This is a genomic window from Pseudomonas sp. Pse79 (assembly GCF_024519615.1).
GTDB lineage: Bacteria > Pseudomonadota > Gammaproteobacteria > Pseudomonadales > Pseudomonadaceae > Aquipseudomonas > Aquipseudomonas veronii.
This window is the reverse complement of the sequence record NZ_JALJRR010000002.1, coordinates 57,038-101,820: the sequence shown is the minus strand read 5'-3', so window position 1 is coordinate 101,820 and position 44,783 is coordinate 57,038. Positions and strand designations below refer to the sequence as shown.

General features: G+C 62.7%; 39 protein-coding genes. 15 read left to right on the top strand and 24 right to left on the bottom strand.

Translation table 11 applies throughout. The features are described 5' to 3' along the window. Positions 1-331: 331 nt before the first annotated feature. From NR164_RS03610 to NR164_RS03580, 7 genes are all read right to left on the bottom strand, one after another. Entirely contained in the window at positions 332-514 is a 183-nt protein-coding gene (locus tag NR164_RS03610) for a hypothetical protein (protein ID WP_046489074.1), read from the bottom strand. Next, positions 511-1,614: a PepSY domain-containing protein gene (locus NR164_RS03605; protein WP_256822310.1), complete on the bottom strand. Its 1,104-nt coding sequence runs from the start codon at positions 1,612-1,614 to the stop codon at positions 511-513. Before NR164_RS03605 ends, NR164_RS03610 begins: the two co-directional genes overlap by 4 nt. A 62-nt stretch (positions 1,615-1,676) precedes the next feature. After that, entirely contained in the window at positions 1,677-4,106 is a 2,430-nt protein-coding gene (locus NR164_RS03600; protein WP_256822309.1) for a TonB-dependent siderophore receptor, read from the bottom strand. A 228-nt stretch (positions 4,107-4,334) separates the two neighbouring features. Further along, a complete protein-coding gene (locus tag NR164_RS03595; RefSeq protein WP_046381829.1) occupies positions 4,335-5,303 on the bottom strand; it encodes a FecR domain-containing protein in 969 nt (322 codons plus the stop codon). Next, positions 5,300-5,818, bottom strand: coding sequence for an RNA polymerase sigma factor (locus NR164_RS03590; RefSeq protein WP_026140138.1), 519 nt, complete (start codon positions 5,816-5,818; stop codon positions 5,300-5,302). Before NR164_RS03590 ends, NR164_RS03595 begins: the two co-directional genes overlap by 4 nt. Before the next feature lie 97 nt (positions 5,819-5,915). After that, positions 5,916-6,623, bottom strand: a complete 708-nt coding sequence (locus tag NR164_RS03585; protein WP_256822308.1) for a 3'-5' exonuclease — start codon at positions 6,621-6,623, stop codon at positions 5,916-5,918. After that, positions 6,620-8,542, bottom strand: coding sequence for a DUF294 nucleotidyltransferase-like domain-containing protein (locus NR164_RS03580; RefSeq protein ID WP_169863684.1), 1,923 nt, complete (start codon positions 8,540-8,542; stop codon positions 6,620-6,622). Before NR164_RS03580 ends, NR164_RS03585 begins: the two co-directional genes overlap by 4 nt. 247 nt (positions 8,543-8,789) lie before the next feature. On the opposite strand from NR164_RS03580, the gene NR164_RS03575 reads away from it, so the two are divergent. After that, positions 8,790-9,236: a response regulator gene (locus NR164_RS03575; RefSeq protein ID WP_046381830.1), complete on the top strand. Its 447-nt coding sequence runs from the start codon at positions 8,790-8,792 to the stop codon at positions 9,234-9,236. 156 nt (positions 9,237-9,392) lie between these two features. Here the strand turns inward: NR164_RS03575 and NR164_RS03570 are convergent, their stop codons facing one another. Next, on the bottom strand, positions 9,393-11,570 hold the full coding sequence (locus NR164_RS03570) for a malate synthase G (RefSeq protein WP_046381831.1): 2,178 nt from the start codon (positions 11,568-11,570) through the stop codon (positions 9,393-9,395). 388 nt (positions 11,571-11,958) lie between these two features. On the opposite strand from NR164_RS03570, the gene NR164_RS03565 reads away from it, so the two are divergent. Continuing rightward, on the top strand, positions 11,959-12,477 hold the full coding sequence (locus NR164_RS03565; RefSeq protein ID WP_017847852.1) for a glycine cleavage system protein R: 519 nt from the start codon (positions 11,959-11,961) through the stop codon (positions 12,475-12,477). A gap of 222 nt (positions 12,478-12,699) precedes the next feature. On the opposite strand, the gene rarD is transcribed toward NR164_RS03565, so the two are convergent. From rarD to NR164_RS03540, 5 genes are all read right to left on the bottom strand, one after another. Next, complete coding sequence (rarD, locus tag NR164_RS03560) at positions 12,700-13,584, bottom strand: EamA family transporter RarD (protein WP_017847851.1); 885 nt, start codon at positions 13,582-13,584, stop codon at positions 12,700-12,702. A 117-nt stretch (positions 13,585-13,701) separates the two neighbouring features. After that, positions 13,702-14,676 carry a serine/threonine protein kinase gene (locus NR164_RS03555; protein ID WP_017847850.1) on the bottom strand — a complete coding sequence of 325 codons (975 nt, stop codon included), beginning with the start codon at positions 14,674-14,676 and terminating at the stop codon, positions 13,702-13,704. 325 nt (positions 14,677-15,001) lie between these two features. Further along, positions 15,002-16,900: a PhoX family phosphatase gene (locus NR164_RS03550; RefSeq protein ID WP_046381833.1), complete on the bottom strand. Its 1,899-nt coding sequence runs from the start codon at positions 16,898-16,900 to the stop codon at positions 15,002-15,004. A gap of 90 nt (positions 16,901-16,990) precedes the next feature. Next, a complete protein-coding gene (locus NR164_RS03545) occupies positions 16,991-17,755 on the bottom strand; it encodes a TOBE domain-containing protein (protein WP_256822307.1) in 765 nt (254 codons plus the stop codon). A gap of 58 nt (positions 17,756-17,813) precedes the next feature. Continuing rightward, positions 17,814-18,551, bottom strand: a complete 738-nt coding sequence (locus tag NR164_RS03540; RefSeq protein ID WP_079444828.1) for a ComF family protein — start codon at positions 18,549-18,551, stop codon at positions 17,814-17,816. A 92-nt stretch (positions 18,552-18,643) separates the two neighbouring features. On the opposite strand from NR164_RS03540, the gene bioB reads away from it, so the two are divergent. From bioB to NR164_RS03490, 10 genes are all read left to right on the top strand, one after another. Continuing rightward, on the top strand, positions 18,644-19,699 hold the full coding sequence (bioB, locus tag NR164_RS03535) for a biotin synthase BioB (RefSeq protein ID WP_017847846.1): 1,056 nt from the start codon (positions 18,644-18,646) through the stop codon (positions 19,697-19,699). Positions 19,700-19,853: 154 nt separating this feature from the next. After that, the gene (gene bioF, locus NR164_RS03530) at positions 19,854-21,035 is read left to right on the top strand and encodes an 8-amino-7-oxononanoate synthase (protein WP_256822306.1); all 1,182 of its coding nucleotides are present in this window, start codon (positions 19,854-19,856) and stop codon (positions 21,033-21,035) included. Beyond that, positions 21,028-21,759, top strand: coding sequence for an alpha/beta fold hydrolase (locus NR164_RS03525; protein ID WP_017847844.1), 732 nt, complete (start codon positions 21,028-21,030; stop codon positions 21,757-21,759). The genes bioF and NR164_RS03525 overlap by 8 nt, the downstream gene beginning before the upstream one ends. Further along, entirely contained in the window at positions 21,752-22,564 is an 813-nt protein-coding gene (gene bioC / locus NR164_RS03520; RefSeq protein WP_017847843.1) for a malonyl-ACP O-methyltransferase BioC, read from the top strand. The genes NR164_RS03525 and bioC overlap by 8 nt, the downstream gene beginning before the upstream one ends. Next, positions 22,561-23,241 (top strand): dethiobiotin synthase, encoded by a 681-nt coding sequence (gene bioD / locus NR164_RS03515; RefSeq protein ID WP_046381837.1) that lies wholly within the window; start codon positions 22,561-22,563, stop codon positions 23,239-23,241. The genes bioC and bioD overlap by 4 nt, the downstream gene beginning before the upstream one ends. Positions 23,242-23,345: 104 nt before the next feature. Next, positions 23,346-23,627: a hypothetical protein gene (locus NR164_RS03510; protein WP_046381838.1), complete on the top strand. Its 282-nt coding sequence runs from the start codon at positions 23,346-23,348 to the stop codon at positions 23,625-23,627. 249 nt (positions 23,628-23,876) lie between these two features. Continuing rightward, on the top strand, positions 23,877-25,682 hold the full coding sequence (locus NR164_RS03505) for a phenylacyl-CoA dehydrogenase (protein ID WP_046381839.1): 1,806 nt from the start codon (positions 23,877-23,879) through the stop codon (positions 25,680-25,682). A 204-nt stretch (positions 25,683-25,886) separates the two neighbouring features. Further along, the gene (locus tag NR164_RS03500) at positions 25,887-27,176 is read left to right on the top strand and encodes a diguanylate cyclase (protein WP_079444824.1); all 1,290 of its coding nucleotides are present in this window, start codon (positions 25,887-25,889) and stop codon (positions 27,174-27,176) included. Positions 27,177-27,266: 90 nt separating this feature from the next. After that, the gene (locus NR164_RS03495) at positions 27,267-29,036 is read left to right on the top strand and encodes an acyl-CoA dehydrogenase C-terminal domain-containing protein (protein ID WP_256822305.1); all 1,770 of its coding nucleotides are present in this window, start codon (positions 27,267-27,269) and stop codon (positions 29,034-29,036) included. Between the two features lie 122 nt (positions 29,037-29,158). Then, a complete protein-coding gene (locus NR164_RS03490; protein WP_046381842.1) occupies positions 29,159-30,937 on the top strand; it encodes an acyl-CoA dehydrogenase C-terminal domain-containing protein in 1,779 nt (592 codons plus the stop codon). Between the two features lie 226 nt (positions 30,938-31,163). Here NR164_RS03490 and NR164_RS03485 read toward each other — a convergent pair whose 3' ends face one another. Further along, a complete protein-coding gene (locus tag NR164_RS03485; RefSeq protein ID WP_046381843.1) occupies positions 31,164-32,063 on the bottom strand; it encodes a LysR family transcriptional regulator in 900 nt (299 codons plus the stop codon). Between the two features lie 209 nt (positions 32,064-32,272). On the opposite strand from NR164_RS03485, the gene NR164_RS03480 reads away from it, so the two are divergent. Together NR164_RS03480 and NR164_RS03475 are read left to right on the top strand one after the other, a co-directional pair. Next, on the top strand, positions 32,273-33,541 hold the full coding sequence (locus tag NR164_RS03480; RefSeq protein ID WP_046381844.1) for an aspartate aminotransferase family protein: 1,269 nt from the start codon (positions 32,273-32,275) through the stop codon (positions 33,539-33,541). 182 nt (positions 33,542-33,723) lie between these two features. Further along, entirely contained in the window at positions 33,724-33,882 is a 159-nt protein-coding gene (locus NR164_RS03475; RefSeq protein ID WP_010207008.1) for a YqaE/Pmp3 family membrane protein, read from the top strand. A gap of 5 nt (positions 33,883-33,887) precedes the next feature. Here NR164_RS03475 and pqqE read toward each other — a convergent pair whose 3' ends face one another. The 10 genes from pqqE to NR164_RS03425 form a co-directional block, all read right to left on the bottom strand. Beyond that, complete coding sequence (gene pqqE, locus NR164_RS03470; protein WP_017847834.1) at positions 33,888-35,018, bottom strand: pyrroloquinoline quinone biosynthesis protein PqqE; 1,131 nt, start codon at positions 35,016-35,018, stop codon at positions 33,888-33,890. After that, entirely contained in the window at positions 35,011-35,286 is a 276-nt protein-coding gene (pqqD, locus tag NR164_RS03465) for a pyrroloquinoline quinone biosynthesis peptide chaperone PqqD (protein ID WP_046381845.1), read from the bottom strand. Before pqqD ends, pqqE begins: the two co-directional genes overlap by 8 nt. Next, the gene (gene pqqC / locus NR164_RS03460) at positions 35,283-36,035 is read right to left on the bottom strand and encodes a pyrroloquinoline-quinone synthase PqqC (RefSeq protein WP_017847832.1); all 753 of its coding nucleotides are present in this window, start codon (positions 36,033-36,035) and stop codon (positions 35,283-35,285) included. Before pqqC ends, pqqD begins: the two co-directional genes overlap by 4 nt. A 105-nt stretch (positions 36,036-36,140) precedes the next feature. Continuing rightward, positions 36,141-37,052 (bottom strand): pyrroloquinoline quinone biosynthesis protein PqqB, encoded by a 912-nt coding sequence (gene pqqB, locus NR164_RS03455; RefSeq protein ID WP_017847831.1) that lies wholly within the window; start codon positions 37,050-37,052, stop codon positions 36,141-36,143. Positions 37,053-37,123: 71 nt separating this feature from the next. Continuing rightward, positions 37,124-37,198 (bottom strand): pyrroloquinoline quinone precursor peptide PqqA, encoded by a 75-nt coding sequence (gene pqqA / locus NR164_RS03450; protein ID WP_003194766.1) that lies wholly within the window; start codon positions 37,196-37,198, stop codon positions 37,124-37,126. A gap of 159 nt (positions 37,199-37,357) precedes the next feature. Next, positions 37,358-39,748, bottom strand: coding sequence for a pyrroloquinoline quinone biosynthesis protein PqqF (pqqF, locus tag NR164_RS03445; protein ID WP_256822301.1), 2,391 nt, complete (start codon positions 39,746-39,748; stop codon positions 37,358-37,360). Between the two features lie 48 nt (positions 39,749-39,796). Further along, positions 39,797-40,591, bottom strand: coding sequence for a carbon-nitrogen hydrolase family protein (locus NR164_RS03440; RefSeq protein WP_256822300.1), 795 nt, complete (start codon positions 40,589-40,591; stop codon positions 39,797-39,799). Positions 40,592-40,602: 11 nt separating this feature from the next. Next, positions 40,603-42,285, bottom strand: coding sequence for an NAD(P)/FAD-dependent oxidoreductase (locus tag NR164_RS03435; protein ID WP_046385157.1), 1,683 nt, complete (start codon positions 42,283-42,285; stop codon positions 40,603-40,605). A gap of 165 nt (positions 42,286-42,450) precedes the next feature. Further along, entirely contained in the window at positions 42,451-42,897 is a 447-nt protein-coding gene (locus tag NR164_RS03430) for an Lrp/AsnC family transcriptional regulator (protein ID WP_017847827.1), read from the bottom strand. Between the two features lie 35 nt (positions 42,898-42,932). Continuing rightward, the gene (locus NR164_RS03425) at positions 42,933-43,802 is read right to left on the bottom strand and encodes a LysR family transcriptional regulator (RefSeq protein WP_169881912.1); all 870 of its coding nucleotides are present in this window, start codon (positions 43,800-43,802) and stop codon (positions 42,933-42,935) included. A gap of 113 nt (positions 43,803-43,915) precedes the next feature. Here NR164_RS03425 and NR164_RS03420 point away from each other — a divergent pair, with 113 nt between their 5' ends. Further along, on the top strand, positions 43,916-44,341 hold the full coding sequence (locus NR164_RS03420; protein ID WP_256822299.1) for a VOC family protein: 426 nt from the start codon (positions 43,916-43,918) through the stop codon (positions 44,339-44,341). Positions 44,342-44,783 lie beyond the last annotated feature (442 nt).

Genomic DNA, 44,783 nt, shown 5'->3' with positions numbered 1-44,783 from the left:
CTGTGGTTCTTGAGGGCCTCATCGGGGGCAAGCCCCCTCCCACAGGGGAATGCATTCCAAATGTGCGAGGGGGCTTGCCCCCGATGGCGTCCTCAGCCACGCCGCCTGAACAGCGCCCAAGTCCCAATGACCGCAGGAATACCCAACCCGACCCAACTCAGCGCATCCCACAGCCAATCCCTCTGGATGGGATGGGCAGTCGCTAGCCTAGTGGGTTGCGCGGTGGCTGGCGAGGGGGCCTGTGGTTCTTGAGGGCCTCATCGGGGGCAAGCCCCCTCCCACAGGGGAATGCATTCCAAATGTGGGAGGGGGCTTGCCCCCGATGGCGTCCTCAGCCACGCCGCCTGAACAAGGCCCAAGTCCCAATGACCGCAGGAATACCCAACCCGACCCAACTCAGCGCATCCCACAGCCCATCCCCCAGCAACGCGGCAAACAAACCGACGGCGCTGAGCAGGCCGATCCCCAGCGGAATGCCGAACACTTTCCAGAAACTCGATTGACGCGGCCTCATGCCTTGCCCGCCTTGCGCCGCACCCACCACAGGTACACACCGCTGCCGAGCACGACGATGGTCAGCCCATCCAGTAGCGCCCAGAGGATTTTCATCGGCATGCCGCCGTAGTCGCCGAAGTGCAGCGGCTGCGACATGCCCATGGCGTCCATGTACCACGGCCGCTCGGCGATCGCGGTGACGGCCAGGCTGCTGGCGTCGATCAGCACCGGCGTGAGCAGGTGCGAGGTCAGGTGGTTGCTGCCCTTCATGAACACCGCGTAATGGTGCTCACTGGAAAAGCGCGTGCCGGGGAAGGCGATGAAGTCCGGCTGCATGCCGGGCGCGGCTGCGGCGGCGATCGTGAGCAGATCGTTGGCCGGTGCGCGCAGGGTCAGCGGCGGGGCGTGCTGGTACGGTTCGATCATTGCGCTGAGGCTGTCGTTGCGCCAGGCAGCGATGATCAGGTCGGCGCAAGCGCTGATCACGCCGGTCACGCCGACCACCAGCGCCCAGGTCAGGGTGACCACGCCGATCAGGTTGTGCAGGTCGAGCCAACGCAGGCGGGTGGATTTGTCCTGGCGCACGGTGGCGAACGTCAAGCGGCGCATGAACGGCAGGTAAAGCAGCGTGCCCGAGACAATCGCCAGCACAAACAACAGGCCCATGAACGCCAGCAGCCACTTGCCCGGCAGGCCGGCGAACATATCCACATGCAGGCGCAGCAGGAACAGCGTCAAGCCGCCGTTGGCCGACGGCATCTCCACGGTTGCGCCGGTGCGCGCGTCGAGCATGAACGTGTGCGACGCATTGGGTTCGGTGCCAGCGGTGGCGGCCATGATCGCGATCACGCCGTGCGGGTCGTCTTCGTCCCACGCCAGGTATTGCATGACTTCGCCAGGGCGATGCGCCTGGGCTTTGGCCACCAGTTGATCGAGGTTCAGCTGTGGTGTGTCGGCGGGCATCTGCTGCAACTCGGGTTCGTTGCCCAGCAGGTGATCGAGCTCGTGGTGGAAAATCAACGGCAGGCCGGTAAGGGCGAGCAACAGCAGGAACAAGGTGCAGATCAGGCTGGTCCAGGTGTGGATAAAGGACCAGCGGCGGATGGTTCGGCTTTTCATTTGTTGGCCTTCAGACACACCCAAGCCGCCCCTGGAGGCGGCCGGGAGGTCAACTCAGTCGTTTACCACTGGTAGGTGGCGCTGGCGACCACACTGCGCTGGTCGCCGAAGTAGCAGTAGGAACCGTCACAGGTGGAGAGGTAGTCCTTGTCGAACAGGTTGGTCGCGTTCAGTTTCAGCGAGGCGCCTTTGAGGCTGTTGTCCAGGCGGCCGAGGTCGTAATGCACGGCGGCGTCGAACACCGTGTAGGCGTTGGCCTTGCCCGTCCAGGTATTGCCCTGGTCGCCATAGGTATTGCCGGTGTAGCGGGCCCCGGCGCCAATGCCGAAACCGTCGAGCATGCCGCTGTGCCAGGTGTAGTCCGTCCACAGGGAGGCTTGCTGGTTCGGCATCAGCTGCAGGCGGTTGCCCTTGTATTGGCCTTTTTGCACTTCGGACTTGGCCAGGGTGTAGGCGGCTATCAGCTTGAGGTTTTCACTCACGTCAGACACGGCTTCGAGTTCCAGGCCCTTGACCTTCACTTCGCCGGTCTGGTCGGTCACCGATTCGCCCCCGGCGCCGAAGCTGGTGACCAGCACGTTTTTCTGGGTCAGGTCGTAAACCGCTGCGCTGAGCAATGTGTTGGAGCCGGGAGGCTGATACTTGACCCCCAGTTCCCATTGCTTGCCCTGCGTGGGCTTGTACGATTTGACCGGGTCGACGCTGGCATTGCTCGCCGGCTGGAAGGACTCGGCGTAGGACAGGTACGGCACGAAGCCCGAATCGAAGACATAGCTCAGCGCCGCGTTGCCACTGAAGTTCCGGCTGCGGTCGGTGTTGGTCGCGTCGTCCTTGTTGAAGTACGTGGTGCCCTGATGCACCCAGTCTTCACGCCCGCCGAGGGTCAGGCGCCATTTGTCGAAGGCCATCTGGTCTTGCACGTAGAGGCCGGTCTGTATGGTTTTCTGGTTGTAGTCGTAGTACGCGTCGGAGCGCGGCGGGCGGACGATCGTCTGGCCGTAGGTCGGGTTGAAGATATTGGTCGTCCCGGCGCTGCCGAAAATCGACAGATACGAAGTGTCGGTGCGTTGATGATCGAGCCCCAGCAACAGCGTGTGCGTGATGTCAGCCGTGTTGAAGTCAGCCTGGAAATGGTTGTCGACCGCGAATTGGCCGATGTTTTCGTCAACGTTGGTCGACGAACGACCGATGTTGCCCGCAGCGTCGGCAGGGCCGTAGATCAGTGAGCCCACGGTCAGTTGCTGGAACGCCAGCTCCGACTTGGTGTAGCGCAGGTTCTGGCGGAACTGCCATGTATCGTTGAAGCGATGCTCGAACGCATAGCCCAGCGCGTAGTAGGTGCGGTCGTAAAATTCATAGTCCGGATCGCCCAGATTCTTGTGGTGGGAGACCTCGCCCAGCGGCGATTTGATCTTGGTGCCCTGGATCGGCAGGAACTGGCTGGTGGTGCCGGTATCGTCGCGGGTGAACTGCGAGAGCAGGGTCAGCTTGGTGTCGGTGTCGATGTTCCAGACCAGGCTGGGGGCGATGTTGTAGCGCTTGTTGTCGATATGGTCGACCTGGGTGCCAGCATCCCGGACCACGCCGCTGACGCCATAGAGGAACTGGCCTTCATCATCGATTTTGCCGGTGCTGGCGAAATTGATCTGGCGATAGTTGTCACTGCCGTATTGCACTTGAATGGCATGGCTCGACTCCGCGCTGGGGCGCCGGCTGACCATGTCCAGCAGGCCGCCCGGCGGGGTCTGGCCATAGACCGAGGAGGCAGGGCCACGCAGCAGGGCGAGGCGATCCAGGTTCCAGGTTTCGGCCTTGGGGTTGGCGTACACGCCGCGTGGCAACGGCAGGCCGTCGAGGAATTGGGTCGGTTCGAAGCCGCGAACGCGCATCCAGTCGTAGCGGGTGTCGCTGCCGTAGCTGGCGGACACAATGCCGGGCATGTATTTGACGGCGTCATCCAGGTTCTGCACGTTGCGGTCCTGCATCTGCTCGCGGGTGGCGACGGAGATCGAGCGCGGTGCTTCGACCAGCGCGGTATCGGTCTTGGTGCCGGCGGCGGTGCGCGTCGCCAGGTAGCCCTGCACCGGGCCCCAGGCGCTTTCAGTGTTGCCCTGGGCAACGATGCTGGTTTGCGGCAACGCCACGACCCCGTCCGCAATCGCCACCAGCGTGTAAGTCCCCGCGCTGCTCTGCTCCACCTGCAAGCCGCTGCCGCGCAGTGCCTCGCGCAGTGCGCCCGGGGCGTCGAACTGGCCCTGGACCGGCGCCGAGGTTTTGCCCGCGGCCAGTGCCGGGCTGAGGGTCAGCGCGAGGCCGGCCTGGCTGGCGATCTGGTTCAGGGTGGCGGCCAATGGCGCGGCGGGCAGGTTGTAGGCGCGCACGCTGGACGCTTGCTCGGCGGCGATCAGCACGCTGCTGGCCAGCGGGGTGCTGAGGGCAATGGCCACGGCTAACAGGCTGGGGCGCAACAAGGTGTCTAGCGTGCGGGACATAGGGCGGCTCCTGAATGGAAGTAATTCGCAATTACCCATGTGCCGAGCGAGATTCGAAAAGTGATAGGGCTTGGGGAAAATAATTGTTGCCTGGGGCTATTCGGTGTTCTTGAGGGCCTCATCGCGGGCAAGCCCGCTCCCACATTCGACCGCGTTCAGCCAGATGTAACGCGATCAAAGGTGGGAGCGGGATTGCTCGCGCGAGCAATATCCCCGACACCGCCGGACCTAGGGCCTACCCTTCACCGTCACCCACCACGGCGTGCGCTGTTCGATCCGCACCGGCAGCGTCGGCAGCAGCGCGTTGAGCGCCAGGGTGGTGTCGTGCAGCGGGAAGCTGCCGGTGATGCGCAGGTCGGCCACGGCGTTATCCACACCCAGGTAGCCGCGGCGATAACGGCTCAGTTCCTCGACCACATCGCCCAGGCGGGCGTTGTCCACCACCAGCATGCCGCGGGTCCAGGCGTCGGTGGCGGGGGTGACGGCGAGCAGCGGGCCGAGGCTGTCGCTGCGCATCAGCACTTGCTGGCCGGCCTTGAAGATCTGTTCCTGATGCAGCGCCTCGGGTTGCGCGGCCACCGCCGATTGCAGCACGCTCAGGCGCGTGGCGGCGTCCTCGCGCTTGACGATAAACCGCGTGCCCAGCGCGCGCAGGCTGCCGTCGCGGGTCTGCACGTAGAACGGGCGGGCATCGTTGTGGCCGGTTTCGACGAGGATTTCGCCTTCCTGCAACACGATCAGCCGGCGTTTTTCATCGAAGCGCACATCGATGGCGCTGTGGGTGTTGAGGTTGATCTGCGTGCCGTCCGCGAGTGTCAGCGTGCGTTGTTCGCCGGTGGCGGTGCGTTGATCGGCCAGCCAATAGTGGAGCGGTACATAACGTTCCCCGGCAAACAAGGCCAGGCCGCAGACCAGTGCGATACTCGCCAGGCCGCTGCCGAGTTTGCGCACGCGCTGGCGAATGCCCTCGCGTGACTGCAACAACGCCGCCCGCGCCGGGCCCGAGGCCACGCTGAAGCGCTGGTCGAGCAGGCCCAGTTGGCGCCAGGCGCGGGCATGTTCTGCATCGCTGGCCAGCCATTTGGCGAACTCCTCCTGTTCCACGGCGCTGCCGTCCCCTGAGTCGAGGGACAGTTGCCAGGCAATCGCCGCATCCAGCACCCGGGCCGACACCGGTTTGCAACTGATCGCACTCACAGCGGCTCGCCATACAACGCGATGTAGCACTGACGGATGCCCTGGGCCAGGTACTGGCGCACGCGCGGCACCGACACGCCGAGGCGCCGGGCGATGTCGGCGTGGCCCAGGCCGTCGATGCGGTTGTAGAGGAACGCGGCGCGGGCCTTGCTCGACAGCGTGCCGAGCAGGCGGTCGATGGCCTTGAGGTCTTCGAGGATCAGTTGCTGGTCTTCCGGCGACGGCTGTTCGCTTTGCGGGATCAGCATCAATTCGCTGAGGTAGGCCTGTTCCAGGGCGGCGCGGCGGAAGTAGTCGAACAGCAAGCCTTTGGCGATCGCCACCAGGAAGGCGCGGGGCTCGCGGGGTTCGCGCAACCCGTCGCGGCCGAGCAGGCGCATGAAGGTGTCCTGGCTCAGGTCTTCGGCGCGGCTCGGGCAGGCCACATTGCGCCGCAGCCAGGCCAGCAGCCAGCCGCGATGGTCGCGATACAACGCACCGACAAGCTCACTGTGTGGGGTCTGGACCGACGACAAGGCATCACCGAATAAACAAGTTTAAACTAACGAGAATTATTCGCGATTGTGTCAGAGGCGTGCAGCGGGCGCAATTGGCGTCTGTCCGGCGGTGCTATTAAAACGATGGCGCTTGCTTGCGCCGTTTCCATTGGCTCAAACGTGCTTGCAGGGCGCGCGGTGTGTCGATGTGCTGCTGGCGCGCGCGGCTGAGCAGGATCAGCATCAGCTCCGCAGTGGCCAGGGCGTCGGCGCTGGCGTGATGGCGTTCGCCCACCTGCAGGTGGAAGTGGTCGATCCAGTCGTCCAGCCCGGCTTCGCGCAGCAGCGCCTCGGGGTACAGCAGCGGGGCGATGTCGGCCACGTCGAGGAACGTATGGGCCAGGCGATAACCCAGGCTGTCCTTGAGCGCCCGGGCCAGCATGTGTTGATCGAACCGCGCATGGAAGGCCAGCAACGGGCTGTCGCCGACGAACTCCATGAAATCCAGCAACGCGTCCACCGGGTCACTGCCGGCGGCGATCGCGCTGGGGCCGAGACCGTGGATCAGCACGCTGGGGCTGAGTTTTGTTTCGGCGCGTTGCAGGGTGCGCTCGAACATCTGGGAAAAATCCACCGCGCCGTCCTCGATCACCACTGCACCGATGGACAACACCTGATCGCGGTTGAGGTTCAGGCCGCTGGTTTCCAGGTCCAGCACCACCCAGCGCTGGCTGCGCAATGCCGCGTCGCCCACCGCGACCGGCTGGGGTAACTGCGCCAGGCGCTGCTGTTGTGTTGCGTCGAGATGGGGTTTGGCCGTGCGCAACCAACCAAATAAGTTCACAGCTGATACCGCACGGTCAGGCTGCTTTGCAGGCGCTGGGCCTGGCGCAGGGATTCGCGCAGGATGCGCCGGTCCAGGTGGTTGAGGCTGTCGGGGTCGACGCGGTTGGAATACGGCTGGTTTTCCCGCATCTGCAATTGGTGCTGCTGCATGCGGGTTTGCTGGATAAAGTGATACGCCTCTTCATAGGCGGCGCCATCCAGCGGCTCGATCACTTCCTTGACCACCAACTGGCGCAGGCGCTCCAGGGTGTTGATGGCGTGGACGTCGTTGGCCAGGGCCAGCAGGCGCGCGCCGTCGACAAAGGGCGTCAGGCCTTGCACCTTGAGGTCGAGGGTGGCTTTTTCGCCGCCTTTGCGCGTCAGCACGAAATCGCGGAAGCGCCCCACCGGCGGGCGCTGGCGCAAGGCGTTCTCCGCCAGCATGCGCTGGAACAGGCGGTTATCCGCGACCTGGTCGAGAATGCCCTGGCGCAGTTGTTCACAGCCCTGTTCATCGCCCCACACCACTCGCAGGTCGAAATAGATGGTCGACCCCAGCAGGTTCTCCGGTGTGGCTTCGCGGATGAACGCCGCAAACCGTCGCGCCCATTCGGCCCGCGACAGGCACAGCTCGGGGTTGCCGGCCATGATGTTGCCTTTGCACAAGGTGAAGCCGCACTGCGCCAGGCTCTGGTTGATCTGCTGCGCGAGGGGCAGCAGGCGCGCGCGGATCTCAGCCGCTTCGGCGGCGTCCTTGGCGTCGAACAGGATGCCGTTGTCCTGGTCGGTGTAGAGCGTCTGCTCGCGCCGGCCTTCGCTGCCGAAACACAGCCAGGTGAACGGCACGCCGGGGTCGCCTTTGTCGGCGAGGGTCAGCTCGATGACCCGGCACACGGTGTGATCGTTGAGCAGGGTAATAATGTGGGTGATCTGGGTCGACGACGCGCCATGGGCCAGCATGCGCTCCACCAACTGGCCGATCTCGCCGCGTATCGCCACCAGGTTTTCCACCTTGGGTGCGTTGCGGATGGTACGGGCCAGGTGGACCAGGTCCACGCGTTGCAGGGAAAACAGGTCGCGCTCGGACACCACGCCGCACAGACGCTGGTCTTTGACCAGGCACACGTGGGCGATATGCCGTTCGGTCATTGCGATGGCGGCGTCGAAGGCGCTGTGGTCCGGGGTGAGGAAGAACGGCGCATGGGTCATGTGCGCGTCGATCGGCAGGGTGAAATCGCTGGTGCCGTCGGCCACTACCTGGCGCAGATCGCGCAGGGTGAAGATCCCCAGGGGCGCCTTGTGCTCATCCACGATCACAATGCTGCCGACCTGTTGCTCGTGCATCAGCGTCACCGCTTCGCGTAACGGCGTAGTCGGGCTGCACGTCACCGGGTGGCGCATGGCCAGCTCGCCGAGGCGGGTGTTCAAGGAGTATTGGGTGCCGAGGGTTTCCACGGCTTTTTGCTGCACTTGCTGGTTGACCTGATCAAGCAGGCTGCTGACGCCGCGCAAGGCGAAATCACGGAACTCGCTGGACAGCGCGAACAGCTTGATAAACGCCGGCTTGTTCAGTTGCAGGCAGAAGGTGTCTTCGGCGGCCTTGTGCTCGGTGCGCGTCGCACGTTCGCCCAGCAGTGCCGCAAGGGGGAAGCACTCGCCGGTGGCAATCTCAAAGGTGGGTTCGGCCGAATCCGGCCGTTCGCCGATGACCCGGCCCTGCTTGACGATGTAAAAGTGCTCCACCGGCCCGGCCGACGGCTTGAGGATGCTTTCGCCGGGGCCATAAAAGCGCAATTGGCACTGCTCTACCAGGAACGCGAGGTGCGCGTTTTCCATTTGGTTGAACGGCGGGAAGCGTTGCAGGAACTGCAAGGTGCCGTGGATGTTCTGCAACACCGCAGTTTTTCCCGCCTGGGCGAATGCATCAGCTTTACTCATAACTATGACCGCGATGTTTTTGTCGTTATCGTCCTGCATGGTCGACTCCTGCACGGCGGGTGCCCATTGGACGTAAGTCTAGGTCGATGAAAACGGCGCATAACTAGGGAAAAACCTTACATGACGATCGTCCAAACCCCGTAGAACGCCCACTAGGCAAACTTTCCGACGAAGTGCACATTGTTCGCCCTTCCGCAGATGTCTGACGAGTGTGCTGGGAGATTGATGAGAGCTAGCTGAGAACCGTATGTCCGACCACGATATTTTGAGTGATGCCGAGCGCGAAGCGCTGAGCGCTGTGATGCTGAAGCCTGATTTACCGCCACAACGCGTGTTGATCGTCGACGACGACAAGGATGCGCGCGAACTGCTGGCGGAAATCCTGGGCCTGGACGGGATTCGCTGCATGACCGCCGAGAGTGGTGAGGCAGCCTTGAAACTCTTGAAGTCGAGCCGCTCCATTGGGTTGCTGATCACCGACCTGCGCATGGCGCCGAGCAACGGCCTCCAGTTGATTCGCGAAGTGCGCGAATCCGAGCGCGCGGCGCTGCCGATCATCGTCGTGTCCGGGAACGCCGGAGCGCTGGATGTGATCGATGCGATGCATTTGAGCGTGGTGGACTTTTTGCTCAAGCCGATTGATAGCGTGAAGTTGGCGAAGATGGTCAAGCGCGAGTTGGGGATGAGGTCCTGATTTTTGCGGTGTATGTAAAGGCCTCATCGGGGGCAAGCCCCCTCCCACAGTTGACCGCGTACATCCTGTGGGAGGGGGCTTGCCCCCGATGAGGCCATTCCGGACACCACAAGCCTCAAAGAAAAAGCCCTGATCGCAAGACCAGGGCTTTTTCATTTACAGGCCGTTTTTAGCCTTGAACTCCCGACGCCTGCGATGCAACACCGGCTCGGTATAACCATTAGGCTGTTTGGTGCCTTCAATCACCAACTCCACCGCCGCCTGGAACGCGATATTGCTATCGAAGTCCGGCGCCAGCGGGCGGTACAACGCATCCCCGGCATTCTGACGGTCTACCACCGGCGCCATGCGCTTGAGGCTTTCCATCACCTGATCCTGAGTGACCACGCCGTGGCGCAGCCAGTTGGCGATGTGCTGGCTGGAAATGCGCAGGGTGGCGCGGTCTTCCATCAGGCCGATGTCGTTGATGTCCGGCACTTTCGAGCAGCCGACGCCCTGGTCGATCCAGCGCACCACATAACCGAGGATGCCCTGGGCGTTGTTGTCCAGCTCGTTGCGGATTTCTTCGTCCGACCAGTTAGGGTTGTTCGCCAGCGGGATGGTCAGGATATCGTCCAGCGACGCGCGCTCGCGCTTGGCCAGTTCGGCCTGGCGCGCGAACACGTCGACCTTGTGGTAGTGCAACGCGTGCAACGCAGCCGCCGTCGGCGACGGCACCCAGGCGGTGTTGGCGCCGGCCAGCGGGTGGGCGATTTTCTGTTCGAGCATCGCCGCCATCAGGTCGGGCATGGCCCACATGCCTTTACCGATCTGCGCACGGCCTTGCAGGCCGGTAGCCAGGCCGATATCGACGTTCCAGTTTTCGTAGGCACCGATCCATTTTTCCGCCTTCATCGCGGCCTTGCGCACCATCGCGCCGGCTTCCATGGAGGTGTGGATTTCATCGCCGGTGCGGTCGAGGAAGCCGGTGTTGATAAACACCACGCGCTCGCTGGCGGCCTTGATGCAGGCCTTGAGGTTGACCGTGGTACGGCGCTCCTCGTCCATGATCCCGACCTTGAGGGTGTTGCGCGGCAGGTTCAGCACGTCTTCGATGCGGCCGAACAGCTCGTTGGTGAACGCCGCTTCTTCCGGGCCGTGCATTTTCGGTTTCACGATGTACACGGAACCGGTGCGGCTGTTCTTGCGGCTGCTGTTGCCGTTGAGGCTGTGGATCGCCGCCAGGCTGGTGAGCAGACCGTCGAGAATGCCTTCCGGTACTTCGTTGCCGTTTTTGTCGAGGATCGCGTCGATGGTCATCAAGTGGCCAACGTTGCGCACGAACAGCAGCGAGCGACCGTGCAGTGTCACGTCCTGGCCATTCACGCCGGTGTAGACGCGGTCGGCGTTCATGGTGCGGGTGAAGGTCTTGCCGCCTTTGGCCACTTCTTCGGCCAGGTCGCCTTTCATCAGGCCGAGCCAGTTGCGGTAGATCACCACTTTGTCGTCGGCATCGACGGCGGCGACGGAGTCTTCGCAGTCCATGATGGTGGTCAGCGCGGCTTCCATCAGCACGTCTTTGACGCCGGCCGCGTCGGTCTGGCCGACCGGGGTGCTGGCATCGATCTGGATTTCGAAATGCAGGCCGTTGTGTTTGAGCAGGATCGCAATCGGCTGGGCGCTGTCGCCCTGGAAGCCGATCAACTGGGCATCGTCGCGCAGGCCGCTGTTGCTGCCGCCTTTGAGGCTGACCACGAGTTTGCCGTCAACGATCTTGTAGCCAGTGGAATCGACGTGGCTGCCGGCGCTGAGCGGCGCGGCTTCGTCGAGGAAGGCGCGGGCGAAGGCGATGACCTTGTCGCCGCGCACCTTGTTGTAGCCCTGGCCCTTTTCGGCGCCGTCGGCTTCGCTGATGGCGTCGGTGCCATACAGCGCGTCATACAGCGAGCCCCAGCGCGCATTGGAGGCGTTGAGGGCGAAACGGGCGTTCATCACCGGCACAACCAGCTGGGGGCCGGCCATGCGGGCGATTTCGTCATCGACGTTTTGGGTCGAGGCCTGGAAGTCTGCGGCTTCTGGCAGCAGGTATCCGATATCTTGCAGGAAGGCTTTGTAGGCCACCGGGTCATGCGCCTGGCCGGCGTGAGTCTGGTGCCAGGTGTCGATCCGCGCTTGGAAATCGTCGCGTTTGGCGAGTAGGGCTTTGTTCTTCGGTGCCAGGTCGTGGATGACCTTGTCGGCACCGGCCCAGAACTGGTCGGCAGTGATGCCGGTACCGGGAATGGCTTCGTTGTTCACGAAGTCGAACAGGACTTTGGCGACCTGCAGGCCACCGACTTGAACGTGTTCAGTCATTGCTTGCCTCACTCTGCGGAGCTTATGCGCTTTTCAGCTTTTCAATTTACCAATGAAGCCTCTGGCCATTTAAACCGCGGGCACGCTGCGCCGGTACATGCCTGTGAAGGCGGCTGGGCAGGCTGTGTCGCGGAGCATGGTTGCCGTGGCAGACATCGACCCAACGTTATGTAGTGCGCGATTGCGCATACTACATGATGACTTGCGCTTGTGAAAATTAGACTAAATACGTCGTTTAGCGACCCACTTTGGTCGTATGGTCACAGTGGGGTCTTGGATGTTCTCAAGAAACAGATGGATTGTTCCAGATAAATATAAAAATGGTACACGATTTGTTTTCGGGGGCATCTGCGTCCACCTTGTAGATTGAATTCCAGAGGGCTTCGCCATGGACCATCTTGTACTCACTATCATTGCCGCCGACAAACCCGGCCTGGTTGAACGCATTGCGCAGAACATCGCGGCCCACGGCGGCAACTGGCTGGAGAGCCGCATGGCGCACATGGCCGGGCAGTTTGCCGGGATTCTGAGGGTCAGCGTTCCCGCCGAGAACCGTCAGGCCCTGGTGAATGCGCTGGAGGACTTATCCACACACGGCATTCGCGTGCTGGTGGGCGAGAGCGGCGCCGGGCAGGCGGCGGCGTCCAAACCGATCACCATGACGCTGGTGGGCAACGACCGGCCGGGGATCGTGCGTGAGATCACCGCGCTGTTGAGCAAGCAGGGGGTGAACCTCGAACGCTTGAGCACCGACGTGCGCCCGGCGCCGATGAGCGGCGATCCGCTGTTCCACGCCGATGCATCACTGGCGGTGCCGTCTGGCTTGGCGCTGGACACCCTGCAAGCGGCCCTGGAAACCCTGGCCGACGACTTGATGGTGGAGTTGGAACTGCGCCGCGAGGAATAACCACCCACAAGGTTATGCATGGAAATCTTGCATGTGCCTGTGGATAACCTGTAGAGACCCGGCGCCAGGCCACGCCGGCCGTGCTTCTCCGTCAGCTGAGCAAAAAACGAGCAGTTTCAAGGGCTTGTACACAAATGGCGGGGATCAGGTTGTGGATAACCTTGGGGTGGATCTCTGCAAGCCATGCGGGCCGTGGCTTGCAGAAGTTTGTACGTTATTTGATCAGCGTTTGCGCACGGTCAGCCAGGCGTCCAGGCTGTAGACCACCAGGCCGGCCCAGATAAACGCGAAGGCGATCAGCGTGCTGGTTGCCAGTTGTTCACCAAACAGCAGCACCGCTTCGAGCAGCACCAGGGTCGGCGCCACGTACTGCAAAAAGCCCAGGGCGGTGTAGGGCAAATGCCGTGCGGCGGCGTTGAAGCACACCAGTGGGATCAGCGTCACCGGGCCGGCGGCCACCAGCCACCAGGCTTCGGACGTACTCCAGAATGCCAACTGCGCGCTGTGCGCCGACGGGTTGAACAGCAACCAGGCGACGGCGATCGGCACCAACATCCAGGTTTCCACCACCAGCCCCGGCAGTGCCTTGACCGGCGCCTGCTTGCGGATCAGGCCATAGAAACCGAAGGTCAGCGCCAGCGCCAGCGACACCCACGGCAAACTGCCCACCTGCCACACCTGTTGCGCCACCCCCGCGGCGGCGAGACCGACGGCGAGCCATTGCAGGCGGCGCAGGCGTTCGCCGAGGAGCAGCATGCCGAGCAACACGTTCACCAGCGGGTTGATGTAGTAACCCAGGCTGGCTTCGAGCATGCGTCCGCTGTTCACCGACCACACATAGGTCAGCCAGTTAGCCGCAATCAACGCCCCGCTGAGCGCCAGGATCGCCAGGCGCCGCGGGTTATCGCGCAGTTCGCGGAACCAGCCGGGGTGTTTCCAGACCATCAGCAGCAGCGTGCCGAACAGCGCCGACCAGAGCACGCGGTGTACGATGATTTCGGCGGCGGGGACACTGGCGATGGCTTTGAAGTAGAGCGGGAACAGACCCCAGATGACATAGGCGCTCAGGCCCAGGATGTAGCCCTTGCGGGGGTTGGCGGCGTGCATTGCAGAATCCTTGCTTAGGCAGCTAACAAAGCGCGATTGTAAGGATATTTGTCCGCTCGTGGGGCCTGCAGTGCTTTATGTGGGGGGGCTTGCTCCCTCCCACAGAAAGCAACGCCGTCAGAACAGTTTCAGCGGTTCTTCGTTGAGCGCCGACAACTGTTCGCGCAACGCCAACACCTGATCACCCCAATACCGCTCACTGCCGAACCACGGAAAGCTGTGGGGGAACGCCGGATCATCCCAACGCCGCGCCAGCCAGGCGCTGTAGTGCATCAGGCGCAAGGCCCGCAGCGGTTCGATCAGCGCCAGTTCGCGTGGGTCGAAATCGTGGAACTCCTGGTAGCCGTCCATCAACTCCGACAGCTGGCCCAGACATTCCTGACGGTCGCCGGCGAGCATCATCCACAGGTCCTGCACCGCCGGGCCCATGCGGCAGTCATCGAGGTCGACGATGTGGAACATCTCGTCGCGGCACATCATGTTGCCGGGGTGGCAATCGCCGTGCATGCGGATGTTCTTGTGCGGCGTGGCCTTGTACACCTCTTCCACACGCTTGAGCAGGTCGCGGGCCACGGACTCGTAGGCCGGCAGCAGGCTTTTGGGAATGAAGTTGCCTTCGAGCAGGGTGGTGAGGGAGTCGTGGCCGAAGTTCTTCACGCCCAGGGCTTCGCGGTGTTCGAACGGGCGGGTCGCGCCGACCGCGTGCAAGCGCCCGAGCAACTGGCCAAGGCGATAGAGCTGGTCCAGATTGCCCGGCTCCGGCGCCCGGCCGCCACGGCGCGGGAACAGAGCGAAGCGGAACCCGGCGTGTTCGAACAGGCTTGAGCCGTTATGGATCATCGGCGCGACCACCGGCACATCGCACTCGGCCAGTTCGAAGGTGAAGCTGTGTTCTTCGAGGATCGCTTCGTTGCTCCAGCGCTGCGGTCGGTAGAACTTGGCGATCAGCGGCTCGGCGTCTTCGATGCCCACTTGATACACACGGTTTTCGTAGCTGTTGAGCGCCAATACGCGCGCATCGCTGAGGAAGCCGATACTTTCGACAGCATCGAGCACCAGGTCGGGGGTGAGTGTTTCAAACGGATGGGCCATGCGAACTCCTGCGCGCAGCAGGGCGCCGCGTCCGGCCGGGTATGGTAACGCACCGGGCTTGAGATAGGGGGCGGCTGTGCCATTGCTATCGGGGGCAAGCCCCCTCCCACAGTTGAAGGTATTCACAAATCAAAATGTGGCAGGGGGCTTGCCCCCTCCCACAGTTGAAGGTATCCACAAATCAAAATGTGGCAGGGGGCTTGCCCCCTCTCACAGTTGAAGGTATTCACAAATCAACATGTGGCAGGGGGCTTGCCCCCCTCTCACAGTTGAAGGTATTCACAAATCAACATGTGGGAGGGGGCTTGCCCCCGATAGCGGTCTGTCAGGCGCCCACGATCCCACCATCATCCCGCCGAATCGCCATCACCGACGAACGCGGCTTGCCATTGGGCAGATGCTCCGGCCACGTCGAACCACCGGTTTCGCCGGGATGCTGAATCCCCACGAACAAGGTCTTCTGATCCGGCGAGAAGCTGATCCCCGTCACCTCGCACGCCACCGGCCCGACCATGAAACGGCGGATTTCCCCGGTGTTGGGGTCGGCGCAGAGCATCTGGTTATTGCCCATGCCGGCGAAGTCGCCGCCGTTGCTGTAGTCACCGTCGGTCAGAATCCACAGGCGCCCGGCTTTGTCGAAACCCAGGCCATCGGGGCTGTTGAACATGTTCTGTGGGTTGATGTTCGACGAGCCGCCCTTCGGCGTACCGGCATGCACGCCGGGGTTGCCCGCGACCACAAACAGATCCCAGGTGAAATCGGCGGCGCCGTGGTTATCGGCGTTGGGCTTCCAGCGCAGGATCTGGCCGTAGACGTTTTTCTCGCGTGGGTTGGGCCCACCGACCGGCTGGCCGTCTTCGCCGCGCTTGGCGTTGTTGGTCAGGGTGCAATAGACCTGGCCGTCGGTGGGGCTGACCACGATCCATTCCGGGCGGTCCATGCGCGTGGCTTTCACCACACTGGCAGCCAGGCGTGCATGGATCAGCACTTCGGCCTGGCTGGCGAAACCGGTGCTGGCGTCGATGCCGTTCTTGCCATGGGTCAACTCGACCCACTGGCCGTTGCCCTTGGGGTGGTCGGCGTTGCCGTCGCCAGCGTCGAAGATCGCCACAAACAACGTGCCATGGTCGAGCAGGTCTTTGTTGGCCTTGGGGTTCTGGTGGTCGATCGGGTCGCGGCTGACGAACTTGTAGATGAATTCGCCGCGCTCGTCGTCGCCCATGTACACCACGGCGCGGCCGTCGCGGGTTTCCGCGAGGGCTGCGTTTTCATGCTTGAAGCGGCCAAGGGCGGTGCGTTTGACGGGGGTGGAGTGCGGGTCGAACGGGTCGATTTCCACCACCCAGCCATGGCGATTGAGTTCGTTGGGATTCTTGGCCATATCGAAACGCGGGTCGTGCAGGTGCCAGTTGATCTCTTTGCTCGCCGCCACCACGCCGTAGCGCTTTTGCCCGGTGTCGAAGGTTTGTTGTGGGTTGCTGCTGCCGAAGCAGTCGGTGAAGTTCTCTTCGCACGTCAGATAAGTGCCCCACGGCGTCTTGCCGTTGGCGCAGTTCTGGAAGGTGCCGAGGGCTTTTTTGCCGGATTTGTCGGCGCTGGTTTTCAGCCAGTCATGGCCGGCCGCCGGGCCGCTCAGGCGGATCGGCGAGTTGCCGTGGATGCGCCGGTTGTAGCGCGAGTCCTGGACGAACTGCCAGGTGTCGCCCTGGCGGCGCACTTCGATCACCGACACACCTTCGCTGGCCTGGGCCTTGCGCACGTCTTCGGCCGATTGCGGCGCGCCGCCGTGGGCGAAGAGGTAGCGGTAGTTGGTGTATTCGTTATTGATCGCCATCAGCGCGCGGTTGTCGTCGCCGGGGAAGGCGAACAGGCTCATGCCATCGTTGTTGTCACCGAACTGCTGCTCCTGGGCCTTGGCCGTGCCGTTGCCGGACGGGTCGAACGCCGGGGCATTCTTGTGCAGCGGCTGGCCCCAACTGATCAGCACCGAGGCGCTGTAGCCGGGCGGCAGGGTGATGCTGTCGCTGGTGGCGGCGGCGATGCTGGCGAACCCCAGCAGCGGGCTGGCGTTGGCGGCATTCACGGCCAGCGCGCTGCGGGTCAGCAGGTTGCCGCCGAGGAACATCGCGGCTCCGCACAGGGCACCGGCGCCGATGAAGCGGCGGCGGGTGAGGCCGACCATCTGTTCGAGGTCGGTGGCTTGGTTTTCTTCTAATAGGCTCATGTCAGGCTCCCTGCGGTTTTTGCAGACACCATAAGGAGCGGGCATGACGAAATTGTTGCAGTTTGACGGCGGGCGCAGCAGGCCCGGCGCTTAGACGGGCGTGCCGAGCAATACATTGCTCGGCGCGAATTGCACCTGGATCGGCTGGCCTTCGGCGGCGCCCAGGGCCTTGAGCGCGTGGGGCTGGGCCAGGGCGCAAAGTACCTGGCCATTGGGCAGGGCGATTCGCACTTCGCTGGGGCCGTCCGCGGCGTCGAGAATGGCGTCGACGCTGCCGATCAGGCAATTGTGTCCAGGTGTTTCTGGGTGCTGGCTGGCGCACACCTCCAGCCAGCCGGCCTTGATCAGGGCGACCACTTCAACACCGGCTTCCAGCTCCAGCCGTTGCGTGCTGTCGTGGGTGATCTGCGCGCTCAGGCTCAGGCCGCCGGCCAGTTGCAGGCGGATCAGATCATTGCGGCCGTGACGCTCGATGGCGACGACCTGGCCATGCAGTTGGTTGCGCGCACTGGTGCGCAGCATCAGGCGGCCCAGCAGGTTGAAGTCGCTGGCGGCTTCGTCCGAGCCGAGCACTTCGGCCTGTAACACTTGCAGGCGCTGATAGAGACGCAGCACGCGCTCGCCTTCGGCCGTCAGCCTGGCGCCGCCGCCGCCCTTGCCGCCGACGCTGCGTTCCACCAACGGGTTTTGCGCGAGGTTGTTCAGTTCGTCGATGGCGTCCCAGGCCGCTTTGTAGCTCAAGCCGGCGCTTTTCGCCGCGCGGGTGATCGAGCCCTGCTCGGCGATATGCGCGAGCAAAGCGATGCGCTGCGGGCGACGGATGATGTGTTGGCTGAGGGAGGTCGGCAGAGACATGGGGTTACGCTTCGATGAGATGAGCGGAACGTTGCGGGCAAGGCCGGCCGGAGTCAAGTCAGGCACCCGGTTTGGGCGTGCGCGCCAGGCAGTACACGTCGACCTGCCGCGCTCCGGCCTCCATCAACAGACGTGCCAGGCTATGGGCGGTCGCACCGGTGGTGAGCACGTCGTCGACCAGCGCAAAGTGGCGGTCCTGTACCGGTATGTCGCGCGCCAGGGCGAAGGCGCCGCGCAGGTTGCGTTGGCGGCTCTTGGCGTCGAGCGCCTGTTGCGCGACGGTTTCACTGGGGCGTAACAACAGGTGTTCATTGTAGGCAATGTGCAGTTCGGCGCTGAGCCAGCGTGCCAGCATCAACGCCTGGTTATAACCGCGCTCGCGCAGGCGTTTGCGCGCCATGGGCACCGGCAGCAGGCAGTCGGGGCGCGGCAGTTCGGCGTTGTCGAAGCGGTGTTGCAGATGGCGTCCCAGCAAGCGCCCCAGCAGATGCCCGAGGGGCCAGCGCGCCTGATGCTTGAAGCGGCTGATCAGGCTATCGACGGGGAAGCTGTAGCGCCAGGCGGCAATGACCTGTTTAAAGGCCGGCGGGTGTTTCTGGCATTGGCCGCAGATCAGACCGTCCAGCGGCAGGGGCAGGGCGCAGACCTCGCACTGCTCCATCAGCCAGGGCAGCTCGGTTTCGCAGGCGTTGCACACACAATCGGCCGACTCAGTGGCTTCATCGCAGATTAAACAGTTCTGTACGTTTTTTGACCATATGTAAACTTGGTGTTTGTATCCAGGTTGACAGTGCATGAATCTTCCTTAAATATGCCGAGCATCCGTGTCGTGCCTGTGGGTATTGCCCTTCCCACAGCGTTTGCCAAAGCATAATCAAGGAATCGCCCATGAGCGCCAGCACCACTGCCACCCTGCGTCACGATTGGTCCTTGGCCGAAGTCAAAGCACTGTTCGTGCAACCGTTCAATGACCTGTTGTTCCAGGCGCAGACCGTACACCGCGCGCATTTCGATGCGAACCGTGTGCAGGTGTCGACCCTGCTGTCGATCAAGACCGGCGCCTGCCCGGAAGATTGCAAATATTGTCCGCAGTCGGGCCACTACAACACCGGCCTGGAAAAAGAAAAGCTGATGGAAGTGCAGAAGGTCCTCGAAGAGGCGGCCCGCGCCAAGGCCATCGGTTCGACTCGCTTCTGCATGGGCGCGGCGTGGAAACATCCGTCGGCCAAAGACATGCCCTACGTGCTGCAGATGGTCAAAGGCGTGAAGGCCATGGGCCTGGAAACCTGCATGACCCTCGGCCGTCTCGACCAGGACCAGACCGAAGCCCTGGCTCAGGCCGGCCTCGACTACTACAACCACAACCTCGACACGTCGCCAGAGTTCTACGGCTCGATCATCACCACCCGCACCTACGCCGAGCGCCTGCAAACCCTGGCCTATGTGCGCGATTCGGGGATGAAGATCTGCTCCGGCGGCATTCTCGGCATGGGCGAGTCCCTCGATGACCGCGCCAACCTGCTGATCCAGCTGGCCAACCTGCCGGAGCATCCGGAATCGGTGCCGATCAATATGCTGGTGAAGGTGGCCGGCACGCCGCTGGAAAACGCCGAGGAGATCGACCCGTTCGATTTTATCCGCATGCTGGCGGTGGCGCGCATCCTGATGCCGCAGTCCCATGTGCGCCTGTCGGCCGGCCGTGAGGCGATGAACGAGCAGATGCAGGCCCTGGCGTTCTTTGCCGGCGCCAACTCGATTTTCTACGGCGACAAACTGCTGACCACCGCCAACCCGCAGGCCGACAAGGACATGCAACTGTTCTCGCGCCTGGGCATCTTGCCGGAAGCGCGGGAAGAGCACGCCGACGAAGTCCACCAGGCGGCGATCGAGCAAGCGCTGGTGGAACAGAAAAGCAGCGAGCAGTTCTACAACGCCGCGGTTTAAAGCACCACGGCGATCCAAATGTGGGAGCTGGCTTGCCTGCGATAGCGGTCTTTCTGACACTTCGGTGGTGACAGTCCTGCCGCTATCGCAGGTAAGCCAGCTCCCACAGGGGATCGCGCCCTGTCTTACATTTCTCTGATCTGCCGAGGCCTGCATGTCTTTCGATCTCGCCGCGCGTCTCGCTGCCCGTCGTGCCGAACACCTTTACCGCCAACGCCCTCTGCTGGACAGCCCGCAAGGCCCGGAAGTGGTGGTGGACGGTCAACCGTTACTGGCGTTCTGCAGTAACGATTACCTGGGCCTGGCCAATCACCCGCAGGTGATCGAGGCCTGGCGTGCCGGTGCGTCCCGTTGGGGCGTGGGCGGTGGCGCTTCGCACCTGGTGGTCGGGCATGCCACGCCGCACCATGCGCTGGAAGAAGCCCTGGCTGACTTCACCGGACGCCCGCGTGCGTTGTTGTTTACCACCGGTTACATGGCCAACCTCGGCGCGGTCACGGCGCTGGTGGGGCAGGGCGATACGGTGCTGGAAGACCGCCTCAACCATGCTTCATTGCTGGATGCCGGCCTGCTGTCCGGGGCGCGCTTCAATCGCTACCTGCACAACGACGCCGCCAGCCTGGCCAAGCGCCTGGAGAAAGCCACCGGCAATACCCTGGTGGTCACCGATGGCGTGTTCAGCATGGACGGCAACCTCGCCGACTTGCCGGCGCTGGCCCGTGAAGCGCGGGCCAAAGGCGCCTGGTTGATGGTGGACGACGCCCACGGTTTCGGCCCGTTGGGCGCGAACGGCGCCGGTATCGTCGAACATTTCGGCCTGAGCCAGGCGGATGTGCCGGTGCTGGTCGGCACCCTGGGCAAAGCGTTCGGCACTGCGGGCGCCTTTGTCGCGGGCAGTGACGATTTGATCGAAAGCCTGATCCAGTTCGCCCGGCCCTACATCTACACCACCAGCCAACCCCCGGCCCTGGCCTGCGCCACCCTGAAAAGCCTGGAGCTGCTGCGCACCGAGCATTGGCGGCGCGAGCACCTCAACGGCCTGATCCGCCAGTTCCGCCACGGTGCCGAGCAGATCGGCCTGACGCTGATGGACAGCTTCACGCCGATTCAGCCGATCCTGATCGGCGACAGTGCCAAGGCCATGGCGTTGTCGCGGATGTTGCGCGAGCGCGGCCTGATGGTCACCGCGATCCGCCCACCCACCGTGCCCGCCGGCAGCGCCCGTTTGCGCGTGACGCTGACCGCGGCCCACAGCGCGGCGCAGGTGCAGCTATTGTTAAACGCATTGGAAGCGTGTTTCCGCTTGTCCGGTACGACGGAGCCCGACCATGCGTGATCGCTTGATCCTGCTGCCCGGCTGGGGCCTCGGCGTGTCGCCGCTGGAGCCGTTGGCCGCCGCCCTGCACGGCCTGAACGAACACCTGCGCGTACAGGTCGAGCCGTTGCCGGCGTTGGCCTCCAGCGACCTGGATGAATGGCTCGACGAACTCGACGCGAGCCTGCCGGACAACGCTTGGCTCGGTGGTTGGTCGTTGGGCGGCATGCTCGCTTCCGAGCTGGCCGCGCGGCGCGGCGAGCGTTGTTGTGGGTTGCTGACCCTGGCGAGCAACCCGTGTTTCGTCGCCCGCGATGGCTGGCCGAACGCGATGCCCGGCGCAACCTTTGAGGCGTTCCTCGCCGGTTGCCACGCCGACGCCCCGGTCACCCTCAAGCGCTTCGGCCTGTTGTGCGCCAAAGGCGCCGCGGACCCTCGCGGCTTGGCGCGTCTGCTGGCCAGCGCGGCACCACAGACGCCGTCGGACGTGTTGATGAACGGCCTCGAGCTGCTTGCCCAACTGGATACCCGCGACGCCTTGGTGGCCTTCCGCGGCCCGCAATTGCACCTGTTCGCGGGCCTGGATGAATTGGTGCCCGCCGAAGCCGCCAGCGACCTGCTGAGCCTGCTGCCCGATGTCGAAATCGGCCTGATTGAACAGGCCGGCCACGCTTTTCTCCTGGAGGACCCCCACGGTGTAGCGGGGGCCATCCAGGCTTTTTTGCACGAGTGCGTTGATGACTGATTTAGCCCATGCCTGCCTGCCAGGCGCGTTGCCGGACAAGCGCCAGGTGGCGGCCTCCTTTTCCCGTGCCGCCGCCAGTTACGACAGCGTGGCCGAGTTGCAGCGCGCGGTGGGGCATGAATTGCTGACCCGTCTGCCGCCGGCCTGCAGTGCGCAGCGCTGGTTGGACATGGGCTGCGGCACCGGCTATTTCAGCCGCGTGCTGGGCGAACGGCTGCCGGCCGGCCAAGGCGTGGCGCTGGATATTGCCCAAGGCATGCTCGACCATGCGCGGCCGTTGGGCGGCGCGCAGCATTTCATCGCCGGTGACGCCGAGCGCCTGCCGTTGCAGGCGGCCAGCTGCGGGTTGATCTTCTCCAGCCTGGCAGTGCAATGGTGCGCGGATTTCGCGGCGGTGCTCAGCGAAGCCTATCGCGTGCTGCAGCCGGGCGGCGTGCTGGCGTTCGCCAGCTTGTGCGTGGGCACATTGGACGAGTTGCGCGAAAGCTGGCGGGCGGTGGACGGGCGGGTCCACGTCAACCGCTTCCGCAGCTTCGAAGCCTATCAACAGCTGTGCGCGGCCAGTGACTTCAAGGTGCGGAGCCTGGAGCGGCGTGCTCATGTGTTGCATTACCCGGATGTGCGCAGCCTGACCCACGAATTGAAAGCGCTTGGCGCGCACAATCTCAACCCGGGGCGGCCGGGAGGGTTGACGGGCCGCGCGCGGATTGTTGCACTGATCGACGCCTACGAGCAGTTCCGCCAGGCCCAGGGCCTGCCGGCCACCTACCAAGTGGTGTACGCCGTACTGGAGAAACCGCTATGAACGCCGCTTATTTCATCACCGGCACCGATACCGATGTCGGCAAGACCACCATCGCCGCCGGCCTGCTGCATGCCGCGCGCCTGGCCGGCAAAAGCACCGCCGCCGGCAAGCCGGTGGCTTCCGGTTGCCAGGTCACCGCCAAAGGTTTGCGCAACGCCGATGCGCTGGCACTGCTGGCCGAGTGTTCGTTGCCGTTGAGTTATGCCGAGGTCAACCCGGTGGCGTTCGAGCCGGCCATCGCGCCGCACCTGGCCGCGCGCGAGGCGGGCGTTGCGCTGACGGTGCAATCGCTGCTCAAACCCATGCAACAGATCCTGGCGCGAAAAGCTGATTTCACCCTGATCGAAGGCGCGGGCGGCTGGCGCGTGCCGTTGGCCGACCAGGACAACCTGTCCGACCTGGCCATGGCGCTGCAATTGCCGGTGATCCTGGTGGTGGGCGTGCGCCTGGGGTGCATCAGCCATGCCCTGCTCACCGCCGAAGCGATCGCGCGCGATGGCCTGCCGCTGGCCGGTTGGGTGGCGAATATCATCGAGCCGAAGACCTCTCGTCTGGAAGAAAACCTCGCCACCCTGGCCGAACGCTTGCCCGCGCCGTGCCTGGGCCGGGTGCCCAAACTCAAGCACGCCAGCAGCGCCGCGGTGGCTGAGTACCTGCACTTGGACTTGCTTGACTGATTTTGGCTATCGATAAGGCATTATGCCATTAGTGTTTTTGACGGGCCTTTTGCCCGGATGTCTGTTTCAATTCAACTTCACGATTCTCTCAGCAGGTCCACGCCATGGAAATCTCTGGCAGCAGCGCGTTTTATTCAGGCCTGAGCACCATTCAGGCCGGGCAGAGCCGCGTCGACCAGGCCGCCGGCAGGATTGCCAGCGCCGCCACTACCCAGCCGTCGGACGCCCAGAGCGACCTGCTGCAGGCCAATGACCGCGCCCAGCCGACCAACTCGGCGAGCAATATGGTCGAAATGGCCCAAGGCAAGTTTCAGGTGGAGCTGGGCGCGAAAGTCGCCAAGGCTTCCGATGAAATGCTCGGCACGTTGATCGACACCTTCGCCTGACCCCCTGAAGCAACGCGGTGTGCCAGGCACACCGCTCGCGCCTGCACCTTCGCCTTTTTCCCGATAACCCTTGTGGCGCCTCGCCGCAGGCATCGTCGTGCGCGCTCTTGAGCGGTGTCATGACAAACGGCAGCGGGACGACGCTTGACATCCCCAGGTCGTAAACGTATGTTTCAAACACCTGTTTGACCGCCATAACAAATCCCACGCGGTTGTTCATCCCAGACACATCAGCAGAGGTTTATCGCTATGCCTGACTACAAGGCCCCCTTGCGTGATATTCGCTTCGTTCGTGACGAACTGCTCGGCTATGAAGCGCATTATCAAAGCCTGCCGGCTTGCCAGGACGCTACTCCGGACATGGTTGACGCCATTCTTGAAGAAGGCGCCAAGTTTTGTGAGCAAGTACTGGCACCGTTGAACCGCGTGGGTGACATCGAAGGGTGTACCTGGAGCGAGTCAGGCGTTAAGACCCCTACTGGTTTCAAAGAAGCCTACAAACAGTTTGTCGAAGGCGGCTGGCCGAGCCTGGCCCACGACGTGGAGCACGGTGGCCAAGGCCTGCCGGAATCCCTGGGCCTGGCGGTCAGCGAAATGGTCGGCGAAGCCAACTGGTCGTGGGGCATGTACCCAGGCCTGTCCCATGGCGCGATGAACACCATCTCCGAGCACGGCACCCCCGAGCAACAAGACGCCTACCTGACCAAGCTGGTGTCGGGCGAATGGACCGGCACCATGTGCCTGACCGAGCCTCACTGCGGCACCGATCTGGGCATGCTGCGCACCAAGGCCGAGCCTCAGGCCGACGGCACCTACAAAGTCTCCGGCACCAAGATCTTCATCTCGGCCGGCGAACACGACATGGCCGACAACATCGTCCATATCGTCCTGGCCCGCCTGCCGGACGCACCGGCCGGTACCAAAGGCATCTCGCTGTTCATCGTGCCCAAATTCCTGCCGAACGCCGATGGCTCGATCGGTGCGCGCAACGCGGTGACCTGCGGTTCCCTGGAACACAAGATGGGCATCCACGGTAACGCCACCTGCGTGATGAACTTCGACGCAGCCACCGGTTTCCTGATCGGCCCGGCGAACAAAGGCCTGAACTGCATGTTCACCTTTATGAACACCGCTCGCCTGGGCACCGCGCTGCAAGGCCTGGCCCACGCCGAGATCGGCTTCCAGGGCGGCCTGAAATACGCTCGCGATCGCCTGCAAATGCGTTCCCTGACCGGCCCGAAAGCGCCGGACAAAGCGGCCGACCCGATCATCGTCCACCCCGACGTGCGCCGCATGCTGCTGACCATGAAAGCCTTCGCCGAAGGTAACCGTGCGATGGTGTACTTCACCGCCAAGCAAGTGGACATCGTCAAGTACGGCACCGACGACGAAGCCAAGAAACAGGCCGATGGCCTGCTGGCCTTCATGACCCCGATCGCCAAGGCGTTCATGACCGAAGTCGGCTTCGAGTCCGCCAACCACGGCGTGCAGATCTACGGCGGTCACGGCTTCATCGCCGAGTGGGGCATGGAGCAGAACGTGCGCGACAGCCGTATTTCGATGCTGTACGAAGGCACCACCGGCATCCAGGCGCTGGACCTGCTCGGCCGTAAAGTGCTGATGACCCAAGGCGAAGCGCTGAAGGGCTTCACCAAGATCGTCCACAAGTTCTGCCAGGCCAACGAAGGCAACGAAGCGGTCAAAGAGTTCGTGACACCGCTGGCCGCGCTGAACAAAGAGTGGGGCGAGTTGACCATGAAGGTCGGCATGGCGGCGATGAAAGACCGTGAAGAAGTCGGTGCCGCGTCGGTGGACTACCTGATGTACTCCGGTTACGCCTGCCTGGCTTACTTCTGGGCCGACATGGCACGCCTGGCGGCCGAAAAACTGGCCGCCGGCACCAGCGAAGCGGCGTTCTACACCGCCAAGCTGCAGACCGCGCGCTTCTACTTCCAGCGCATCCTGCCGCGTACCCGTACTCACGTGGCCACCATGCTGTCGGGCGCCAACAACCTGATGGACATGAAAGAAGAGGACTTCGGCCTGGCTTACTAAGCCTCACCGAGCCCACTTGAAAAACCGTCGCTCCTGTTGGGGGCGACGGTTTTTTTTTGCCGATAAAAAACGCAGCGGGGCGCTCAGGGATTGCGATTGGCTGCCGTTACAGTGATGGCAATGTGATACAGGCCGGGCAGGGTATGTTTAACTGTCTGGAGTAAGGCACAGTGCCATCATTCCTGGCGGGTCGGAGTTTTACCCTTGTCACGCGCGTCCGCTTTACGTTTCAGTCATTTCCTCCCTTCATTGCTGCTGTTACTGGCCGGGCTCTCGGCTGCGTATGTCAAGGACCTCAACGTCTTCTTCACCTCGCTGTTCAACGTGTTGCCGACCCTGGTGCTGTTGCTCGGCGGTTCGTATTGCGCGGTCTATCGTCGCCAGCGTGAACTGTTCCTGATGATCACGGTGTACATCGCCTACTTCCTGCTCGACACCCAGACCGACTACTACCGCGACAACGGCCGCGTGCGCGAAGACGCCGCGGTGGTGTTCCACTTGTGCTGCCTGTTGCTGCCGCTGCTGTTCGGCCTCTATGGGCTGTGGCAGGAAAAAACCCACTTGTTCCGTGATTTTGTCGCGCGCTGTGCGGTGCTGCTGGCGGTCGGCAGTGTCGCGTTGGCGCTGGAGCAAAGTTATCCCCAGGCGCTGCTGAACTGGCTGGCGGAAATTCGCTGGCCGGCGCTGCATGGCGCCTGGATGAGCCTGATCCAGCTGTCGTACCCGATGTTCCTGATCGGTTTCCTGACCCTGGTGGCGCAATACTGGTACCAGCCGCGCCCGCTGCACGCGGCGCAGATGGTGGGGCTGGTGGGATTGTTCTGGATGTTGCCGCAGACGTTTATCCTGCCGTTCACTCTGAACATCATGTGCAGCCAGGTAATGCTGATGATTGCGGCCGCGGTGGCCCACGAGGCCTATCAGATGGCGTTTCGTGACGAGTTGACCGGCCTGCCGGGGCGCCGCGCACTCAATGAGCGCATGCAGCGACTGGGGCGCAACTATGTGCTGGCGATGAGCGACGTCGATCACTTCAAGCGCTTCAACGACACCCATGGCCACGATGTCGGCGACCAGGTGCTGCGCCTGGTCGCCAGCAAGCTGTCGAAGGTCAATGGCGGCGGACGCGCCTACCGTTATGGCGGTGAAGAGTTCGCCGTGGTGTTTGCCGGCAAGACCCTGGATGAATGCATGCCGCACCTGGAAGAAATCCGCGAGATCATCGCCAACTACGACATCAAGCTGCGCAACCCGGACCGCCCGCAGGATGACCTGCAAGGTCGCCAGCGGCGCGCGGGCAGCGGTGCGTCGAGTGTCTCGGTGACCGTCAGCATCGGCGTGGCCGAGCGCCAGGCCGAGCACCGCACCTCCGAAGAGGTGCTCAAATCCGCCGACCAGGCGCTGTATGCCGCCAAGGGCGCGGGGCGTAACTGCGTGATTGCGGCCGGGCAAAACCGCCGTGGCGCGGTACGCACGCAGAGTGCTGCCGGTTGAGTGATGGTGCTGTATTCAGCGGCGCTACAGTGATTGTCCGGGGCGGTGGCCGGCAGTAGGTTGAAACCATCTGCTGCCGGAGACATTGCCATGCCTGAGTACAAAGCTCCCCTGCGCGACATGCGCTTTCTGATCGACAACGTGTTTGATTTCCACGCTCACTACGCCGCCCTTGGCGCGACGGACGCCAGCCCGGACATGGTCAGCGCGATCCTCGAAGAAGGTGCGAAATTCTGCGAGAACGTGCTCGCGCCGCTCAACCGCAGCGGCGATGAAGAAGGCTGCCATTTCGACAAAGGCGTGGTGACCACGCCCAAGGGCTTCAAGGAAGCCTTTGCTCAGTATGTGCAAGGCGGCTGGCACGGCGTGGCAGCCGACCCGGCCTACGGCGGTCAAGGCCTGCCGCAATCCCTGGGGCTGGTGCTCAGCGAAATGATCGGCTCCAGCAACACCTCCTGGGGCATGTACCCGGGGCTGACCCACGGCGCGATGTCGGCGATCCACGCCCACGGCAGCGCCGAACAGAAAGCCACCTACCTGAGCAAACTCACCGCTGGCGAATGGACCGGCACCATGTGCCTGACCGAAGCCCACTGCGGCACCGACCTGGGCCTGATCAAGACCCGCGCCGTGCCCCAGGCGGATGGCAGCTATGCGGTCAGCGGCAGCAAGATCTTCATCTCTGCCGGTGAGCACGACTTGAGCGCCAACATCATCCACCTGGTGCTGGCCAAGCTGCCGGACGCCCCGGCCGGCACCAAAGGCATCTCGCTGTTTATCGTGCCCAAGTTCCATGCCGATTCGGGCGAGCGCAACGCGGTGCATTGCGGCTCCATCGAGCACAAGATGGGGATCAAGGCCTCGGCCACCTGCGTGCTGAACTTCGACGGGGCCAAGGGCTTTTTGATCGGCGAGGCGAACAAAGGCCTCAACTGCATGTTCACCATGATGAACCACGCGCGGCTCGGCACCGGGATGCAAGGGCTGTGCAACGGCGAAGCGAGCTTCCAGGGCGCGATCAGGTACGCCAACGACCGCCTGCAAATGCGCGCGCTGACCGGCGCCAAGGCCCCTGAAAAAGCCGCCGACCCGATCATCGTCCATCCCGACGTGCGGCGCATGCTGCTGACCATGAAGGCGTTCAACGAAGGCAACCGGGCGCTCACCTATTTCACCGCGCAACTGCTCGACACCGCGCACTTGAGCAGCGACGCCGGCCAGCGCCAGGAGGCCGAAGACCTGTTGGCATTCCTCACGCCGATCTGCAAAGCCTTCATGACCGACGCCGGGCTGGAAGTGACCAACCACGGCATGCAGGTGTTCGGCGGCCATGGTTTTATTCGCGAGTGGGGCATGGAGCAGTTGGTGCGCGATTGCCGCATTGCGTCGATCTACGAAGGCACCAACGGCATCCAGGCGCTCGACTTGCTGGGGCGCAAGGTGTTGGGCAGCCAGGGCAAGCTGCTGCGCGGTTTTACCCGGATTGTGCATAAGTTCTGTGAAGCGCATGCCGAGCATGCGCAGCTCAAGGCGTATGTGGCGCAGCTCGATCAACTGAACCGGCAATGGGGCGAGCTGACGACCGAGGTCGGCATGGCCGCGATGAAAAACCCTGACGAAGTGGGCGCCGCCGCGGTGGACTACTTGATGTACAGCGGTTACATCGTCCTCGCCTATTTGTGGCTGCGCATGGCGATCGCGGCGCAGACCCACGACGATGCCGACTTCGCCAAGGCCAAGCTGGCCACCTGCGACTTTTACTTCAAGCGCCTGCTGCCGCGCACCGCCACCCATCGGGCTGCCGTGCAAGCGGGCAGCGAGTGCCTGATGAGTCTGCCTGCGGAGGCATTCGGCGGCTGATGACTTAAAAATACCAATCAGTCAAAAGTGGACCCTATGTGTCTGAAAAGTTGTTCGGGTACACTCGGCGCCTGTAAAACCGACCCTATCGAATTACTTTTCACGTTCTCACGAGGTTTGCCATGGCTGATTACAAAGCGCCGTTGCGTGATATGCGCTTCGTCCTCAACGAAGTTTTTGAGGTCGCCACACTTTGGGCCCAATTGCCGGCATTGGCAGACACGGTCGACGCCGAAACCGTTGAGGCAATCCTCGAAGAAGCCGGTAAAGTCACCGCCAAATCCATCGCCCCGCTCAGCCGTAGCGGCGATGAACAGGGCTGCCGCTGGGCCGACACCGTTGTCAGCACCCCGGACGGCTTTCCACAGGCCTACACCACCTACGCCGAAGGCGGCTGGGTGGGCGTAGGCGGCGATCCGGCGTTTGGTGGCATGGGCATGCCCAAGGCGGTGTCGGCGCAAGTCGAAGAGATGATCAACTCGTCGAGCCTGGCGTTTGGCCTGTACCCGATGCTGACTTCCGGCGCCTGCGTGTCGATCAACACCCACGCCAATGAAGCACTCAAGGCCACTTACCTGCCGAATATGTACTCCGGCAAGTGGGCCGGTTCCATGTGCCTGACCGAGGCCCATGCCGGCACCGATCTGGGCATTATCCGCACCAAGGCCGAGCCTCAGGCGGACGGTTCCTACACCATCAGCGGCACCAAGATCTTCATCACCGGCGGCGAACACGACCTCACCGAGAACATCATCCACCTGGTCCTGGCAAAACTGCCGGATGCGCCTGCGGGGCCGAAGGGCATTTCGCTGTTCCTGGTGCCGAAGTTCATGGTCAATGCCGACGGCAGCCTGGGCGCGCGTAACCCGGTGAGCTGCGGCTCCATCGAACACAAGATGGGGATTCAAGCGTCGGCGACCTGTGTGATGAACTTCGACCAAGCCGTGGGTTACCTGGTGGGCGAGCCTAACCGGGGCCTGGCGGCAATGTTCACCATGATGAACTACGAGCGTCTGGGCGTAGGCATCCAGGGCCTGGCGTCCGGTGAGCGGTCCTACCAGAACGCGATTGAATATGCGCGCGACCGCCTGCAGAGCCGTGCGCCGACCGGTGCCCAGGCCAAGGACAAAGTCGCCGACCCGATCATCGTCCACCCCGACGTGCGTCGCATGCTGTTGACCATGAAGGCGTCGAACGAAGGCGGCCGTGCATTCTCCACATATGTGGCGATGCAGCTGGATATCGCCAAGTTCAGCGAAGACGCCGCCGCCCGCGAGCGCGCGGATAACCTGGTGGCCTTGCTGACCCCGGTGGCCAAGGCATTCCTCAGCGATCTGGGCCTGGAAACCACGGTGCTCGGCCAACAAATCTTTGGCGGCCACGGTTACATCCGCGAGTGGGGCCAGGAGCAATTGGTGCGTGATGTACGCATTACCCAGATCTACGAAGGCACCAACGGCATTCAGGCCCTGGACCTGATGGGACGCAAGATTGTCGGCAGTGGCGGCGCGTTCTACACCCTGTTCGCTGACGAGATCCGCCAGTTCACCGCCACCGCGGGCGCGGAGCTGGCTGAGTTCACCGCGCCGCTCAATGCCGCGGTGGATAGCCTGGATGAGTTGACGGCCTGGGTGCTGGACCGTGCCAAGAGCAACCCGAATGAAATCGGTGCGGCCTCGGTGGAGTATTTGCATGCATTCGGTTACATGGCCTACGCCTACATGTGGGCAAGGATGGCCAAGGCGGCGCTGGGCAAAGAAGCCGAGGAAGGTTTCTACGCGAGCAAGCTGGGCACCGCACGTTTCTACTTTGCCCGTCTGCTGCCGCGTATTCAGTCGTTGAGCGCGTCGGTAAAAGCCGGTAGCGAATCGCTGTTCTTGCTGGATGAGGCCCTGTTCTAAGGGTGTAGAGGCTTTGTAAGCATTCTCTTACATGACGTGCTGCTAATCGTCCTCTATCGCCAAATTGGATCCACGGATAATCTACTTCACATGGACGTCGCGCAGGAAGCGCAAAGCAACAACACGGACACGTAGGATTCTGCCAGGATGGCGGAGTGAAATGGATGTCAGGGAAACAGTCTGCAAAGCCCCGCTTCGGCGGGGTTTTCTTTTGCCCGCGAAAAAGTCAGCCCGGCACCTGCGGAGCGTTCATCACGTCCTCCAGCAAGGTGCGCAGCAGCGCCAACGTCGCTTGCTGGCGCTGCACATCGCGGCACACCAACCCGACTTTCAGCGGCACCCTCGGTTCACTCAAGGGTTTCCACAGCAGCGCCTGGCTGTTGTGTTGGTCCTGGGAACGTCCCGGCAGTACCGTGGCCAGTTTGGTATGCGGCAGGCTGTCGAGAATCCCCACCATGGTATTCAACTCCGCCTGCACCTGCGGGCGCCGCCCGAGGTTGGATAGCTGGCCCTGCCAGATCTGCCGGATCTGAAACTCCTCCCCGAGCAGCAACATCGGCAACTCGGCCGCTTGTGTCAGGGAGACTTTCTTGAATTCACGCAGGGGGTGATCCTCCGGGATGACCACCTTCAGCTCATCTTCATACAGCAGCACGCCGTGCAACCCCGGCTGGCGGGGCGGCAGGTAACTGATGCCGATGTCCAGCGAACCATTGAGCAGGCGCCGTTCAATCTCCAGCCCGGTCAGTTCGTAGATTTGCACCACCAGGTGCGGCTGGGCCTTGCGCACACGCTCCAGCATCTGCGGCACCAGGCTGGTGTGTACGGTTTGCAACACACCGATGGCCAAGGTGCGCAATGCCTGGCCCTTGAAGTTGCGCAACGCCTCCACGGCTTGCTGCATGCCATCGATCAACGGCAAGGCGTGGTTGTATAACGTATGGGCCGCGAGGGTCGGCAGCAGGCGCTTGCTGCTGCGTTCGAACAGGCTCACATCGAGGTTTTGTTCGAGCTGGCGGATCTGCTGTGACAGGGCCGGTTGGGAGATCGACAGACGCTCAGCGGCACGGCCTACGTGGCCTTCCTCATACACCGCGACGAAATAACGCAGTTGCTTAAAATCCATAAGTAATTCTTATCGAAAAAGCTGGAAAATCGAAATGGCCGTTGGCCCCCAAGACGCCTAGTCTAGCGCCTATCCACAAGGCTTACAGGGCCAGATCGGGCGATGATTAGCGTTTATGTTGATGGTGTTTGCATAGGCAAGTCAAAAAACCTCCAGGCAGGTTTTGCGGGGTACACCGACCACGGCATGGTTGCCATGGGAGGAAAAGTGTGAACCTGTTCAATTTGCGCCGCTCGGCGGCCAGTCTGGATGACCTGATCCTGGATGCTTGTGGCGAAGATTTTCCCAGTGGATGCCTGATGCCTACCGTAGCGCGCCCCCCGCAGGTCTTTGTGCGCGGCCAGGGTTCCTGGTTGTGGGACAGCGATGATCGCGCCTATCTGGACTTCAGCCAGGGCTGCGCGGCCAACAGCCTCGGCCACAGCCCGCAGGTATTGATCCGGGCCCTGGCCGATCAGGCCCAGGCGCTGATCAATCCCGGTAACGGCTTGCATAACCGTCCCCAACTCAACCTCGTCGACCGCCTGTGCCACCGCACCGGCAGCGACCAGGCGTATTTGCTCAACAGCGGCGCGGAAGCCTGCGAAGCGGCGATCAAACTGGCGCGCAAGTGGGGCCAGCTGTATCGCGGCGGTGCTTATCGCATCATCAGCGCCAGCAACGGTTGCCATGGGCGCAGCTTCGCGGCGATGTCGGCCTCGGCGAGCAGCCGTGAAAACCGCTTTGAACCGCAATTGCCGGGCTTCAGTCACGTCCCGCTCAACGACCTGGCGGCGCTGCACGCGGCCGTTGACGCGCAAACCGTTGCCATCATGCTCGAGCCGATCCAGAGCGAAGCCGGCGTCATCCCGGCGACCGAGCATTACCTCAAGGGTGTCGAGCGGCTGTGCCGCGAGCTGGGCATTCTGCTGATCCTCGACGAAGTGCAAACCGGCATCGGCCGTTGCGGCACCTTGCTCGCCGAAGAGTACTACGGTGTACGCGCCGACATCATTGCGCTCGGCAAAGGCCTGGGCGGTGGTGTACCGCTGGCGGCACTGCTGGCGCGTGGCAAGGCTTGTTGCTTTGAAGTCGGTGAGCTGGAAGGCACCCATCATGGCAATGCGCTGATGGCCTGCGCCGGGGGGGCGGTGCTTGATGCTGTGCTGGGGCATGGCTTCTTCGAGCATGTGCGTGAGTCTGGTTGTTACCTCGGCGAAGGTCTGGCTCGCCTGGCTTATCGCTATGGCCACGGTCAACTGCGCGGCCAGGGCCTGATGTGGGGCCTGACGTTATCGGATGATTCTGCGGATGCCGTAGTAAAAGCGGCTCTGGACGAAGGACTGATCCTCAACGCCCCGCAACCCAATTGCCTGCGCTTCACCCCGGCCCTGACGGTGAGCAAAAGCAACATCGACGAAATGCTCCTGCGCCTGGGGCACGCCTTTTCCCGGGTACGCACCGCACAACTGCAATGCCGCAAGGGCATCGCCGTCTGACCCCTTATTCCTGAACCGTCTCGCGGTATACGCGGCGCCCCCAGCTTGTTTTTTTTGGCTGGGGGCGTTTTTTTTTGTGCAGCGAACGATGGTCGCGGTGCCAGATCCTACTGAACCCTCACGAACGTCCAAGGTCGATTAGCTACACGGCTCACACGAGCCGATTTTCAGGAGCTGAACCCATGGACATCATTCGTATCATCATCGCCATTCTGTTGCCGCCACTGGGTGTGTTCCTGCAAGTGGGTTTCGCCGGCGCGTTCTGGCTGAATATTCTGCTGACCTTGTGCGGTTACTTCCCAGGCATCATTCACGCGGTGTACATCATCGCCAAACGCTGAGGCTCTCAGCTTTTTGCGATGAGTCGTGAGTTGCGCTCGTTGCGAAAGGCCAGTTGCTCGATGGTCTGGGTGGCGTGTTCGGCCTCTTCCCGTGCTTGAAGGATGATGCCGTGGTGCTCGGACTTGCTGCACACCGGGTCGGCATTGCTCGCATCCCCGGTCAGCATGAACGCCTGGCAGCGGCAGCCGCCGAAGTCCTTTTCCTTTTCATCGCATGAACGGCACGGCTCGGGCATCCAGTCGTAGCCGCGAAAGCGGTTGAAACCGAAAGAGTCGTACCAGATGTGCTGCATGCTGTGGTCGCGCACGTTGGGAAACTGCACCGGCATCTGTCGGGCGCCGTGGCAGGGCAGGGCGGTACCGTCCGGAGTTACGGTCAGAAAGATGCTGCCCCAGCCGTTCATGCAGGCTTTCGGGCGTTCTTCGTAGTAATCCGGGGTGACGAAAATCAGCTTGCACGGGTGCCCTTCGGCTTCGAGCTTGGCGCGGTATTCGTTGGTGATGCGTTCGGCGCGCACCAACTGTTCCTGGGTCGGCAACAATCCCACGCGATTGAGCTGCGCCCAGCCATAGAACTGGCAGGTGGCGAGTTCGACAAAATCCGCTTCCAGCGCAATGCACAGCTCGATGATGCGGTCGATCTTGTCGATATTGTGCCGATGGGTGACGAAGTTCAGCACCATCGGATAGCCATGGGCCTTCACTGCGCGGGCCATTTCCAGCTTTTGCGCGAAGGCCTTTTTCGAGCCGGCCAGCAGGTTGTTCACCTGTTCGTCGCTGGCCTGGAAGCTGATCTGGATGTGGTCCAGGCCAGCCTTCTTGAAGTCGCTGATCTTCTGCTCGGTCAGGCCGATGCCGGAGGTGATCAGGTTGGTGTAGAAGCCCAGCTTGCGCGCTTCGGCGATCAGTTCGGCGAGGTCCTGGCGCACCAGCGGTTCGCCGCCGGAAAAGCCCAACTGCGCGGCGCCCATCTCACGGGCTTCGCGAAATACCTTGAACCATTGCTCGGTGCTCAGCTCCTTGCCCTGCTCGGCGAAATCCAGCGGGTTGGAGCAATACGGGCACTGCAGCGGGCAGCGATAGGTCAGCTCGGCGAGCAGCCACAAGGGCAGGCCGATGGCTGGTTTTTCAGGCAAGGGTGATCCAGTGCTCGGCACGGGCGACCTCCATGAATTGCTCTACGTCATTGCCCAGCTCAGGCACACCGGGAAATTGTTTATCCAGCTCACCGATGATCGTGGCGACGTCGCGCTCGCCGTCGATCAGTCCACCGATCAAGGCGGCACTTTCATTGAGCTTGATCATGCCCTCGGGGTAGAGCAGTACATGGCCTTTTTGCGCCGGCTCGTACTGGTAGCGATAACCCTGGCGCCAGGTCGGTTTCTTGCTGCGATCAAAGCTCATAGGGCGATCCCTTTATGCCAGACCCGCTGCGTGGTCACGCTGTGATAGGGCGGGCGTTTCAATTCGTAGGCCATGCTCATGGCATCGAGCATGCTCCACAGGATGTCCAGTTTGAACTGCAGAATTTCCAGCATACGCTCCTGGCCTTCGCGGGTGGTGTAGTGCTGCAGGGTGATCGCCAGGCCATGTTCGACATCGCGGCGGGCCTGGCCCAGGCGGGTGCGGAAATACTCATAGCCGGTGGGGTCGATCCACGGGTAATGCTGCGGCCAGCTGTCGAGGCGCGATTGGTGGATCTGCGGCGCGAACAGTTCGGTCAGCGAGCTGCTGGCGGCTTCCTGCCAGCAGGCGCGGCGGGCGAAGTTGACGTAGGCGTCCACCGCAAAGCGCACGCCGGGCAACACCAGCTCCTGGGAGCGCAGTTGGTCCGGGTCGAGGCCGACGGCCTGGCCCAGGCGCAGCCAGGCTTCGATGCCGCCGTCTTCGCCGGGGGCGCCGTCGTGGTCGAGCAGGCGCTGAATCCACTCGCGGCGGATTTCACGGTCCGGGCAATTGGCCAGGATCGCGGCGTCCTTCAGCGGGATGTTCACTTGATAGTAGAAGCGGTTGGCGACCCAGCCCTGGATCTGCTCGCGGGTGGCGCGGCCTTCATACATCGCCACGTGGTACGGGTGATGGATATGGTAGAAGGCGCCCTTGGCCCGCAGGGCTTTTTCAAATGCATCGGTGCTCATCGGTATATCAGTCATATGGGTCTCCTGTGGGAGCGAGCTTGCTCGCGAAGGTCGTTAACGGTGACGCGTGCACCCTGAGTATCTGCGGTGTTCTTGCGTTTTTCGCGAGCAAGCTCGCTCCTACAGTTCAATGCTCATGCCGTCGTAAGCCACTTCGACATTGCGCCGCACCAGCTCGGCCCGCTCGGGAGAATCTTCATCGAGGATCGGGTTGGTGTTGTTGATGTGGATAAGTACCTTGCGCTGCTTCGGCAGGTGCTCCAGCACTTCGAGCATGCCGCCGGGGCCGTTCTGCGCCAGGTGGCCCATCTCGCGGCCAGTGCGGGTGCCGACGCCACGGCGCTGCATTTCATCATCGTCCCACATCGTGCCGTCCACCAGCAGGCAGTCGCTGCCGGCCATGATTTCCAGCAATGGCGCGTCCACCTTGCCCAGCCCTGGGGCGTAGAACAGTTTGCCGCCGGTGCGCAGGTCTTCGACGATCAGGCCGATATTGTCGCCGGGGTGCGGGTCGAAGCGGTGCGGCGAATACGGTGGCGCGGCACTGCGCAGCGGCAGCGGGGTGAAACGCAGGTTGGGGCAGGCCGGGATGGTGAAGCTGGCGTCCAGCTCGATGCGGTTCCAGGCCAGGCCGCCATTCCAGTGGGTGAGCATGGTGAACAGCGGGAAACCGCTGCTGAGGTCTTCATGGACCATGTCGGTACACCACACCTGGTGCGGGCAGCCTTCGCGCAGGCTCAGCAGGCCAGTGGTGTGGTCGATCTGGCTGTCCATCAGGATGATCGCGCTGATGCCGGTGTCGCGCAGGGCGCGGCCGGGTTGCATCGGCGCGAAGCCCTGCAGTTGTGCGCGGATATCCGGCGAGGCATTGCACAGTACCCAGTTCACGCCATCGTCGGAAATCGCGATGGATGACTGGGTACGCGCCTGCGCTCGCAGGCTGCCATCACGAAAGCCTGCGCAGTTCGCGCAATTGCAGTTCCACTGCGGGAAGCCGCCGCCGGCGGCGGAACCTAGAATCTGGACAAACATGGCCGCTCCATCAAACAAAGCTGAAAACAAAAACGCCCCGGACGAGCCGAGGCGTTGTCTTACCCAGCCAATCAGCGGCTGGCGAAGTACATAGTCACTTCGAAACCGATGCGCAGATCAGTGTAAGCAGGTTTGGACCAAGTCATATTCTTACTCCTACGAAGGGATGGGACGTTTACTACCAAGTAATACATATAGTCCACCTCCAGTCGGAGATGTTCAGATGTGTGCCTATGAATATTACGCATTTTTTTCCAAGTTAGCGCTGTCTTGGTGGAAAAAGCCTATTGCGGCAGCGGCAACGATCAGTCTGCCGATTGCCAGTCACCGCCGCTGCGCGGGCCGTTGGCGATGCAGCGCCAGCCGCCCGCGGCGTCCTGTACCTGTTGGGCGGCGCGCTGCAGATCCGCGTGCGTCAGGGCTTGGATCTGGGGTTGAAGCAGGGCCAGATAATCCGCTGGATGGCCGGCCAGGCGCGCCTGCCACAACAGTTCGGCGGCCTGGGCGAGGGGCAGCGCCTGCGCCGTGAATTGTTGCGCCAGCGCTGGGTGGCCGAGGTCGTCGCTGGCGTCGATCAATGCCGGTAATTGCGCGAGGAAGGTGTGCAGGTGCTGCATGATGCCCTCAAGGGAAACGCTGGGCGACTGCACGCCAAACAGCAGGCCGGTTTGCCCATTGATCTGTCGGATACCGCTGAACACCGCGTAGCCGATTTGCAGCTCTACCCGCAGGCGTTGGTAGAACGGCCCTTGGAGCAGGTGCGCCAGCAGGCGCCATGCGGCTTCATCTGCCAGGGAGCGCGTCGACGTCGGGCAGAACAGCAGCAAGGCCGCATCGAGGGCATCGGTGTGGACCTCATGCCATAGACGCTGGCCGTTGAGGCTGGGGCATTCGGATTCAAGAATGGCCGGTTGCCCGGGCAAGCGGGTGGCGGCGGATCTGAGCGCCGCTTCGCAGTGGGCGGGCAGCCCAATGCCCAGGCCTTCCCAGCGTGCGTGGGCCCACGACAGCGAGGGCGCAGGCGGGTTTGGTCGAACGCCGGCACAGCACGCCGGCAGCGCCTTGAGCAATTGCCGGATGGCAATCGGCGGTGTGCCGGCAGTGGCGTGTTGCCGATCCTCCTCAAGCAGGTTCAGGCTGCGCGCGAGCTCATCGAGTATCGCCGGCATGGGTTGGTGAAGACCGACCATCTTCACCAGCCAGTCATTGCCGATCGCGTCGAAGGATAAGTCGACGCCGGCCTGGCGGGCATTTTCGCGCAACGGTGCCAGGGTGTTTTCCAGCGTCGATGGGCGCGCGCAATCCAGCCGCCAGCGCAGGTAGAGCGCGCCTTCCTCATGGGCATCGGCCAACGCCGGGCTGAACGACAACGCCGACAGCTCTCGCCGCCCTCGGGAACGGTCCTGGGCAAAGGTGCGCAGGCCCCGGTGGGCGCTGGTCTGGCCGCGAATCAGGCCGGCGCGTTCGTCCTTCACGGGTGGGCGCAGGAACGGGTTGTTGGGCGGCAGTTGCCACGCATGTCGGCAGGCTTGCAGCGGCAGGGCGTCGAGCAGGGTCTTGAGGGCGGCAACGTGCTGCTCCGACACCGGCGCTTCGAGTTCTTCGCTGTCATGCCGCGCCAACGCGAGGGCGCCTTGGACCTGCTGTTGGCGTGCGTTGAGCAGGGCGAATTCCTCGCGCAGAGATGTCCAGTCGCTGTGTGCGAAAAAGCTCAGCCAGTCGTACAACAACGCTTCGATCTGTGTCGCCGCGTCGCTTTGAGTTCCGAGGGTAAAGTCGAGATCCAGCAGCGCTTGTCCGGCGAAATGGTAGAGCACGGAGGCCTGCACAGTGCTCGCCAATTGCCGCGCTTGCAGTTCCGCGCGCAACCCGCCGGGCGCCGAGGCGTTGAGCCAGAAACAGAGGAAATCCAGGGCTTCCCTGGGGGCGTCGACGCTGATGACGTGATGCAGATGGCCGTCGGCGCTGTGTTGGAAATGCTGTGTATGAGCGGGCATCAGTGCTGGCGGGGCCGCCTGCGGGTGTCGCGGGCCGGCGCGCAGTTGCTCACTGAAGCGCCGCGCCAGGCGTTCCAGTTCTGCCAGCGGTTGTGGGCCGGCCAGATTCAACGTCATTTGCCCCGACTGATAGAAGTGCTGGTGGAAATCCCGCAATGCTTGCTGAAACGCCTGACGTTCCACCGGCAGGCTGTCGCGATTGCCCGCATGGAAGCCGCGCAGCGGATGATCGGCCGCCAGGCCCTCCAGCAGCGCGACCTGTTGTTGTGCGTTGGCGTCCTGGGACCAGGCGATGAATTCCGCGTGCAGCACTTCGCGCTCGCGCAGTTGATCGTCCAGCGCCAGGCGCGGATGGGTCAGCAGATCGGCCAGGCGTTCGAGCCCATCGGCAAAGGTCGACAACGGCAGTTCAACGAAGAAATCCGTGGTGCGCTCGCGGGTGCTGGCATTGACCTGGCCACCGTGGCGCTGCACGTAGGTCATCAGCCCTTCTTCGCTCGGAAAACGTTCAGTGCCAAGAAACAACAGATGTTCCAGAAAGTGCGCCAGGCCGGGCCACGCCAACGGCACGTCATGGCTGCCGGCCGCCACCCGCAAAACAGCGGCGCAACGCTTTAAACGCGGGGTATGGCGCAGGGAAACCCGCAGGCCGTTGGCCAGGGTCAGGTGAAGGTGATGGGGCTGGGCCGGCGCAGGCATGGGCACTTCCGATACGAGGGAAGTGCCTATGCTAGCAAACCCTCCAGATCAGGGCTTGTGCAGCGTGCCGTACAGTTCGGGGCGGCGGTCTTGCAGGTAGTCATTGGCGGCGCGGGCATCGAGAATCGATTGGTGTTCCAGCGTGCCGACGATCAAGGCTTCATCCAGGCCGGCCTGGGCGATTCGCTGCCCATCCGGCGCGGCAATGCTGCTTTGCCCGCAATACTGAATCTCGCCTTCGTGCCCGCAGTAATTGGCGTAGGCCACGTAGCACCGGTTCTCGAAAGCCCGCGCCCGCACGGTGACGTCGGCGACAAAGTCGAACGGCACCATATTCGCGGTGGGCACCACGATCAGGTCGGCGCCGGCCAGGGCCAGGCGCCGGGTGTTTTCCGGGAACTCCAGGTCGTAACAGATCAGCACGCCCAGTTTCCAGCCGTTGAGTTCCACCAGCGGAAAATCATCGCCGCCGGCACTGAACATCGAATGATCGAGGTCGCCGAACAGGTGCGTCTTGCGGTAGTTGCACAGGCGCTGGCCGTGGGTATCGATCAACTGCACGGCGTTATAGATCTGCCCGTTCGCGGCGCGCTCCGGGTAGCCATACAGGATTGCCAGCCCGGCACTTCGCGCCAGTTCGGCAATCGTTCGCGCCGACTCGCCATCCTGCGCCTCGGCCAATGCGCCGACAGCTTCGGCACCGATGTTGTAGCCGGTGAGGAACATCTCCGGCAGCACCAGCAGGTCGGCGCCGGATGCCTCATGCGCGAGTCGGTGCAGGCGCTCGAGGTTGCCGGCCACGTCCAGCGGCAGCGGCGGGCATTGGTACAGGGCGACACGCATGGCTTGGCTCCTTAATCGGCCAGGGCAATTGGCCCGATTTCATCGAACACATCACCCGGCCCCGGGTTCTCTGGGTGAGTGTGGCCGCCGAAGTGGGTCATGATGCCCCACACCGCGTTCAATGAGGTTTGCACAGCGCCTTCGACCCAGGCCGGTGTCCAGGATACGTCATCGCCGGCGATAAAAATCCCACGTTGCTCGGCGGGCATGTCCTTCTGCATGAAGTGCGCGTACATCCGCTGGTTGTAGCGATAGTGACCAGGCAACGCACCTTTGAATGCCCCGAGGAAATGCGGGTCGGCTTCCCAGGACACGGTGATCGGGTCGCCGATGATGCGCGCCTTGATGTCGACTTTCGGGTAGATCTTGTTCAGTGCGTCGAGGGCCAGCTTCACGCGTTTATCGATGGGCTGCGGGAGCATTTTCAGCGCATCGCTCATCCACGAGTACGACAGGCAGATCACGCCCGGCTTGTCGTCGCCGTTGTCGAACAGGTAAGTGCCACGGGTCAGGCGATCGGTGAGGGTCATGCTCATCAGGTCGCGGCCGGTTTGCGGGTCTTTGTCTTTCCAGAACGGGCGGTCGACCATCACGAAGGTCTTCGACGATTGCATGTAGCGGGTGCGGTCCAGGGCCATCCACATCTTTTGCGAGAACAGGGTTTCGTCGCATTCGATCTGGGTGGTCAGCAGCCAGCTTTGGCAGGTGGTCAGCACGGCGGCGTATTCGCGGGTATCGCCGTAGTTGTCGGTCACGGCGAAACGGCCGCCGGGCGCGTGGGCAATGCGCTTGACCCCGGCCCGTGGCGCGCCGCTGTGCAGCGAACTCAGGCTGGTGCCCGCCGGCCAGTGGGCGCAGCGCTCCGGCACATGGCGCCAGATACCCATGGGCACCTGCGCCACGCCGCCGACCACCAGGTGTTGATGGTCGTCGCAGTTGGTCATCACCACGCGGAAGATTTCCAGCATGGAGTTGGGGAAGTCCGAATCCCAGCCACCGGTGCCGAAGCCGACCTGGCCAAACACTTCGCGGTGATGGAAGGACAGCTTGGCAAAGGCCTTGGAGGTGGCGACGAAGTCGTAGAAGGTGCGGTCGTCCCACAGCGGCACGAGTTTGTTCCACAGCGCTTTGAGGCGTGGTACGTCGCGGTCGCGGATGGCTTGCTGGATATCGCCGAACTGCGAGCCGGCTTCCAGGGCGTCGGCCCACGCGTCAGCCACTTCCTGGAACAGCGCAGGCAAGTCGGACAGTTTTTGTGCGTAGTGGGTCTGGCCTTCCAGGTCGATGACCGTGCTGCCGGAAGCCGGCGTCAGCGGGTTGGGGAAGGGTTTGGTGTCCAGGCCGAGCTTGTCGACATAGTGGTAGAACGCGGTGGACGACACCGGGAAACGCATGCCGCCCAACTCGGCGATGATCCCTTCGGCGCCTTCAAACGCCTGGGAGCGCAAACGGCCGCCCATCTTCGAGGCCTCGTACACCACGGGCTTGAGGCCCAGCTTCATCAGTTCGTAGGCGGCCACCAGGCCGGCGATCCCGGCGCCGACGATCGCCACTTCGGCGCCGTGGTTGGCGGCCGGAATACTGCCCAGGCCGGCGGGGTGTTCGATCCAGTCATCAAACGCAAAGGGGAAATCCGGGCCGAAGATGGTGATCGGTTTTTTACCGTCGGCGGGGTGGCGATTGGTCTTGCTGATGCTGCTGGACGGAATGCTCATGGCTGACCTTACTAGCGGCTCGCGGGACGTACCCGCTGAGTATAGGAAAAGATGGCAGCCAGTTTAGGGAGCGTAGCGTTCGTTAATAAGACGCAAAGTGTCGTCGAATTGAATTGTTTTCAGTCAAAATGACGAGGTTGGCGGTCAGATTGGTTGTCTGCGATCGAGTTTGTTGCTGAGGATGATCGACGTGGTGGTTTTTTCCACGCCGTCGACGCTGCCGATCTGGTCCAGCAATTGATCGAGCTGTTCTGGCGAATCGGTGCGCAGCCATGCCACGTAATCGAACTCGCCGCTCACCGCGCACAGTTGCTGAACCTGGGCCATGGCGCTGAGCTTGCGCAGCACGTCCTTGCCCGAGCGCGCCTGCACGGTGATGCCGACATACGCCTGCAGCCCGCCATCCACCACACGCTGGCCGAGGCGCACGCCATAACCGGTAATCACCTGGGTTTTCTCCAGACGAGCCAGGCGCGACGTCACCGTAGTGCGCGCAATGCCGAGTTGCCGTGCCAGCATGGCGACGCTTTCACGGGCATTGATCTGCAACGCGGCGATCAGTTGGCGGTCGATTTCATCGAGGACAGGCAAGGGCAGCTCCGGTGCGGACGGATAGGGGGCATATGTTACAGGCTTGCGTCAGCCAACAGACAGCGGGCAAACAGTTGCGGCACGGGCAGGTTGCGGTGGTTGTAGCGACTGAGCAGGATGATCTCCCGGTAAAAGGTCAGATGGCCTAGCGGGATAATTCGTACCTGGGGCGAGCGTTCGAGCCACAGCCCCGCCTGAGGAATCAGCGACACCCCCAGGCCACACTCGACCATCTTGACGATGGCTTCCAGCTCATCCAACTCTAGCGCCACCTGCACCTCGAGCTTCTGCTCGCGCAGAAACCGGCTGACCAATCGACCGCCAAACGACGCCCGGTCGTAGCGCACATGGGGTTGGCTGCCGAGCAACTGCAAGGGGTCATCGCCTGCCAGTGCATGCGGCACGATCAGCGCAAAAGGCTCCTTGCGCAGCACCTGTACGTGCAGCTCCTTAGGCAAGTCAAAAGGCGGTCGAATGATAATCGCCGAGTCCAGCTCGCCAGCGTCCACCTGGCTCAGCAATTCCAGGGACACGCCGGGCACCAACTTGCATTCCACGGTCGGCGCGGCCTGACGTAACCGGACCAGGGCCTGGGGCAACAACCCGGTCTGCGCAGTGCTGATCGCCCCGACTTTCAGCTCGCCCCGGTATTCATTGGCATCCACCGGCACTGCCATGCGGTTGAACGTCTCCAGAATCTCCTTGGCCAGCGGCAAGGCGCGAACGCCTGCGGCATTCAGCGTAGCCTGGCGCCCGGTGCGGTCGAACAACGCCACCCCGAGCGCCTGCTCCAGTTGACGAATCTGCGCACTGACCGCCGATTGCGTCAGCCCGATATGCATGCCCGTCGCGGCGAACGTACCGTGGCGCGTTACCGCGATAAAGGTCTTCAATTCACGCAGCATGGGCGCCTCAACTCATCGAAATTATTTGAGCTCGGTGCAAAAACTATCGTCTTTTCATCGCCAGTAGCAAGGCTAAACTCGAGCCTCTCCACGACCCGCAGAGGTTTGACCTGATGACACTGGCACCTTTTCACTTGGCCATTCCAGTATTCGACCTGGCCGCTGCCCGGCATTTCTACGCTGACGTGTTCGGCCTGCAAGAGGGGCGCTCCAGCGACCACTGGGTCGACTTCAACTTCTTCGGCCATCAACTGGTGATTCATGAACACCCCAAAACAGTCTCCCAGGCTGCGGCGCACACCAACGCAGTCGACGGCCACGACGTCCCCGTGCCGCATTTCGGCGTGGTATTGAGCTGGGACGACTGGCATGCCCTGGCGGCGCGCTTGCAGGCACGGCAGACCGCGTTCGTGCTGGAGCCGCACATTCGCTTCAAAGGCCAGGTGGGGGAGCAGGCGACACTGTTTTTGTTTGACCCCTGCGGAAACGCGTTGGAGTTCAAGGCGTTCCGGGATATTGGGCAGTTGTTTGCGACGTGAGCCTGAGGGCGAGGGCGCTGGCTAAAACGGCAGCGACAGACACACAAAAGCCGCGCAATGCGCGGCTTTGGAGTTGGTGGGCCCACACGGAATTGGGCCGTGGACCAAAGGATTATGAGCCCGAGTAAAAGTCCTGCCTCCATTGGGAAACCCCATAAAACATAGAGTTTTTTGGCATTTTTTTTCATATGTGCCGAATAGATTTACAGTTGGTGTGGACGCTTTGTGGACGGCCCTCGGTGCCATCCATTGCACTCCCTTGCAAAACCTCTCACATCGTGCAATTGCCATTACCCTGGGAAGAACCACGACCGGCCTCGCCTGGAGCCCCGATTGCATCACCTTGATGGCTTGCACAAAAAACCTAGGCAAAGCCCGTCGGCGGGAGGGGGATAAGTGCTTTTCCGTCGCATTTTTTCTTGTGCAGCAATCTTATACCTCT

Excerpts from the sequence above, each read along its gene's own strand:
- NR164_RS03610 (WP_046489074.1), bottom strand. The coding sequence starts at position 514 with ATGAGGCCGCGTCAATCGAGTTTCTGGAAAGTGTTCGGCATTCCGCTG.
- NR164_RS03605 (WP_256822310.1), bottom strand. The coding sequence starts at position 1,614 with ATGAAAAGCCGAACCATCCGCCGCTGGTCCTTTATCCACACCTGGACC.
- NR164_RS03600 (WP_256822309.1), bottom strand. The coding sequence starts at position 4,106 with ATGTCCCGCACGCTAGACACCTTGTTGCGCCCCAGCCTGTTAGCCGTG.
- NR164_RS03580 (WP_169863684.1), bottom strand. The coding sequence starts at position 8,542 with ATGAGTAAAGCTGATGCATTCGCCCAGGCGGGAAAAACTGCGGTGTTG.
- NR164_RS03575 (WP_046381830.1), top strand. The coding sequence starts at position 8,790 with ATGTCCGACCACGATATTTTGAGTGATGCCGAGCGCGAAGCGCTGAGC.
- NR164_RS03570 (WP_046381831.1), bottom strand. The coding sequence starts at position 11,570 with ATGACTGAACACGTTCAAGTCGGTGGCCTGCAGGTCGCCAAAGTCCTG.
- NR164_RS03565 (WP_017847852.1), top strand. The coding sequence starts at position 11,959 with ATGGACCATCTTGTACTCACTATCATTGCCGCCGACAAACCCGGCCTG.
- rarD (WP_017847851.1), bottom strand. The coding sequence starts at position 13,584 with ATGCACGCCGCCAACCCCCGCAAGGGCTACATCCTGGGCCTGAGCGCC.
- NR164_RS03555 (WP_017847850.1), bottom strand. The coding sequence starts at position 14,676 with ATGGCCCATCCGTTTGAAACACTCACCCCCGACCTGGTGCTCGATGCT.
- NR164_RS03550 (WP_046381833.1), bottom strand. The coding sequence starts at position 16,900 with ATGAGCCTATTAGAAGAAAACCAAGCCACCGACCTCGAACAGATGGTC.
- NR164_RS03545 (WP_256822307.1), bottom strand. The coding sequence starts at position 17,755 with ATGTCTCTGCCGACCTCCCTCAGCCAACACATCATCCGTCGCCCGCAG.
- NR164_RS03540 (WP_079444828.1), bottom strand. The coding sequence starts at position 18,551 with ATGCACTGTCAACCTGGATACAAACACCAAGTTTACATATGGTCAAAA.
- bioB (WP_017847846.1), top strand. The coding sequence starts at position 18,644 with ATGAGCGCCAGCACCACTGCCACCCTGCGTCACGATTGGTCCTTGGCC.
- bioF (WP_256822306.1), top strand. The coding sequence starts at position 19,854 with ATGTCTTTCGATCTCGCCGCGCGTCTCGCTGCCCGTCGTGCCGAACAC.
- NR164_RS03525 (WP_017847844.1), top strand. The coding sequence starts at position 21,028 with ATGCGTGATCGCTTGATCCTGCTGCCCGGCTGGGGCCTCGGCGTGTCG.
- bioC (WP_017847843.1), top strand. The coding sequence starts at position 21,752 with ATGACTGATTTAGCCCATGCCTGCCTGCCAGGCGCGTTGCCGGACAAG.
- bioD (WP_046381837.1), top strand. The coding sequence starts at position 22,561 with ATGAACGCCGCTTATTTCATCACCGGCACCGATACCGATGTCGGCAAG.
- NR164_RS03510 (WP_046381838.1), top strand. The coding sequence starts at position 23,346 with ATGGAAATCTCTGGCAGCAGCGCGTTTTATTCAGGCCTGAGCACCATT.
- NR164_RS03505 (WP_046381839.1), top strand. The coding sequence starts at position 23,877 with ATGCCTGACTACAAGGCCCCCTTGCGTGATATTCGCTTCGTTCGTGAC.
- NR164_RS03495 (WP_256822305.1), top strand. The coding sequence starts at position 27,267 with ATGCCTGAGTACAAAGCTCCCCTGCGCGACATGCGCTTTCTGATCGAC.
- NR164_RS03490 (WP_046381842.1), top strand. The coding sequence starts at position 29,159 with ATGGCTGATTACAAAGCGCCGTTGCGTGATATGCGCTTCGTCCTCAAC.
- NR164_RS03485 (WP_046381843.1), bottom strand. The coding sequence starts at position 32,063 with ATGGATTTTAAGCAACTGCGTTATTTCGTCGCGGTGTATGAGGAAGGC.
- NR164_RS03475 (WP_010207008.1), top strand. The coding sequence starts at position 33,724 with ATGGACATCATTCGTATCATCATCGCCATTCTGTTGCCGCCACTGGGT.
- pqqD (WP_046381845.1), bottom strand. The coding sequence starts at position 35,286 with ATGAGCTTTGATCGCAGCAAGAAACCGACCTGGCGCCAGGGTTATCGC.
- pqqC (WP_017847832.1), bottom strand. The coding sequence starts at position 36,035 with ATGACTGATATACCGATGAGCACCGATGCATTTGAAAAAGCCCTGCGG.
- pqqB (WP_017847831.1), bottom strand. The coding sequence starts at position 37,052 with ATGTTTGTCCAGATTCTAGGTTCCGCCGCCGGCGGCGGCTTCCCGCAG.
- pqqF (WP_256822301.1), bottom strand. The coding sequence starts at position 39,748 with ATGCCTGCGCCGGCCCAGCCCCATCACCTTCACCTGACCCTGGCCAAC.
- NR164_RS03440 (WP_256822300.1), bottom strand. The coding sequence starts at position 40,591 with ATGCGTGTCGCCCTGTACCAATGCCCGCCGCTGCCGCTGGACGTGGCC.
- NR164_RS03425 (WP_169881912.1), bottom strand. The coding sequence starts at position 43,802 with ATGCTGCGTGAATTGAAGACCTTTATCGCGGTAACGCGCCACGGTACG.
- NR164_RS03420 (WP_256822299.1), top strand. The coding sequence starts at position 43,916 with ATGACACTGGCACCTTTTCACTTGGCCATTCCAGTATTCGACCTGGCC.